The organism is Algibacter sp. AS12 (genome assembly GCF_046736315.1).
Classification (GTDB): Bacteria; Bacteroidota; Bacteroidia; order Flavobacteriales; family Flavobacteriaceae; genus Algibacter_B; species Algibacter_B amylolyticus.
In genome coordinates this window covers 1,340,587-1,398,257 of the sequence record NZ_CP151841.1, presented here as the reverse complement: position 1 = coordinate 1,398,257, position 57,671 = coordinate 1,340,587, and the positions used below count along the sequence as shown (strand labels likewise).

Here is a 57,671-nt window from a genome sequence, read left to right as displayed (position 1 = left end):
AGTTTCCTTGCTTTACATTTAGTAAAGTAAGTGAGGTTCTTTTAGCTTCATTTTTAATATTAAATAGTGAAGCATTGTTTGCGAAACTTAGCATGGTAGTAAACATAATTACCAGTAAGATTCCTTTTTTTGAGTTTTTAATTGTGTTTTTCATAATAGGGGTATTAACGTTCAACACTACAAATATATAACGCAATAATTCTATTTAAAACATTGGTATTGACCAATTTATGTGTTAGATTACCTGTTAATTTTGCATCATTTTAAGGTAAAAATAATGTTACTTAATGTTCAGTAAAAGTTGAATATAATAAGCATTAAAAAAGTGGACTAGTGTCCACTCTTAATATAAGTTTTTATGTAGTATTATGAGATAATTCTTTACCAGTTTTGGCTAAAACCTTAGTTGTTAATTTTTAACAAATAACTTGTTAAATACTAGTTCTGCAAGCATCCAATATAGTGAGCAATATATAAATGTTACTACAAAATATAAGAAGAGCCAGTCGGTTTTAGAGATGAAATGAAATAAACTTGAAAGAACTACTAAATTTAGTATAATCCATATTGAATAAAATATACCTTTTTTATTCCAATTATTGCTCATTTTTTGTTTTCTAACAGGAGTAGTTTGGTTTTGTAATTCACTGTTTATTAGTTGATCGGATTTCTCCTGTTCTAATCTGAATTTTTTTTGTTTGTTAGTATGGTTGCAATAGTAGGCCTGAGAAATAAACATGCTATAAAATTTAAAGAAAGTGGGCTGATTTAGCCCACTTTTAGTATCTGGTTTGGTTAGGGATTAAGATTTTATGTATTTAATAAATTCGTTTCCTTCAGAAAGAATTACAATTTTAAAAGATCCTAGTTCTTGGTTTTCTAATTTAAATTTGCGTTCTATAATCTTGGTGTTTTCAATATCTTCAGAAAAAATTAAATCTGAATTAGTAGATCCTTTTTCTGTATAGTAAACCTTAATATTTAAAGGGTTTCCTTCTAAAGTAAGTTTCGATACAAATACAAGATCACCTTCTACGCGCACAGTTGGTTTAAAAATAGTGGTTTCTTTATCTTTATTAAAAGACACTATACTAGACTTTACTGTAAAAGGTATTGTGTTAATTTCTAGATCTTTATCAAGTTCAAAAAGATAATCGCCATTTGGTAAAACCGTTAAATCGAAACCTTTTGTGTAGCTTCCAGTTTCTTGAATGACTTCTTTATATAGTGTTATACCAAATGCATCTTTTACAGATAGTAAGTTGCCTTGTTTTACATTGTTTAAGGTTAGTGACGTTTTTTTAGCCTCGTTTTTAATATTAAATAATTTAGCTTCATTTGCGAAACTTAATAAGGTAGCAAACAATGTTACCATTAAGATTCCTTTTTTCGAGTTTTTAATTGTGTTTTTCATAATAGGGTGTATTAACGTTCAACAGTACAAATATATAGTAGATTAGGGTGTTGTAAAACACTGGTATTGACTAATTTATGTGCTAAATTAACTGTTAATTTTGCATCATTTTTAGGTAAATTTAATGTGTCCTAAAAGTGGTTTAATTCAAGATGAATTTTAAGGGAAGATCGTTACATTTAAAGCAAAAAAAAATGCTATTAAAAGCATTTGGAAAATCAAGATATTTTATAAAAATGAAAGTGGGCCACCACAGCCCACTTTACAACTAAACTAAACTAAATAAGACATTAAACTAATTATTAATGAATGTTGTATACTCTTTATTACCAGAGTTTATTTCAATTTTAAAATTTCCTTTTGTTAATTTGAATACTTTTTCGATAGATTGAGTATTCGTGATTTTCTCAGAGAAACGAAGTGTTGATTCTGTACCATTAATAGCATATACATTAATAGTTGTTTCTTTAAGTTCTGGATTTAGTTTTGTTACATAAACTAAATCTCTATCTTGTTTTACGTAAGGCTTAAAGTAAGTAGCCTCGTCGGTTTTATTAAAAGTTACTTGGTTAAGTGCAACACTAAAAGGGATGGTGTTAATTTCTAAATCTTTTTCAAGTTCAAAAACATAGTCTCCATCTGGTAATTGTGTTAAATCAAATCCTTTAGTATATGAACCTTCAGTTTTAATAGCTTCTTTATATAAAACAATACCGTAATTATCTTTAATAGTTAATAGGTTACCAACTTTTACATTTTTTAATACGATTGCTGTTTTTTTAGCTCCTTTTTTAATAAGCGAATTAGAGTCGTTTGCAAATCCTACTACTGTAGCTAAAAATGCTACCATTAAAATTGCTTTTTTCGTGTTTTTCATTGTCTTTTTCATAATGCGTATTGTTATTAATTAACACTACAAATATATAACGCTAAATAGTCTTATAAAACATTGGTTTTGATGGATTTATATGCTAAATTAACTGTTAATTTTGCATCATTTTTAGGTTAATTTAACATAGATAAAACCTTACTCTTTTTTTTGAAATGAGTTAACGTAAAGAGAGCTTTAAATTTTAAAGATGATATAGAAGTTTAGATGTTTTAAGGAGATATTAAAACATAAAAAGTGGGCCACCACAGCCCACTTTTACAAACTAAACTAAACTAAATAAGACATTAAACTAATTATTAATGAATACTGTATGCTCATTATTTTCTGAGCTTATTTCTATTTTGTAATTTCCTTTTCTTAATTTGAATACTTTTTCGATAGTTTGACTATTCGTAATTTCTTCAGAGAAACGTAATGTTGCTTCTGCACCTTCAAGAGCATAAACATTAATAGTTGTTTCTTTAAACTCTGGATTAAATTTTGTTACATAAACTAAACCATTCTCTTGCTTTACGTAAGGTTTATAAGTAGTCGTTTCTGCTGTTTTATCAAAACTTACAACACTATTTGCTACTGTAAACGGGATCGTGTTAATTTCTAAATCTTTTTCAAGTTCAAAAACATACTCACCATTTGGCAATTCAGTTAAATCAAATCCTTTAGTATATAGACCTTTAATTTTAATTGCTTCTTTATATAGTATAATTCCGTAATTGTCTTTAATAGTAAGTAGGTTACCAACTTTTACGTTTTTTAACACTAAGGCTGTTTCTCTAGTACCTTTTTTAATAAGTGAATTAGAGTCTTTTGCAAACCCTATAAACGTAGCTAATAATGCTACCATTAGGATTCCTTTCTTTGTACTTTTAATTGTGTTTTTCATAATTATGGGGGTCATAATGTTCAACGGTACAAAGGTATGGTAGAAGGGGAGTTAAGAAAACATCAATTTTGACCACTTTATATGCTAGATTAACTGTTAATATAACGTTAATTCATTGTTAAGTTAAAATAGCATACATTTAAGGTAATTAAATATACAATGTATGCATAATATGTAGTAAATTTGCTTTAAATTAATGCTCGCATGATTAAAAAGAAACCTACTTTAGAGAAACTTACCCCAAGTTTTGGAAGTTCAATTTTGGTTAAACAACACTTGAAACAGGCAGATAGACTCAACGCTTTCTGGCATTTTCATCCAGAAATGGAGTTGGTTTACGTTAATAAAGGACAAGGAAAAACACATATTGGTAACCATTTATCTTACTTTAATAATAGTCAACTTATATTAATAGGTGCTAATTTACCGCATAATGGGTTTTCTGATAGGCTTACAGCTAACGGAACAGAGACTATCATCCAGTTTAAATCTGATTTTTTAGGCGAAGATTTTCTTAATGTGCCGGAAATGGCAAATATTGTAGCGCTTTTTGAGCGTGCTAAAAAAGGTATTCGTTTTCAAATTGATACCAAAAAGAAAATAGGACTTAAAATTGAAAAACTTTTAGAACATGATGGTTTAAAACGTGTTTTAAAGTTTTTAGAAATTTTAAACTATTTGGCTAAAACAGATGATTACACCTTATTAAATGCCGATGGATTTGCTTTTGAAGCCGAAGCGCAGGAAAGTGCTAAAATAGGATCGGTATTTAAATATATTCGCGAAAATTTTCAACATCATATTGCTTTAGATGAAATTGCAGATATAGTAAGTATGACGGTTCCAGCTTTTTGTCGTTACTTTAAAAAGGCAACTAGTAAAACTTTTACACAGGTTGTTAATGAGTATCGTGTGGTACACGCTACAAAATTACTATCGGAAGAAAGTGAAATGAGTATTGCCGACGTTTGTTTTGAGTGCGGTTTTAATAACTTTTCACACTTTAATAAGGTATTTAACGACATTACAGGTAAAAGTGCGTCTAGCTACCGCAAGGAGATTAAATTAATGATTCAGTAATACTAAGGTTTACCATGTAATAAAGTATTCCTTTTTATTATGTATATTAAAATTGTATTACTGTTAGTAGCCTATTAGCAATAGAGTTACTTTTCGCCATTCCACTCGCTATAAAATTGCTTTAAGAAGTCAAGCATATACTCATGGCGTGCATTTGCCAATTTTTTACCTGTTTTAGTATTCATTTTATCTTTTAGCAATAACAGCTTTTCGTAAAAATGATTTATAGTTGGTGCAGTCGAGTTTTTGTATTCCGCTTTAGTCATATTAAGATTAGGCTCAATATCTGGGTTATAAAGTGCTCGGTTTTTAAAACCTCCATAGTTAAAACAACGCGATATACCAATGGCGCCTATAGCATCTAAACGGTCGGCATCTTGCACAACATCTAGTTCTGGCGACTTAAAAGCAGTTGCGTTATTAGTTGATAAGCTAGATTTAAACGAAATGTTTTCAATAATTTTTACAACGTGTTCTATGGTTTTAGAGTCTATGTTAAGCTTAAAGAGAAATTCTCGTGCTTTTTTTGGTCCTACGGTTTCATCGCCGTTATGAAATTTACTATCGGCAATATCATGCAGTAAAGCCCCTAGAGCAACAATAAAAGTGTCTACAGGTTCGGCCTTTGCAATTAATAGGCTGTTTTTATACACACGTTCTATATGAAACCAATCGTGCCCACCTTCAGCATTAATTAATTCTTCTTTTACAAAAATTTTGGTTTTGTTTATAATCTCTTCTGGTGTCATGGGTATTAAATTTCTTCTAGAATTGAGGTGCCTTTTGATAGATTTCCAGACCTCCACTGCCAACTTTCGTAAAGTGTTATTTTTCCGTTTTCGTTAATTTTTGGGGTAGAAATACAAGTACCTGTCATTAACTCGCCTTTTTTATTTACTTGATGGTATCGCATATTAATAACGCCATTTTCATTAACGATACCAATTAAATGACCTTCAATAATATTACCGCCACTATAAGTAGAAGTTAAAATAGATTCATTTTGTTTATAAATAAAAATGGTAGCCGACGTGGTTTCGCTATTATCAGAACTAGAAACAGGCCTAAACCGTTTGTTATTGTAATTAACCAATTGTATTGTCTATTAAACCCCACCCCTAAACACTGTAGTTGGTGTTTAGAGTTTTATGGTTTTGGAATTTTATTTTATAATAGCAGGCTCGACCCATTTAAATTGGAATGAGTTTTCCGGAATTTTCATGCGCTCAGATAAGCGATACATTCTTGCCGGAAGTTTCATTAAATAATCTCTAGCTTTTTCGGCTTCATCATTTAATCCTGTAATTTTATCAAGTTCCCAACGGGTAATTAGTTTTTGTAAAATATCTACATAATCGTTTGATGTGTAAACACCAATACGCTGTGCTGTGTTAGAAAACTCTTCGAATGCAGAACTAGCTTTACCACCAGATTCTCTTAAAAAGTGAGCCGGCATGGTAATTTTTTGTTTCATCATATAATGAAAAGCCATCATCATTTGGCTAGGATCTACTTTAAAAATACGCTCCACAAACTCAGAGTAGGCGTGGTGGTGGCGCATTTCGTCTCCAGAAATAATTTTACACATTTTCGATAAACGCTTATTTCCATAATCTTTCGCAATTTTAGCTACACGGTTGTGCGAAATATAAGTTGCTAGTTCTTGAAAACTAGTATATACAAAGTTTTTGTAAGGATCTCTATCTGTACCAATATCAAAACCATCTGTAATTAAGTGGTGTGTGGTTTTTTCAATTTCCTTCATGTTAACACGTCCAGAAAGGTATAAGTACTTGTTAAGTACATCGCCATGTCTGTTTTCTTCTCCAGTCCATTGGCGTACCCATTTTCCCCAACCATTTCCACCGTTTTCAACTTGGTCTACACCTTCAACATCCATTAACCATGATTCGTAAGTTGGTAACGCTTCTTCAGTTATCATATCGCCAACTAAAACTACCCAGAAATCATATGGTAAATCTTTGGCAAGCTCACGAATTTCTCTAACATCTTCAAAAAAAGAATCGTCTGTAGTCTCAGAATTTGGTAAAAAATCTGATGGCTGCCAGATACTATCTATTGGAATTAAGTATTTTTCCATTAGCGCATCCACGTCTTTTTCCAAAAACTTCATCACCTCTAATCTCTTATTCTTTAAAGACATACTTTACTTAATTTAATTTTTAATGTGGTTTTTTATGGTCGATTCAACAGTTTCTATAAGATCGTCCTTATTAACAAATATAGCTAAATCTATGGGTTTATGTACTGTAAATTTTATATGATTCCCTAATCCCATAGGGAATTTTCCATATCGTAACATTTTCCAAGAATTATTTATGCTAACGGGCACCACTAAAGCCGAGGGTATTTTTTTAAATAAAATCTCTAAGCCTTTTCTTTGAAACGGTTTTACAGTACCATCTTTACTTCGTGTACCTTCAGGAAAAATAACGGCGGCATAGTTGTTTGCTTCAATAAACTCGCCAAATTTCATTAAGGTTGGTAAGGACTGTCTTGGGTTTTTTCTATCAATTAAAGCAGCACCGCCATGGCGTAAGTTGTAGGATACACTTGGTATGCCTCTGCCTAATTCTATTTTGCTTATAAACTTTGGGCTTCGTTTACGCATATACCAAGTTAACGGATAAATGTCATGTAAACTTTGGTGGTTGGCTACAATTATTAATGGGCGGTTAGGCTCAATATCATGCGTGTTTATAAACGAAAAACGAGTGCCTAAAATATTTGCACATCGCATTAAGCTCCATTGTAAAAGATACACGCTTTGTTGGTGTGTTTTTTTTCCAAAAATATTAAAACAAATCCACTGTATGGGATGAAACACAAGCAGCGTTAATCCAAAAAATAAATTGTAGATAACCGATATTGGATAGGACAATAGTTTTAACATGCCCCAAAAATAATAAACTATGTTTTAGTAAACAGCAACACAAGCATTATTTTCGCAACTTACAGAAGTTGGTGGTGTAACAACAGCACAATCAGACATGATGCCCCATACTTCGTTATAAAGTGATTCTTTTCTGTTGTAATTTTTAACCAGCTCTTCAAGTGCTTCAGTATCAACAGAAGTCGAGTAAATTAAATAATTCCAAGTGCCACCACAAGGTTTGCTACCAAAGGCAATATATTTGCATTCAAAACCATCTCCGCAAGTAGATGCATTGGCTAAATCTTCAATTTCAGATTTTAAATCATCCAATTGTAATTCCTCATCTATTTGCGATAAACTATTGTCTTCATCACATTGTGTAGACAATAATAGCAAACAAAACGTAACTAAAACAAGTATTGAAAATGGCTTTTTCATCTTTTTGTACTTTGTTTATTAGATATTAATATTTTAAAATGGTTGCATGTAAAACTAAAAAAACCACGACTAAATCGTGGTTTTATATTTTTCTCTGCTAGAGTTCCCACTTTTTCTTTTGAAGAGTGGGCTAGGAGTGAGACTTTTTTAACAATGATCGTTGTAAGCATCAACAAGGTTTTCTGCAATTAATTCTGCAGGACGACCTTCAATGTGGTGACGCTCTAACATGTGCACCAATTCGCCATCTTTAAACAACGCCATACAAGGTGAACTTGGAGGAAACGGAACCATATGGCCACGAGCTGCATCAACAGCCTCTTTATCAACACCCGCAAAAACCGTTACAATATGGTCTGGTTTTTTAGCATTCTCTAAACTCTTTCTAGCACCTGGACGCGCATTTGCTGCTGCACAACCACAAACCGAATTTACAACCACTAATGTTGTTCCTTCTTTAGCTAAGGCAGCATGAACAGCCTCGGCAGTATGTAATTCTTCAAAACCTACTTTGGTTAAATCCTCACGCATTGGTTTTACTAATTCTGCTGGATACATATTTTTAAATTTTTTATTTGATAATTAATATTTGTGCAAAGTTAATCAAAAATCGTGCAATTAGGCTTTGGGCGTTCCCTTAAAACGCTTATGGTGTTATAAGGTCAGGCTATCCACTATATCTTTTTTGTGTTTAATGCCTTTAGTTTTACAATAAAGTTATTAGGTTATAATAAATTAACACCTGTAAATAGGCTTAACAGTTCACAAAAAAGGATGCCGTTTCTATCCTTAACGCGTTAGAAATGTAACAAAACAACCAAATATTCGACTAACAATGTTATATTTAGGTCGTATTAAAAATAAAATAATTACATGAGTTTTTCAAAATGGATAGGCGCCTCAATAGGCTGGTCTTTTGGTGGTCCCATTGGGGCAATAATAGGTTTAGCTTTAGGCAGTGTTGTAGATGCTATGGCCGATGGAAATGGCGGTTCGCTTTTAGGAGATAGACAAACCAAAACCCAAGGTCGAACAACCTATAGAACACAACCTAGGCAGCGGCCGCAAACCCAATCGGGCGATTTTGAAGTAAGTTTACTCATTTTAGCTTCGGTAATTATAAAAGCCGATGGTAAACAAGACCAAAAGGAGTTAGATTTTGTGCGTCAGCAATTTTTAAATATGTACGGCAAGGAGCGCGCAAACCAAGCCTTTAAACTATTTAAAAATATAAGCAATCAAAACGTTTCGTTTAGGCCCGTATGTTTGCAAATTCGCCAAATGATGGATCATCCATCGCGTTTACAACTTATGCACTTTCTATTTGGAATTGCAAAAGCCGATGGCGCAGTAACCGAAGATGAGGTTAAACAAATTTATACCATAGCGGGCTATTTAGGTATTAGTTCTAGAGATTATGAAAGTATTAAAGCCATGTTTTATAACAGTAGCGATAATGCCTATAAAGTTCTAGAAATTACTAAAAGTGCTACGGTTGATGAAATTAAAAAAGCCTACCGAAAAATGGCTAAAAAATACCATCCAGATAAAGTAATCCATTTAGGTAAGGAGCACCAAAAAGGTGCCGAAGAAAAATTTAGACAGGTACAAGCGGCTTACGAGCAAATTCAAAAGGAGCGCCGATTCTAAAATTCCTGCGTAGGCAGGAATTTTGTTTAATTAGTCTAAAAAGAAGCTGGTAGCAATAACGGCTACAATTAATATTGCTAAAACAATAGCTATAAAAGTTGTTGTTTTCTTTGTGGTTGCATCTTTTTGTAAAATGTAGTTTCCTTTATCATCGTCAGTTTCTTTTACAAATTCAAAATTTTCTTTTTCTTTTTCTTTTTTCATCTTTTTATATTTTTAAAATTAATGTCTTATTTATTTACTATCAGTGCGTGAATAACACCTGGCAACCAACCTAAAATAGTTAGTAAAATGCTTATTAGTAATGTGGTTCCAATACCGTGTTTCATAGCAACAGCTACAGGTGGCAATAAAATACTTAGTACAATAGTTAAAATAGACATGTTTGTATGTTTTTATATTCAATACAAAGCTAGTGTAAGAAAATAATAGAGATTAGTGTATATCATTTAGATGTTAACTCAAATAAAAAGTTATATGTCGATATAATTTAAAACTTGACTTAATATTTTTATAATTAGAGATTAAATAAATAAATTGCAGTACAACGTTTTAACCTACCTAATTTTTTATAATGAAGAATATCTTTGAAACTAAAGAAACCCAAGCTGTAATCAATAGAATTAACAGCCTTTCGCCAACAGCACAACCTTTGTGGGGTAAAATGAGTGTGGACCAAATGTTAGCGCATTGCAACGTGACTTACGAAATGACCTTCGAAGATGTACACCCAAAACCTAAAGGGTTTACTAAATTAATGCTTAAATTATTTGTAAAAAACATCGTGGTGGGTGATAAGCCTTATAAAAAGAATAGCCGCACAGCGCCACAATATGTAATATCAGATACTAAGAATTTTGTTGAAGAAAAAGCACGTTTAACAGATTACCTATGGAAAGCACAAGGTTTAGGCGAGCAGCATTTTAGTGGTAAAGAATCGCACTCTTTTGGGCTTTTATCTACTCAAGAATGGAACAATATGTTTTATAAGCATTTAGACCATCATTTAAATCAATTTGGAGTGTAATTAAAAAACATAAAAAAACCAGCTAATCATTTTTAAATGAATAACTGGTTTGTAAACTATTATATTTAGAAATCTATTTGCTTACGTAGGTTTTGCTGTCTTCTCCTTTTTCAAATATCATTACTAATTTTTTACTCGCGTCATAATATATAGCTGCCATTTTCCAGCCTTCACTTTGTGTAGATTCTATTAAACACTTGCGTACATCTGGATTGTTTAAATTAAAACTCGAGTTAATACGGTCGTTTGCTTGTGCGTCTATGGTAACCAAAAGTATTATGGCTACAAATAGTACTTGTAATTTGTTCTTCATTTAGGGTGTGTTTTTAATAATTAAAAATGCAAGATTATAGCATCCTTTATTAACTATTAAAAATAATAGATAAGGGGTTTAAATATTCGTTTTGTTTACTCGAAAATAATTCTAGAATTTGTTTTACTTACCAATAAGTTTATGGTTCTACCTAAAATTAAAGCTCTATTGTCTTTGTCGTGTCCTGCCGGCATGTTAAAAGCAATAGGGAAGTTGTAATCTGCTAAGGCATCAAGTATAAGTTGTTCAACCGATGTTCCCCATAATGTTGTGTTGGTTCGCATTTTACTCATGCCACCAACAATTACGCCCTTACAATTATCAAAATAGCCAGCACGTTTTAAACTTTGTAGCATACGGTCTATGTGGTATTTATACTCGCCAATTTCCTCAATAAATAAAATTTTACCATCGGTATTAATACTAGTGCCCGAGCCTAACATAGTATGCAAAAGTGTAAGGTTTCCGCCTACTAATTGTCCCGAAGTTTGTCCCGCTTTGTTATAAGTAGAGCCTTCTAAGGTATACTTTAAAGGTGTTCCAAAAAGGGCGTTTTTAAAGGTGTTAATACTAGCTTCAATTTCTAATTCATCCTTTGGCAGGCTCACGCACATTATGGCGTGCAAGCTCTCAACACCTTGGTTGTGTATTTGGCTATGAAGTGCTGTAATATCAGAATATCCAATAAGCCATTTAGGGTGTTTATTAAATAGTTCAAAATTCAATTTATCTAAAATTCTAACTGTGCCGTAGCCACCACGAGCGCACCAAATGGCACTAATTTTAGGATCGTCCATTGCTTTTTGTAAATCTTCGCAACGCTCATCGTCCGTTCCGGCAAAATGATTTTCCGCGTTAAATACATGTTTTCCAACTACCGAGTGCAAGCCCCAACGTTTTAAAAGGTCTTGCGCTTGCTTAATTTCGTCTTCTCTATTTTTTAAAATTCCAGAAGGCGCCACAATAGCAATAGTGTCGCCTGCCTTTAAGTATGGTGGTTGTTTCAAAGTCGTGTTTGGTTTATCTGTTACTGCGTTTTGGGCATTACTAAGTTGTATTCCGAAGAAAATAGCAAAGCAAAACAAGTATAAAGTTTGAAAGTTTCTTAGCATAAGGTAAAAGTACATTTTTTTTTACACGTTTAAAATTTATAAATACTCGTTTTATATGGGTTTCAAATTGTGTACTTTTGCGGCTCAAATAAAGACATTACAATGCCGAAAAGATATACCATTACAACTGCACTTCCTTATACTAACGGTCCTATTCATATTGGGCATTTAGCAGGAGTGTACGTACCAGCCGATATTTACGCACGTTATTTGCGTTTAACAGGAAACGACGTTTTACTTATTGGAGGAAGCGACGAGCATGGTGTGCCTATTACCATAAAAGCTAAAAACGAAGGGGTTACACCTCAAGATATTGTAGACAAATACCATGCAATAATTAAAAAATCGTTTGAAGATTTCGGGATTACCTACGATAATTACTCGCGTACCTCGGCACCAATTCATCACGATACAGCTTCAGAGTTTTTTAAGACTTTAGATGCAAAAGGTGAATTTATTGAGGAAACTTCAGAGCAATTATATGATGCCGAGGCCAATCAATTTTTAGCCGATCGTTTTGTAATAGGAACTTGTCCAAAATGTGGTAATGAAGAAAGCTATGGCGACCAATGTGAAAATTGCGGAACAAGCCATAATGCAACCGATTTAATAAACCCTAAATCGGCCATAACAGGAAATGTACCTACTTTAAAACAAACTAAACACTGGTTTTTACCTTTAGATAAGCACGAGGCATTTTTAAAAGAATGGATTTTAGAAGGGCATAAAAAAGATTGGAAATCTAACGTTTACGGGCAGTGTAAATCTTGGATAGACGATGGTTTACGTCCTAGAGCCGTAACTAGAGATTTAGATTGGGGTATTCCGGTACCAGCAGAAGGAGGCGAAGGCAAAGTACTTTACGTTTGGTTTGATGCACCTATTGGTTACATATCATCTACCAAAGAATGGGCACAACGCGAAGGGAAAGATTGGGAACCGTATTGGAAAGATAAAGACACCAAATTAGTGCATTTTATTGGTAAAGATAATATCGTGTTTCACTGTATTATTTTTCCAGCTATGTTAAAAGCCGAAGGCAGTTTTATTTTACCAGATAACGTACCTGCAAACGAATTTTTAAATTTAGAAGGCAATAAATTGTCAACCTCTAAAAATTGGGCCGTTTGGTTACATGAATATTTAGAAGAATTTCCTGGACAACAAGATGTTTTGCGTTATGCTTTAAATGCTAATGCGCCAGAAACTAAGGATAACGATTTTACTTGGAAAGATTTTCAAGCTAGAAATAATAACGAGTTGGTAGCCATTTTTGGTAATTTTATTAACCGTGTTGTGGTATTAACCAATAAATATTACGAAGGTGTTGTGCCAACTCCGGCGGATTTTACAGATGTTGATACAGAAACTTTAGCAGCCATAAAAGCATATCCAGATGTTATTGCAAGTTCTATTGAGCGTTACCGTTTTAGAGAGGCTGGTCAAGAATTAATGAATTTAGCACGATTAGGTAATAAATATTTAGCCGATGCCGAACCATGGAAAATGATTAAAGTAGACGAAGCGCGTACAAAAACAATTATGTATGTGGCATTGCAAATAGCGTCTGCCTTAGCAACCTTAAGCGAGCCATTTTTACCGTTTACTTCAACAAAGTTAAAAGGTATTCTTAATGTTAGTTCTAGTGATTCGACACAGGAGAATCGTATCGAGAACACTTGGAATGAAGTAGGTACTAAGGATGTTTTACTTCCAGCAGGACATGAAATAGGAGAAGCAGAATTATTGTTCTCTAAAATTGAAGATAAAACCATTCAATTTCAATTAGATAAATTAGAAGCCAGTAAAAAAGCTAACGAAATAGCCAATGCTAAAACGGAGCCTCAAAAAGAAACCATTACTTTCGAAGATTTCACAAAATTAGATATTCGTGTTGGTACTATTTTAGAAGCCGAAAAAATGCCAAAAACTAAAAAACTTTTAAAGCTAAAAGTAGATACCGGTATAGACATAAGAACCATTGTTTCTGGTATTGCCGAAAGTTTTACGGCAGAAGAAGCCGTTGGTAAACGTGTAACCGTATTAGTAAACTTAGCACCAAGAGCATTACGTGGTGTAGAAAGTCAAGGTATGATTTTAATGACTGCAACTCCCGATGGTAAATTGGTGTTTGTAAATCCAGACGATGCTAGTGTAAGTAATGGGTTGCAGGTGAGTTAAAAATATCTTTATGAGGCACCTATATTTTTTATTGACTTTTGCTTTTTTGCATAATTATTCATGCTTCAGTCAAGAGGGTGTGTTGAATTTTAAAGTAAATCAGGAATCTAAGCAAATTAAAAAGCGAACATATTCTTTTTCTAATGCTGTAAATAATGATTTAGCTATTCTTGTTAGGGAGCGGAAAAATAGTTTTGCTTTTTTGTTTGATGAAAACTTTCAAGTTAAGTCTAAATTCGATTTTGTTTACAAAAAGAAGAGTAAGTACAATGTTGTTTTAGGTGAAACAATTTTAGGTTCTCAATATAGCCTTTTATACTCCAACTCAATAAAAAACAGGTTTTGTGTTTTTACAGTCGATTTTGATTCAAAGTCAATTATTTTGAAGGAATTAAAAATCGATTTCCAAAATGATAGATATCTTAAAACTATTTCTCATAAGAATATATTATATGTGTTAAGTACTTCAAAGAAGGATGATGAAATAATTATTAGAAAATTGAATGCCGATTATGAATTTGAAATCATTAAAAGTCATACTTTAAAACTAGAAAAAAATCAAAAGCTTTATACTCAAGATTTTTTGAGCATTGGCTTTTGGGCAACTATTGAGCCTAATGTTGTAAAAATAGACAATAGAATTCCAAACGCTATTGAACAAGTATCTAAAGAGAATAAAATTTATGTTCAGAACGATAACTTATATTTAACATTCGATAATTCTACAGAGTTTACGGTAGTTTATAGTATTGATTTAGTCAATTTTTCAATCGAAAAAAAGAAATACAATTATCCAAAAGGAAAGATTGATGAATTTAAAAAGTTTAATTCCTATTTCTTTGATAATAAATTATTTCAAATTGCAAGCTCCAATAAAGAAATGATTTTTGAGGTAAAAAGCTTGGAGAATGAGGTTTTAAAATCTTATTATTTTAATAAAGAAACACCAATAGATATTAAAAACTCTCCAATTATTCAAGATGGTAACACAGCTTTACCTTTTGTTACTAAAAGAGAATTTGAGGAAGCCTCTAAATTTTTGCGTAAAATTTCTTCTGGTAATTTGGGAGTAAGTGTTTACAAAAAAGATGATGCGTATCATTTTACAATTGGTGGCGTTAAGGACGTTAGTTATTCAACGGGAGCTCCAATGATAATGTCAGGCCCTACACCAATTACTATTAACAATCAAGTGCATTATATGCCTTCGCCTAATCCTGTTTTTTCTAGTTATCAATCATATGCAGGGACAAAATCAACTTATTTTAACACGAAGCTAGATTTGGATTTTAACTATCTAAAAGGAGAAGTAGATGATAATGTTTTCGAAAAAATAAAAAACTATTCTGAAAGTTTAAAACATATGTCGGGAGAGGATGTTTTCTTTCATAAAGATCAATTGTTATTTAGTTATTTTGACATGAAAAACGCAGAATTTAATCTGGTTAAATTTTAAATCCAACTTTATTTTTTATTTCAGGGTTATAAAACCAACACACCCATATTTCTCGTATGTATTACCAAACGCATCAATAATTTTATTGAATGCATTAAGCCAACGTATTGCTAATTATTAATTTTGAAACTAAATAAAATAACACTTATGAAAAATCTATTATTTATACTCTGCACGGTATGTTTAATATCTTGCGGATCTTCAAAAACAGTTAGAACATCTAAAAAAGTTATTAAAGGCGATTGGAAGTTAACTAACATTACTTGCAGCAAACCAGGAACCTATAATGTTACGCTTTTAAACGATGCACCAAAGGAATGTTTTGAAAATAGTACATGGAGTTTTATACCAAATAACAATACAGGTATGTACGCTATTAATGGAATAGCCTGCGATACCGGAAACAGAAATTTTGTGTTTACAATAAACGAAGTTGATGAAGCTACAGGTTTGTATAATTTTCTTTTAAAGCCAACCAACGAAAAAGGTAAATCTGAAACAAATCAAGGTTTTAAATTAAATCTTACTGCCTTATCCGAAACCGATATGCAATGGCAACAAACCGTTTCTGTTGATGGAACTCCTTTTGTTATCAGCATGAATTTTTCTAAACTATAATTTTTACTAAGCGACCTATATTAAAAATTAATTTTATCTAATTATAATTACAACACATATGAAAACATATATCAAAAAAACAACAATAGTACTTTTTAGCATCATGATGGCTATAAGTTTTACAAACTGTAAATCGGTACAAAACGCAAATAACAAACAAAAAGGAGGCGTTATAGGAGCCACTGGCGGTGCGCTTTTAGGTGCCATTATTGGTAACAATGTTGGTAAAGGCGGTAACGGCGAGTTAGGTGCTGTTATTGGTGGTGTTATTGGCGGTGGCGCAGGTGTGCTTATTGGAAATAAAATGGATAAGCAGGCGCAAAAAATTGAAGAAGAAATTCCAGGTGCACAAGTAGAACGAGTAGATGATGGTATTGTGGTGACTTTCGATGAAACTAGTGGTGTATATTTCGACACGGCTAAATTCAATGTTAATGGCGCATCTCAAGAAACCTTAAATAAATTAGCTGCAGTATTTCAAGAATATCCAGATACTAATATTTTAGTGGTTGGTCATACAGATAGTGTGGGTGGTGAAGAGTCTAATATGACATTATCTAAAAACAGAGCAAATGCAGTAACCAATTATTTAACCGGTAAAGGGTTAAACAGCTCAAGATTTACAACAAATTGGTTTGGAGAAAGCCAACCAATGCACGATAATGCAACGGCCGAAGGACGTGCTAAAAACCGTAGAGTAAACGTTGCCATTGTGCCTAACGAAAAAATGATTGAAGAAGCAAAGCAGGATACTCAAAACTAATAAATAGTAAAATATCCCCAAATTGATCTCAAGAGGTCTAGCCATTACGGTTAGGCCTTTTGTTTTATATTTTATTAAAGTTTTGTAATGTTTCCGTTTTAAAAAAGACTCACTATCTATGATGCAAACATTCACAGAATTTTCAACCAATGCCATCTTAAAAATAGGAGATGAGGAGTTGCTTGCACCTTATAAAAAAGCCACTCAGCCACATTTATATACGTTTATTAGAACCAATAATTCTAGAGCCGAAATCGTGGTAGATAGCATTCCATATACCATCGAGCCAAAAAGTATTTTAGCATTAACCGTTGTACAATATTTTCAGTTTGTATCAGGTAAAGATTTGGTGGTATATCAATTTAATCCTGAGTTTTATTGCATAAAAGACCACGACCAAGAAGTAAGTTGTGCAGGCTTATTGTTTTTTGGTAATGTGCACATTCCAATCATGGAATTAAGCCTAGAAGAAAGCCGCAAGTTCAACACACTACACGATGTGTTTTTAGACGAATTTGAAACTAAAGATACCATTCAAGCCGAAATGCTACGCATGCTTATGGCGCGTTTCATTATAATAAGTACACGATTGCTAAAGGCCAAAGAAGGCTTTGTAGAAACGGCTACAAATGCTAAAATAGATTTATTACGCGAGTTTAATATTTTGGTCGAATCGCATTTTAAAACCGAGCATAACGTAGCTTTTTACGCCGATAAATTATTTAAATCGCCAAAAACATTATCAAATACCTTTGCTAAGTTAAACACAAGTCCGCTAAAACTTATCCATGAGCGTATCGTGCTCGAAACTAAACGCCTATTAATCTACACCGATAAAACAGCAAAAGAAATAGCATACGAAGTTGGTTTCGAAGACGCCTCACACTTAAGCCGTTTATTCAAAAAGCAAACCCAATTATCACCTTCCGAATTCAAAAAACAGCTTCAAAAAGCATCTTAAGTTTTATTTGGGCGCTACCCAAGGGTCGGGCTTTCCGCTAAATCTTTTTTTGCCATAGGCGAAAACAAAAAAAGGATGCCGCTACAATCCCTAGCGCAACCATCAGCCAAGGTCATAATATAACCAAACGCTATATTATCTGTAAATAACCTGCCCAAAAAATCTCTCCAATCAAATAGTTCTGTATAAAACAGTAGTTAGGGAAAAATTGACAAGTCCTAAGGCAATCTAGCCATTTTGTAACACGTATTCCTAGTATACCTTTGTACCGAACAATTAAAACAACAACGTCATGAATTTAAAACACATATCAATATTCAACTTAATTGAAATATTTAAAGGCAAAAGAAAAGAAGTAACCCATACAATCTCACCAAAAACACATTGTGAGCAAAATCACCTTTCAGATTTTTATTGTGATGCCGAAAGACCTTATATCGCTTAGTAGTTTGACGATTTAACTTAATAAAGGAAAAATCGACAAGCTAAAAGGAAGTCTTTACATGGTGAGCACTTTGTAACTGTTGCACCTTTGTACCAAGAAAAATAAATAACAATATTTAAAACAAAAAATAAAATTATGAGCACATTTAATGTACCAACAAGAGACCAAGTAAGTGAAAATAACCAAGCTATTTTCGATAACCTAAACAAAGCTTTAGGTTTTGTACCAAACTTATATGCAACATACGCTAATAGCGACACAGCATTAGAGAATTATTTAAATTTTGCCAATGCAAAAACATCATTATCGACAAAAGAAAAAGAGGTAGTAAATCTAGCGGTAAGTCAAGTAAACGATTGTATTTATTGTTTATCTGCACACACAGCTATCGGGAAAATGAATGGTTTTTCCGATGATCAAATTTTAGAATTAAGAGCAGGACGTGCGTCTTTCGATAATAAATTAGATGCCTTAGCAAAATTAGCTAAAAACGTTACCGAAAACCGTGGAAAAACCGATGCTAATGTTTTAGAAAGTTTCTTTAATGCCGGATACACAAAAGGGAATTTAATAGATACTATTTCTTTAGTAGGCGATAAAACAATATCTAATTACATACACAGTACAACACAAGTACCAGTAGATTTTCCTGTAGCGCAACCCTTAGAAGTAGCAGCAGTATAAATAAATTAAATAAAATCCGGCAAGGTTTTAAAAACCTTGTAGGTATAAAATTCAAATAATTAAATCATAAAATTTCTCATTTAACGAGAACACTAGAACAATTAAAACATGAAAAAAGTAGTATCAATTTTAGTTATCGTATTAGCATTTACATTCAACTCAAATGCACAAGATAAAATGATGGACAAAGCTGTAGTTAAAACTATTGCATTAGAGCAAACTCCGGGTGAGTTTACCGAAAAAGGTTTAACAGTTAGCCCAGGAACGTATGTATTTGAAATTTCAAATAATCATGCAGCCGAAAAAGTAGGTTTAGTACTTGTTAAAAAAGGAGACGATGCTAGCAAACCAGAAAACCATATTAAAACGGCTTATGTTACAACGGCAGTAACAGATGGTAAAACTGAAAAATCGAACCCAACAACATTGGAAGCAGGAGAATATGTGTATTTCTGCCCTTTAAACCCAACGCCACAATATACACTGACTGTTCAGTAGTAATTAGTATTATTAATAGCATTAAAGGTTATTCTGTAAAAAGAATGACCTTTTTTTTTGTTGCGGTATTTTGAAAGCCACAAAGTAAATGTGTAACTTTACATAAACACTAAATATTATGTTATCAAAAACTATAGAAAACGCATTAAATAATCAAATAAAAATAGAAGCTGAATCGTCTCAAATTTATTTAGCTATGGCATGTTGGGCAGAAGTTAAAGGGCTAGAAGGTGTAGCCAATTTCATGTATGCACAATCTGATGAAGAACGCGAACACATGTTAAAACTTGTAAAGTTTGTTAACGAACGTGGCGGACACGCTAAAATTTCAGCATTATCAGTTCCAAACGTTACTTTTAAGTCTATTAAAGAAATGTTCGAAAAATTATTTGAGCACGAGGTATTTGTGTCAGATAGTATTAACGAATTAGTACACATTAGTCTTCAAGAAAAGGATTATGCAACACATAACTTCTTACAGTGGTATGTTGCCGAACAAATAGAGGAAGAAGCCGTAGCACGAACTATTTTAGATAAAATAAATATGATTGGCGACGATAAAGGCGGACTGTATTTATTTGATAGAGATATTGAAAATTTAACAGTTACAACTGCAGCTTCTAACGCGCCAGAGTAAATTTTAACATTTAAGCTTATTTAGATTTAATTAAAATAACTTATTTTTGCCCTCATTATTAGAATAGTATATTCTGTCGTGGGGAAAAAAAAGAAAAAAAAGGCAATTAAAAAATTACAAAAATTAGGAATAGAACTTCCTGAAAAAGTAAAAACAAGTTGCTGTAAAAAATTTAAAAAAGGAGAAAACAAGCGTTGTAAAAAATGCCCGTGTTTCGATTTGCTTAAAAAAGTGGCTTAATTTTAAAGCTTTCAATTTTCTGTTATTGTAAGGGACATGGCATTGTTTTTGTGCCTGTTTTTAGTATAACCATATACTGTGAAACATACACTAACTACGCTTCTTTTCTTCGTTTTTTTATCATTTAACTTGGTTGCTCAAGAAAACAGCTTTTTATCTGTAAAAGTTGTAGATAGTATATCCAACATAGCCGTAAGTTTTGCAACTATTAGAATCGCTAAAACCTCCAGAGGTTTAATTGCCGATGAAGCTGGTAATTTTAGATTGCCGCAAGACATCCAAACGCAACATGATAGCTTAATAATATCTGCCATTGGTTTTAAAACCAAATACGTAAATCTTAATGTTTTTGATAATACTGTCCTCAATATTGTAAAATTAGCACCCAAAGTTGAGGTTTTAGAAACCATAACCATCACAAAAAGCATAGCAAAAAAGGAAGGTCGAATTTTAACAGCCAATCAAATTGTAACTAACGCGGTTCAGAATATTAAAATTAACTACGCCGCAAATCCTTTTTCATATTTGGCATACTATCGAGATTATCAGGTTTTCGAAAATCAATACTTTAATTTTAATGAAGGTCTTATTGAGGTTTTCGATGCTGGCTTTAAAACCAATCAATTCTTAAATAAAGAAAATAAAACAGCTCTTTATTCGTATGCTTTAAATACCGATTTTAAACAAAGCCAAAGGTTCTCTGTGCCTTATGATAATAAGTCTTTTAAATATATTGAGAACGCCAACATAATAGCTATGGGAGGAAATGAGTTGAGCATATTGCAACTGCATGATCCTATTAGAAATCACGACATTAAAAATCTTGCTTTTATTTACAATTTGGAAACCGATTTTATAAAAAATCACGATTTTGAACTACTAAGAACTACTTTTCTAAACGACAAGCCCATTTATGAAATTGGTATAACCAAGAAATTCAAAATAAACAGTGCGCTTTCTAAAAGGAAAAACAAGAAATTACAAGAACGCTTCAAGGTTCAGGGTACTATTTATATATCCAAAGGTAATTTTGAGATTCATAAAATACAGTATGCCGTTTTTGAAGGGGAAGCAAAAAACTCCAAATACGCCATTAATTTAGAATATACGCCCAAAAATAATGTTATGTATTTAAATTACCTTTCTTTTAATAATGCCTTTAAATTTTTGGACGAAACTAGCTTTAAAACAACTGCGATGTATTTAAAAGATTCGGTAGATGTTGTTCATGTCGATTTTAATAATCCCGTTAATCCGAGTACATTAAAAAAGGAAAACTTTAAACTGTATTACACGAATATTTTTATTCCTATAAAATCTATTGAATTAGTGGGTAGCAAGTCCATTAAAATATATTTAAAAGCCAATACATTTAAAAAATATGCTATTGTGGATGGTGCTCAAATTACGCTATATCCTAAAAATATTCTCGATACTGCAAATAAAGTATTAAATAAGCCGCTTTTTCTTGATGTTAACCAGTTTAGGGAAGTATTTGTTCAAGAAGTTTTTTCAAATAAACAACCGGATTCAGGTTTACAATACGTCAATAAATCTCAACCATTATCTCACAGTCAGTTAAATAAAATGGATAATAGTTTGAAGTATTGGTTAAACACACCACTAAAGAAAGCTAAGCAATAAAATGGCTGCAAATGACCATGAAATAAGATAAAACCCAATAAGATATAAACTAGCATTGTAATACATTTAATTTTTTTAGATTTGGTTTAAATTTAGAGCTTCATACTAGCATGATAAAATATATAATTGCCCAAACCCAATTGCCAGAGCAATCGGTAAAAAACACCATCGCATTATTAAATGAAGATTGTACAATTCCGTTTATATCAAGATATAGAAAAGAACGCACAGGAAACTTAGATGAAGTTCAAATTGGCGATATTGTTAAATACAAAGAGCAATTTGAAGCCTTAGAAAAGCGTAAAAAAGCCATTTTAAAAGCCTTAGAAGAGCAAGACGTTTTAACGCCCGAATTAAAACAAAAAATTGAAGCTACTCAAGATTTAGTAACACTTGAAGATTTATATTTACCCTACAAAAAAAGCCGAAAAACTAAAGCAGAAAAAGCACGACAACTAGGTTTAGAGCCTTTGGCCAAAATTATTATGAGCCAGAATGCAAACGACGTTGAGTCTATTGCCTTTAAATATGTAAAAGGAGATGTAGCATCGGTTGAAGATGCTCTTGAAGGCGCACGACACATTATTGCCGAATGGATTAACGAGCGTACCGATATTCGTAATAATATCCGCCGTCAGTTAGAGCGTTTCGCTATGATTTCCACGAAAGTGATAAAAACAAAAGCCAACGATGAAAACGCTCAGAAATTTAGAGATTACTTCGATTGGGAAGAAAATTTAAGTCGAATTCCTTCGCACCGTCTTTTAGCCATTTTAAGAGCCGAAAAAGAAGGTTTTATTCGTGTAAAAATAGAAATTGACAACGATCGTGCTTTAGATAATATTGAGCGCCGTATTATTAAAAGTAATAACGCTTGCTCGGAAGAAATAGAAGCTGCTATAAAAGATGCTTACAAACGCTTGTTGCTACCATCGTTAAGTAATGAAGCGCTTCAAATTGCTAAAGATAAAGCCGATGAGTCTGCTATAAGCGTATTTGCAAAAAACTTGAAACAGTTGTTGTTAGGCTCGCCATTAGGTGAAAAACGTGTTTTGGCTATCGATCCCGGATTTAGAACAGGCTGTAAAGTAGTGTGTTTAGATGCACAAGGACAGTTAAAATACAACGAAACTATTTATCCGCATCCACCAAAAAGCGATAGTATTGGTGCCATGAAAAAAATAAGTTCGCTTTGCGATGCTTATAAAATTGAAGCCATAGCGATTGGAAACGGAACCGCATCGCGAGAAACCGAAGCTTTAATTAGAAAAGTACATTCTAAAAACGATGTGCAGGTGTTTGTAGTTAGCGAAGCTGGAGCCAGTATTTATTCGGCATCAAAAATAGCAAGAGAGGAATTTCCAGATTACGATGTTACGGTTCGGGGATCGGTTTCTATTGGGCGCCGTTTGCAAGATCCGTTAGCCGAATTGGTTAAAATCGATGCCAAATCCATAGGCGTGGGGCAATATCAGCATGATGTAGACCAAACTAAGCTTCAAAAACAATTGGATGTTGTTGTAGAAAATTGTGTAAACGCTGTTGGTGTAAATATTAACACGGCAAGTAAACCCTTGTTAAGTTCGGTATCTGGAATTGGACCAAAACTAGCCGAAAATATTTTTAATTACAGAAATGAAAATGGTGTATTTACCTCAAGAAACGATATAAAAAAAGTACCGCGTTTAGGCGGGAAAGCTTTCGAGCAAGGTGCTGCCTTTTTACGAATTAAGGATGCTAAAAATCCGTTAGACGATTCTGCTGTACACCCAGAAAGTTATGGGTTAGTTACAAAAATGGCGAAGGATTTAGGGAAGTCTGTTCAAGATTTAATTGGCAATAAAGAAACGCTTCAAAAAATTAATTTAAAACAATATTGCACAGATTCTGTTGGCTTACTAACGCTCGAAGATATTATAAAAGAGCTTGAAAAACCAGGATTAGATATTCGTGAGCAAGCTAAAGTATTTGCCTTTAATCAAAACATTAAAACCATAACCGATTTACGCGAAGGGCAATTGTTGCCTGGTATTGTTAATAATATTACCAATTTTGGCTGTTTTGTAGATGTGGGTATTAAGGAAAGCGGACTTATTCATGTTTCAAACCTATCAGATAGTTTTGTTAAAGATGTAAATGAGCATGTTAGTTTGCATCAACAAATTATAGTAAAAGTGCTAGAGGTTGATGTTCCGCGAAAGCGTATTCAATTAAAATTACATAAATAAAAGCATTAACCTATGTTAGATTAATGCTTTTATAAAGACAATTTATGATGCTTTTTTTAAAGCTTCAGAGTTATGTAGTTTGTTAGAAATTAAGTCTTTCCAGTTTTTAACTCTGTTCATTTCGTAATTTTCCATGTACATCTCATCGGTGTCGAAAAAATTAATAACCAATTCTGTTTTATTAGCTAATTTATAAGTTAATCTTAAATCTAATCGAATTAATTGGTTCATTTTGCTTTTATCCGATTTGTAATTGGTCACCAATTCGCAGTTTTTAATTTCCGATAATTCTACGTTTTCATGCTGTTTATCTTCAGCTTTTAAATGAATGTATGTAAGTATGGTGTTATCTTCAGTAATACCAATAAACTTGTTATTCCAAACTTCTTTATAGCCGTATTTTAAATTATTTTGTTTTGTTAATTTCTCTACTTCTTTTTTAGTACTCGTATTTAAGCCTTTTAAAACAAATATTAAAAAAGGAATGATAACGCTTAAAGTTACTAGTATAGCTAGTAATGTGAATGATATTTTCATTATTGTAAATTTTTTGATTTAATGCATAATTAATCAACCCCAAGCCTAAAATATAAGCTTAGTGTTGCCCAAGTTTTAATAAAAACAAATGGCGTTTACGTAAATGAATGGTGCGGAAAAATAATTTGCCTTATTGGTAAGCTAATACTAATAAGTTTACATGTTTTTTGATACACCAAGTAATTTTCTTGCTGCTCTTTACAAACCTTATTTTTTAAAAATAATTTTTTAAAAAATGAAACTTGGTCCTCTTTAAAGGAATTTACTGTAAAATCTAGATACGAGTTTACAATAATGCCTTGGTTATTTAAGGCGGTGCTTTTAAGTACCTTATGCTGGGTTACTGGTGTTTTTTTGGCGTAGTTATTTTGGCTTTCTGTAAAAAAGAAAGTCGACAGACCTATAAAAAGCGTTAAAACGAATTGGTTAAACCTAAACACGGTACTATTTTTAAATAATACCCCAAAGGTAAAAGTTTATCTGTTAAGGATATTATAAATTTTTTTAAAAAACTATGAGTTTATTCGGCTAGCATACTTCTGTTTTTAAAATCTTTTTTCATGACATCAATAGTGCTTTTGGTAAGGCGTTTAGTAATAAGGCCCTTTACCAACTTTAGCGCGTTTCGTATTAGCCACTTTTCTTTAAATCGTTTATTAATTTCCGAGGTAAGAATGTTGTTAATTCTATTTTTTAAGGCAGGTTCAATAGTATTAAAATAGTTGGATGCTAATTTTGGGAACTCCTCAATGGTATAAGAAAATGGATTTGTATTTCCATTTTCTTTATCTTCTATAAAATTTAAATCTGGAATAATAGGGAAGTAGGTTGCTTCCACACCGCTATCGTTAGTGGCTTTGCGTTTAAATATGGCTAAGGCATCATCACTTAAACCTTCAAACAAGGGGTGTAAATTGTTTTTATCGTGTTCTAGCATAAAGTAGGCTCTAAAAAAATTACGCGCATTATTTCGGCCTAAAAAGAAATCATGCTTTCTAAATTCTATGTCTAAAAAACCGCCAAAACCGCCTAAAGACGCACAAGAAATAGGCGGATGGTTTTTTAAAACTCCAAGATGCTCCCACTTAACAGGAAACACTAAGAGGCGCAAATAATCTTTGTAAAACGATCCGCTATGTTTTACGCTTACCTGCTCTCTAAGCGTGGTGTAAAGTTTAGGGATAACGCTCCAAATACTTTTTTGGAATAATGTTGGCGAGAAAATATCTTCTACGCCACCAGGTTCGTCTTGGTTATAAAAATTAGGGAAAGGATCGACCATAATAGTACCAAACATAGGTAGTTTAGGGTCGTAATTAGGTATTATGCTTTCTAAAACTTGAACAACCTCAGAGTATGGTTCGTTGTTAATGGTGCCGCCATCAACATCGGTAAAATCGAAATAATTGTCGTTTATTTTTATGTCAATTACCGATTTATCCTTTTCGTCTATCTCAAGATTTCTTAAAATACAGTTTTTTAAATAGGTTGTGCTTAATTGGTCTTTAAAATGTCTGGGCGCTAAACCAATTGGGAACGCGCCAGTAGCTTTGGTACATAGTTTAAGTAAAGCTTTAGAGGCTTCGTTGTATGGGTCGAATTTTAAATAAACATCCTTATCGGCTACCTCATCATATTTCATTTTAAAATGAGCAATTATCATATGCTCACTCATGCGGTGTCCGGGTGTGTATGGGAAGTTTGCCGATGATACGTTTCCAAACTTAAACTCAAAAGGCACACCACGTAAGCTACAAAGCGTAAGTATAATTCTTAAATCTTCAGAAATATAATTTGGTCTTTCTCTTTTGTTTTCTTTAGATACTAATTCGTTAAAAACCTTATCTGCAATACGATCTATAGGTTTAGAGTTTAATAGCGACGGTATATCATCGCTAGAATCTAAATCTTCGGTGTTCAACATTTTCTCGAAGGTTTTTACCTTATCGTCGTCATCCAAAAGCACCCAACTATCATATAGAATATTACCTGTTTTAAGATTGGTAGGTAACTTTACTGGCGGTGTTTTCGAAAATGTAGAAAGTGCTGTAATCATACCAACCATTCCACCTGCCGATGCGCCACCAAGCGCTTCAATACAAACGTCGTGTAAAGGAATTTGCTTCTCGTAAGTCGTTAATGGCTGGTTGTTGCTTAGTTTTTTCCTAATCACAGATTTTTGTTCTTCCCATAATTCTAAAATTTCAAAAAGATAATCTATAAATCCTGCAGTGTATGCCCCAGCAGATACTGCACCTGCCATGGTTATGCCTAAATGAAAAGGTTTATTACTCATAATATTATTATTTAAAATGTGCGTTAATAAAATTAAAGGCAATAATAGATTTCACGCCATTACTGTGCGCTAAATAACAAACAGAGGTTATGGCTTTGGTATGTTCAAGTTTCTGTTTTAAGGTTGAAAAAAATGTCGAATAACGAGTCACTTTCATAGCACATAAATTAAGTGGTTATAAAATTGCTATGCGTCATAAAAACCCTTGTACAAGGAATACTTTATATATAGATTATGACAATAAAACTCTTAGGGTAAGGTGAAAATTATACTATTACGATACAGGTAAATATACAAAAAAACAAGATTAGTTTTACAATTCCTACAAAATTAGGCCCGCTAAAGCTATCTGTTTAATTTCTGTTTTAGTTAAAATCTTAAAATTATTCCATAAAAAAAGCGCTCAAAATAGAGCGCTTTTTTTATAATATATTTAAATAGATTTATCTATTCATGTTTCTTATTTGGTCGATAAAAGTATCTAAATCCACACCGTTACTCACTAAAGTTAAAGCTTTGTCTGTAATGTATTTTACATTTACAGCGTGAAAACCAAGACCTACAGCAATTTTATTCAAAAGCAAGTGCTCAGGGTCTCCTTTAATATTATCAACATGTACCATACGAACCAAATCATACAAACGCTCTAAACGTAAATCGTAAGAAGCAGGTGGGTTAATAGAATGCGAATTGTAATTCTCTAAAATAGCCTTGTAATCGCCTTCGCCAATTTCTAAACGTTGTGCCAAACGGTCTAAAAACGCTTTTTCTTCCGGCGAAATAACTCCATCAGCCATGGCAACTCGAACTATCGATGCAAAATGACTCTCATTACGCTTCTTAAAACCACTATCAAATAAATCTGAAAACGACATAATATTTTTTATTTAGTGGTGCAAACCTACATATTTTTTTTAATATTTTGAATTGAAAGTTTACTTTTTTGGGCGTTACCACAAGGGTCGGGCTTTTCCTTGCAAGTCCTCGCTACGTTCCTCCGCTGTGGGCTTTTCAATACAATCCCTAACGCGGGCGTACAACTATTTAGGAGCCTCATAATTATTTTGGTTAATATAAGGGTTCAATCATGGCAAATCCACTAAAAAATAATTCTAAACCGTATATTTGCACTTCAAAACAAAATTAGGTGAGTAAAACGAGTATCTCTCAAACCTATTTACAGGCTTTGCAGACGCAAAATCTGCAAACTACTATGTCCCAAACTGGGTCTAAAACACATATTAAAGGGCTTGTAGGGTCTTCTTTTTCTTTTGTTATTTCTAGTGTTTTTAAAGTAGCCGACAAACCATTTTTATTGGTTTTTAACGACAAAGAAGAAGCCGCTCATTATCTAAACGATTTAGAGCAGTTATTAAGCTCCAAAGATGTGTTGTTTTATCCTGGTAGTTATCGCAGGCCTTACGAAATAGAAGAAACCGATAATGCTAATGTGCTATTACGTGCCGAGGTTTTAAACCGGATAAATTCGCAAAAAAAACCAGCAGTAATTGTAACCTATCCCGATGCCCTTTTCGAGCAGGTAGTTACTAGAAAAGAGTTGGAACGCCATACCTTAAAAGTGGGTGTAAATGATAGTTTATCAATCGACTTTGTAAATGAAATGCTTTTTGAGTATAAGTTTAAACGTGTCGATTTTGTAACCGAACCTGGTGAGTTTTCAGTGCGTGGTGGTATTGTAGATGTGTTTTCATTCTCTAACGATGTGCCATATAGAATTGAGTTTTTTGGCGATGAGGTAGATAGTATTCGAACCTTCGATGTGGAAACGCAATTATCCATCGAACAAATTAAAAAAATCAACATCATTCCTAATGTTGCAAATAAACTTCTGGAGGAATCCCGACAGAGTTTCTTAAAATACATTGCCCAAAAAACAGTAGTCTGTTTAAAAAATGCTGATTTACTATTTTCTAGAATCGATGAGTTTTTTGAAAAGGCCGAAGTAGCTTATAATAAACTCTCAGGAGAAATAAAACAGGCCAAACCCCAAGAGTTATTCTGTAATGCAACGCTATTAAAAAAGCAATTGCTCGATTTTTCCATCATAGAATTTGGTACGCAAAACGTTTTTTCTAAGGATCTAAGTAATCAAATTGTATTCGATACCACGCCACAACCTGCATTTAACAAGCAATTCAATTTACTTATTGAAGATTTAAATGCAAATCATAATAAAGGGTATACCAATTATATTGCCTGTGTTAGCGAGCAACAAGCCAAACGTTTTCATGATATTTTCGACGATTCTAATCTAGAGGTTGCGCCTTATAACACCATGATTTTATCGCTACATCAAGGGTTTATAGATCATGATAGTAAAATAGTTTGCTATACCGATCATCAAATTTTTGAGCGTTATCATAAGTTTCAGCTTAAAAACGGTTATGCTAAAAAGCAAGCCATAACGTTAAAAGAGCTTACAAATCTAGATATTGGCGATTATGTAACGCATATCGATCATGGTATTGGACGTTTTGGTGGGCTTCAAAAAATAGATGTTGAAGGTAAAAAGCAGGAAGCTATTAAATTGGTTTATGGCGAACGCGATGTGCTGTATTTAAGTATTCATTCCTTACATAAAATTACCAAGTTTAATGGTAAAGACGGCAAGCCGCCTAAAGTTTATAAATTAGGAAGTAATGCTTGGAAAACCTTAAAACAAAAAACTAAAGCACGTGTAAAACATGTAGCTTTTAATTTAATAAAACTATACGCTAAACGTAAAACCGAAAAAGGCTATCAATACAATCCAGATAGCTACATGCAACACGAGCTGGAAGCATCTTTTATTTATGAGGATACCCCAGACCAAAGTACTGCAACCGCAGATATTAAAGCCGATATGGAAAGCGAACGCCCTATGGATCGCCTAATTTGTGGCGATGTTGGTTTTGGTAAAACAGAAGTTGCCATTCGTGCAGCATTTAAGGCAGTCGATAATGGCAAACAAGTAGCGGTTTTAGTGCCAACTACTATTTTGGCGTATCAACATTCAAGATCGTTTGCTAAGCGCTTAAAGGATTTTCCTGTTACTGTCGATTATGTTAACCGTTTTAGAACAGCTAAAGAAAAACGTGAGACTTTAGAAGGTTTAGAACAAGGAAAAGTCGATATTATTATTGGCACACATCAACTGGTAAATAAAAACGTAAAGTTTAAAGATTTAGGACTTTTAATTGTTGATGAAGAGCAAAAGTTTGGGGTTGCCGTAAAAGAAAAGCTTAAAACTATTAAGGATAATGTGGATGTGTTAACGCTAACCGCAACACCAATTCCTAGAACTTTGCAATTTAGTTTAATGGCGGCTCGCGATATGTCGGTTATTACAACCGCACCACCAAATCGATATCCAATAGAAAGTCATGTTATTCGTTTTAGCGAAGAAACCATCCGTGATGCGGTGAGTTATGAAATTGAACGTGGCGGACAAATTTATTTTATACATAACCGTATTGAAAATATTAAAGAAGTTGCTGGATTAATTCAGCGTTTAGTTCCAGATGCCAAAATTGGTATTGGGCACGGGCAAATGGAAGGTAAAAAACTTGAGCAACTTATGTTGGCTTTTATGGATGGTGAGTTCGATGTTTTGGTAAGTACAACCATAGTAGAAAGTGGGTTAGATGTTCCTAATGCAAATACTATTTTTATAAATAACGCCAATAATTTTGGATTAAGCGATTTACACCAAATGCGTGGTCGTGTTGGTAGAAGCAACAAAAAAGCATTCTGTTATTTTATTACACCAGAATATTCTGCAATGACCGATGATGCCAGAAAACGAATAACAGCACTAGAGCAATTTACCGAGTTAGGAAGTGGTTTTAATATTGCCATGAAAGATTTAGAAATTCGTGGTGCTGGCGATTTATTAGGTGGTGAGCAAAGTGGATTTATTAACGAAATTGGGTTTGATACGTATCAAAAAATTCTAAACGAAGCTATCGACGAGCTTAAGGAAACCGAATTTAAAGATTTGTATGATGAAGATGAAGCCGATAAAGTTTATGTAAAAGATGTAACCATCGATACCGATTTTGAGCTTTTATTTCCAGATAGTTATGTTAATAATATTGCCGAACGATTAAGTTTATATACCCAGCTAAACAACCTGAAAACCGAAGCAGAATTGCATACCTTTGAAAAGGAATTAATAGACCGTTTTGGAGCTTTACCAAAACAAGTGACCGATTTATTAAATAGTGTCCAAATAAAGTGGTTAGCTACTAAAATAGGGTTCGAAAAAGTTATCATGAAAAAAGGCAGGTTAATAGGGTATTTTATTAACGACCAACAAAGTAGTTTTTATCAGAGTCCTAGTTTTACTCAAGTCTTACAATTTGTACAAAAAAATCCTGGGGCTTGTAAAATGAAAGAGAAGCAAACTAGAAATGGTTTACGATTAATGCTAAGTTTTGATGCTATTAAAACCGTTAAACAAGCTTTAGAAGCATTAAAGTCAATTGTGGCTTAATTATTGATTTTTAATTAGAAAATAATATTACATAAATGAAACGCTTATTACTTTTAACACTAATACTTCCAAGTTTATTAATAGCACAACATACTATTAAAGGTAAATTTACGCCTGCAAAAGATTATAATTTCGCCTTGTTGTATAAAGTAAATCCAACCATTTCGGATTATGTTACCAATGCTGAAATTCAGGAAGATGGAAGTTTTGAGTTTAAGTTAGATTCTACAAAAACTAAAGGTACTTACCGTTTGGTGTATGCAGTGCCTCAAGAGGATTATAATTTTGATATTATTTACAACGGAAAAGAAGATATCGAACTAACTTTTAATTCTGAAACTGGGGTTGAGTTTATAAAATCTACCGAAAATAAATTATTAGCGGCTTACACCAATAGTATGTCTATGGTTACCCAAAGTATAGGTAACTACTTTAGTCAGGAGAGCGAAGATAAAAAGGCTTTAAAAGCCATATTTAAAACGCAAAAGGAAACGCAAGAGAATTTTGAGAAAGCTGCACAAGGTACAAGAGCATTAGCCTTTATTAAAGCAAATAAACCTTATGTTCCTGAAACTATTGAGCCCGTTGAAAACTATATTGCCAATTTAAAAGCGCATTATTTTGATTATGTAGATTTTAATAATCCAGTACTTCAAAGTTCTAATTTTTTAGAAGAACGCATGCTTAATTATGTGTTTGGAATGTCCTCTGAAACTAAAGATGAGGTTGAGAATTACAAAGAAAATATCGATGTCGTTTTTGGGCATATGAAAACAGCTCCAAAAGAAGTACAACGTATTTTATTGTTTGATTTGTGGCAACAAATGGCAGATTTAAGAGAAGAAGCTGTGGCTAACTATATTAGTGAAAATTATCTAATGGACGTTGCTGTTAATTTAAATGACCAACAATTATTAAAAGACTTAATTTTATATAAAAACCTTTCAAAGGGCATTGTAGCACCTAATTTTAATATTGAAATTGAAGAAAAAGGCAAGGTTATAACTAAAAAATTAACCGATTTAAAAGGTGCCGAAAATTACGTTATCGTTTTCTGGAGCAGCACATGTTCTCATTGTTTGGATGAGGTGCCACAGTTGCAAAAGTTTGTAAATACCTTCGAAAAAAACAAAGTAAAAGTGGTTGCCATAGGTTTGGAAGATGAGCCTTATGGTTGGAAAAATTTAACTTATGATTATCCAGAGTTTATTCATGTTTATGGAAAAGGAAAATGGGATAACAAAATAGGTAATGCCTACGGCGTATCTTCAACACCAACATATTTTATACTAGATAAAGACAAAAAAATTCTTGCTAAACCTTTAGATTTTGAAGTGTTGAAGGAGTATTTTGGAGAAGCAGATGAGGAGTAGATTTTTTTTTAAAATAATCAAATTAAACTACTTTGTTAAATATTTTCTTATCTGAATGAAAGGCTTTAAATAAATATAGATGGCAGTAATTTTTAAGAATAATTTCATATTTGCTGTTTTGTTTTTTTCTTTACTTATTGCGGATATATTAATCAAATTGAATTTAGGGGTCTCTCCTTTTCGGTTCGTATCCAAGTCTTTGCTATCAATTTTACTGTTTGTATATTACCTTTTAAACGAAGAAGAAGAATTTAACGCTAATCGTTTAGCTGTAGCAGGTGCTCTTATATTTTTTATAATTGGCGATAATATGCTAATTCTTAATCAAATTAGTGTTTATAATATTCTTGGGATATGCTGTTTTATTATTGCTAAGGTGTTTTATGTCTTAAGATTTTATAATAACAGAGATTTTAATTTTAAAAAATTGATACCTTTTTTCATGCTATGTTTTATATACATGGCATTTTTATTGATAATAATAATCGAGAATTTAAATAGTCAGTTTTACTTCATTACCCTTGTATATCTGTTTGTTGCGTCTACAACTTTAATTTTTGGTGTTTTAAGAGGTTCCGTTGTTAATAAGACAAGTTTTTATTTGGTGATGTTAGGCATTATAGCTTCCGTTTTGTCTGATAGTATTTCTGTTTTAGAACTGTTTTATGTTAATGGTGTTGCTTATCAAGAAATAACTATTATGCTTTTTTATGGTATATCTCAGTATTTTATAATATTAGGTATTGTTAACGAAACACAAAATAAGGTTGTAATTGAAGAATAAAGCGCTTTTAAAAATGGTAAAAAGCATTTTCTAAATGCTCAATTTTATAGCCTTTATCTTCCTTAACAATAGCAATAATATCAAATCGTACTTCAACGTCTAAATTATTTACGGTAACGTATTCATCAACCGCCTTGACTAAACGCTTAATTTGTTTGGGTTTTACAAAGTCTTGCGGATTTCCAAAATCGGTAGTCGATCGTGTTTTTACTTCAATAATAGCTAGAATATCTTTTTTTTGTGCAATAATATCTACTTCCGCTTTATCAAAACGGTAGTTGCGTTCAATAATTGCGTAGTTGTTTTTCAGAAGAAAATCTACTGCTAATTGTTCGCCTTTTTTACCAAGTTCGTTGTGCTGAGCCATGAGTATCTATTTTGCGTAATCATGAATAAATTTTACATGCGGACTTCCAGCCATAAGGTTAGGGTTGGTGCCTATGTCGCCTTCTGGAATAGGTTGGTTAAGTTGCTTGTAATAGTCAACCCATCCAGTAGCAGTTTTACCAGTGCTATCTTTAAAAGTCATAGGTTGATTTTTAAAAGGTATTGGATTGTTTTTTAAATCCTGGTAAGAAAACATTTTGTAAACCAATTCAGAGCAATAGTAGCTGTTGTCGTCCCATAAAAATACTTTGTCGTAAGGTATGCCAAGGCGTTTTATGCCGTATGTAATAGCATTAGGAATATATTCTAGATACTTTTTATCCAATCTAGCAACTGTAGTTCTAGATTTATTTTGGGCATTTTTATTTCGGTTTAAAAAATCTTGAATAGGTGTTTTGGCAATGCCTTTTTCAGGAATGGATTCTAAAACAAACCAATTACCTTGGGTTTGCATCGCCATTCCAATATGAGAATAGTTTTTTGCAAATGCCGTTGCAGTAACCGATTTTATAGCATTATCAATAGCGTCTGTTCCTGTGTCTTGAAAAAGTAAATCGCCTTCTTGCAATTCAAAATCTATGTTTTTGTTGGCGTTTTTGCAGCTTGTAAAAAGAAGAATTGCACTAAAAAGAAAGTAAACAAGTTTTGGTATGGTATGTGTCATTCTATATTAAAATTAGCCTCTAAACAAAAAGAAATCATCTTTCATGTGTTCAATCTTATTATCTTGATTTGTAATAATATAATCTATAGCTTGAGATGTAAATTGTTCCCCTTTTTTGGTTAAAGACACGATGTTTTTATCAAACTGAATCATGTTATTTTTTAATGCTAAATCTAAAACTGTTTTAGAGCGTACTTTTTGCCAATTTATATGTTCATTAAGGTGATTAACATGGCGCTCGCGCTCTTCGGTATGGTTTTTTAAATGCAGTAAGAAGGTTAATAAAGAGACCTCTGTACGTTGTTGCTTTTCGCGATACATAACTGCAATAATCCCTTTTCTTGGTGCAAATAGATATACAACGAAAAATAGTAGCCCTAACATGGTAGTTATGGATCCTGCAATAGATGCATCGAGTATATGTGCTAACCAATATCCTGCAATGGCACTAAATACGCCAAAACAGATGGCGTAAATTAGCATACGTTTTAATTCGTTTGTTAGTAAATATGCTGTTGCAGCAGGAGCAATCATTAAAGCAACTACTAAAATGGCACCAACAGCATCGAATGCGCCAACTGTGGTAACAGACGAAACCGTCATTAATCCATAATGTATAACGGCTGGTGAAAACCCCAATGCCGCTGATAAGCCAGCATCAAAGGTGCTTACTTTTAGTTCTTTAAAAAAGGCCAATAGTAATCCAATGGTTATTATTAGAATGCTTCCAATAATCCAAAGGGATTTGGGACCAACATCCGATCCTCCAATAATAAGCCTATCAAAAGGTGCAAAAGCGAGTTCGCCTAACAAAACAGCATCGACATCGAGATGCACATCATTAGCGTTTTTGGCTATCATAATAACACCTATACTAAAGAGTATAGGAAACACTAAACCAATAGCGGTATCTTCTTTAACCAAGCCTGTTTTTTGAATGTATTCTACTAAGACCACGGTTATAATTCCAGTTAAAGCTGCCAGTAAAATAAGTAAAGGCGAATTTAAATCTTGAGTAATAAAAAATCCAATAACAATTCCGGGTAAAATGGAATGACTTATAGCATCGCTAATCATGGCCATTTTTCGTAATACCAAAAAGGTTCCTGGTATGGCGCAAGCTATGGCAACCAAACTTGCAATTAGCTGTATTTCTATTTGCGCATTACTCATTGTTGCTAGTTTGTTGGTTATACAAATTGGATGCTGTTTTAAAGCCTTCTTCGGTTAAGCTCCACATGGTACCTTCTAGTTTTACATAGTTTTTTTCTACTAATTTTTGAAGGGAGCCTTTTGTGAAACCTTGAAAATTATTTAAAATTTTAATAGCGTGTGGATGAGAAATGTTTTCATGTGTTTCTGCTATATGAAACATGAACGATAATGTCTTTTGAAGCTGTAAATCCCGACGGTTTTTTATAAAACGTATTTGTTTGAATAATAAACCACGATTAGGAGAAAATATAAAGGAGACCAGAACAAAAACACCAGCTACTATTACAATTACTGGTCCTGTAGAAAGGTTGTTTTGGCTGGCACTAATAGCGGTGCCGAACACGCCTGAAAACGCTCCAAATATAGCTGCTAGAAAAACCATTACGCTTAAGCTGTTTGTCCATTGTCTTGCAGCGGCAGCAGGAGCTAGCAACATGGCGCTCATTAATACAACACCTACGGTTTGTAAGCCTAAAACGATGGCTAAAACGATGAATGTGGTTATTAAAATATCGATAAATTTGGTGTTAAAGCCAAGTGTTTTGGTATAGTCGGCATCGAAAAGCAGGATTTTAAATTCTTTCCAGAATAGCAATAAAACAAATAAACATGCAGCTGTAACAATGGCCATTAGCCAAACGTCGCTTTCTACTAAGGTGGCGGCTTGACCGAACAAGTATTTATCTAAACCTGCTTGGTTGGCATTAGGTTGTTTTTGAATAAAGGTGAGTAGAAGCATGCCGAATCCGAAAAAGAGCGATAAAATTAAGCCTAGTGCGGTATCTGATTTTAAATGGGTTTTACTAATAATGCCCTTTATCCAGAATGTGCCAATGAGTCCGCTTACTAATGCACCCAATAGTAATATATTGCTATCTTTTGCGCCTGTAATTAAAAAAGCAATGGCAATACCTGGTAAAGCGGCATGAGAAATGGCATCGCCTAAAAGACTTTGTTTACGCAGTACAGCAAAACTACCTAGCATACCTGTAACAGCGCCCAAAATGGCGGTGCCTAAGGTAATGGTTCTTAGGGTGTAGTCTGTAAAAACTAGTTTTATGTATTCTGTTATATCCATAATTCTTGCAAAGGCAGGAATGGCTTCCTTTTTTTGCTTTTTTTATAATTTACCTTTTCGACTTTCAATTTCTTGGGAAATTGAAATCTACCTTTCCTATTTTAGGAAAGGAATTAGTTACTGTTTTTGTTTTTATGCAATCGAGTAAGGACTGTTTACTGAGACTGCTCACTGCTTACTTTTTTACTCCTGTATGCTTACTTTATAATTTATACCATAGGTTTTTGTTAAGTTATCGTCGTTAAAAATATCTTTAACAGGTCCAGTGGCTATTTTTTTTACGTTTAAAAAGGTTACCCAATCGAAATACTCTGGTACGGTTTGTAAATCGTGATGGACTACAATTACCGTTTTTCCGGCTTTTCGTAATTCTTTTAAAATATTGATTATAGCTATTTCAGTTGTGGCATCGACACCTTGAAAGGGTTCGTCCATGAAATAAATAGAGGCGTTTTGTACTAAGGCTCGTGCTAAGAAAATACGCTGTTGTTGACCGCCAGAAAGCTGACTTATTTGTCGGTTTTTAAAGGGTAACATGCCAACTTTTTCTAGCGCTTCTAAAGCTGCTTTTTTTTCTTTTTGTCCTGGGCGTTTTATCCAACCTAAACTACCGTAAGTTCCCATAGTTACAACATCTAAGGCTGTTGTTGGGAAATCCCAATCTACACTTCCTTTTTGTGGTACGTAGGCTACAATTTGGCGTTGTTTTTCGTGGGGCTTGCCAAAAATTTCGACGCTTCCAGCTATGGGTTTTAATATGCCTAAAATAGACTTAATTAAGGTCGATTTTCCGGCGCCGTTTGGTCCTACAATGGCCATAAGTACGCTTTCGGGAATTTCTAAATCGATATCCCAAAGTACGGGTTTGTAGTTGTAGGCTACGGTGAGGTCGTCTACTTTTACGGCTATTTTTTGTTTCATTTTTAAGTACGACTTATGTTTAACTGTTTTACCTTTTCGTCTTTCAATTTCTTGGGTGATTGAAATCCACCTTTCCTAAAATAGGAAAGGATTGTCTTCCTATTTGTATTTTATATTTATTATCGTGTATTTTCTTTCGAGTAAGTGTTGTTTACTGCGATTTAAATTTTTTTATTGGTTTAACTTTTCGAGAATTCCCTTAAGTGCTATTTAAAAACCGGTTTGGGCTGATGATCTAGCCCTGATAGAAGCGGCATCCTTTTTTTGCTGCCATAAATGGCAAAAAAAGATATAGGGGATAGCTGGAAATAGCTTCGAATAAAATTACTTTAATGCATTTATTATGGTGTTTACGTTATACTCGAACATGCCTATATATGTGCCTTCTACGGTTCCGGAATTTCCTAAAGCATCGGAGTACAAAGAGCCGCCAATGGTTACATGGTGACCTTTTGAGTTTACGGCTGCTTGAAGGGCTTCGATGGTGCGTTTTGGCACCGAACTTTCAATAAAAATGGACTTCACTTTCTTGTCGATTATGAAGCTTGATAGTTTTTGAACGTCTTGCACTCCGGCTTCGGTGGCAGTTGATATGCCTTGCAAACCAACGACCTCGAAGCCAAAAGATTTTCCGAAATAGTTAAAGGCATCGTGTGCTGTTACTAAAATACGTTGTTCTTTTGGAAGTGTTTCTATTTTGGCGGTTAATTTTGTTTTTAGGCTTTCTAATTGTTTTATATAGTTAGCGCCATTGGTTTGAAAAGCGTCCTTGTGCTCTGGGATGGCTTCGCTAAGTTTTTGGGTTATAAAGGTTGTGGCTTGTATCCAATAATCGACATTAAACCAAATGTGTGGATCGTAATTGGAGGCAAAATACTCTGAGCCTATTAGGGTGTTTTTATCTATAGCATCGCTAATGGCAATGGTTTTTATGTTTTTCATTTTCTCGAAAACTTCTACCAATTTGCCTTCTAGGTGTAGGCCGTTGTAAAAAATAATATCGGCGTTGGAGAGTTTGGTTACATCGCCTTCGCTTGCTTTATATAAATGCGGGTCTACGCCACTGCCCATTAAACCTTGTAGGTTAATGTGCTCGCCGCCTATGTTTTTAACCAAATCGGTTATCATAGAGGTTGTGGTAACGACGTTAAGCTTTCCGTTGGTTTGTTTTTCGTTTTTACAGCTTAAAATAACTATAGCTGTAAGTAGAGTTAGTATTGTTTTTTTCATGTTTTTGATGTTATATTTTTCTTATTCTGTAGCTTAGGCCTAACCCTAATAAAAGGTCTTGACCTTGGGTAATGCTGGTGCCAAAATAGGTGTCTAGTTGTAAATCGTTAGAGACTAAATAGGTAAGGCCGGCATCCCAATAATGATTGGCTTTACTATCTTCTGGAAGGTCGCCGTAAAGCTCTGCGTACATTCCCAATTTATCAGAAATACTGTATCCGTAGGCTATGGTGTAAATGGCGGCTGCTTCGGCAGAATCATCGCCCCATTGGGCACCTATATTGTACCCTAAACTGGATTTTTCGCTTAAGGTGTGCGATAGGGATAGCCTGAAATCTACACCTGTGTATTCTGGTCTGTAATCTGCAGATGCACTAAACACAGGAAATACGTGGCCTATTAATGCTATTTCTGGTATGGCGCCATTTTCTTCGGTTATGTCTATTTTTAGTCCTAAAAGTAAGGGAGACAATCCGCTGGTAACATTATCTAGTTTGGTGTTATTTATTTTGGTTGTTCCCTCAATAAAATCCCATCCTAAACGGAGTTCTACATTATCTAAAATACCGTAACGTATTAGCATGGTATTGTAGGTGTAGCTTTCTGATTTTATATTATTGAACTCGAAAGACTCGTATAGTCCGCCAGTTTCAAATTGTATAACACCTTTGCCTACGGTTGAAGAAGCCTCGGTAGCATCGGGTCTATCGGTTACTAATGCATCTACATTATTTTGGTTGTCTTGTGAAACTGCTGAAAAGCTTGAAATACCTAAAATGACTAATATGATTTTAATCCTGCTCATTGACGTAAATAATTGATGTGAAATCTTCATTTAAAAGAATGGTATTGTTGTTTATTGAGATTTGAGTCATTTTATTAGAACTGAATTGTTTTGAAACCAAAACGGTATTACCATATTTTAGGCCGTTTTGAGAACAAAAGTCGAAGAATTCTTTATCGTCGCTCATTAAACGAGAAATGATGTATTGTTTACCTTCTGTAGTGTTTGAAAGTGAAATAGAGGTATCGGTTGTTGTAATTTCTCCATTGGCGTTTGGTATTGGGTCGCCGTGAGGATCGAACTTGGGGTTGCCCAAATACTCACTTATTTTATTGGCTAGTAAATCGGATGTTTGGTGTTCTAATAATTCGGCTTCTCTGTGAATGTCATGTAACGACATATCAAAAAGTTTGAACAATAAAGCTTCCCATAACCGATGCTTTCTAACTACGTTTAAGGCCATTTTAGTGCCTTTGTCGGTTAGTTTTAGCTCTTGGTATTTTTCGTAATTAATGAGGTCTTTAACGGCTAGTTTTTTAGCCATATCGGTAGCAGCGGCATTAGATATACCTAATTCTTTTGCGATGTTACCAGGTTTGGTATCGTTGTTATTACTTTTTCCATTTTTATAAATGGCTTTTACAAAATTTTCTACTGCTACAGACATTTGTGTTTGCTTTAAATAAAATTTAAGTAAGCTTAAATATTTTACAAATGTAACTAAAAAATGCAAAAATCCCCACTTTAAATTATAAAATGAGGATTTTTGTTAAATCTGAAAAGGTATGAATGTTTAGTCCTTTTTAAATCGGACTTGCTTTTTAATAAATTTCGGAAACTTTTTAATACCTGTTAACGTGAATTGTTTGTAGTAGCATTCGGCTGCTTCAGATTGTATTTGAATTTGCCCTTGGTCTAGAATGCTGCCATCTTTTTTCTTAGCATTTTCAACAACCATAACCACTTCGCTGTTTACAAGGTGAACCGCATCGTTACCAACTACGTAAATTTCTAGATGGTTCCATTCGCCATGGGGAGCGTCTGGTTCTTTAGAAGCGCTTGTGTAGCCTATTTTTTCTAAATACATATCAGAATTAGGATTGTATTTGTTTCTTGGTGTAGCTTGCGTACCTCTAATTTCAACTTGAGGTTTTCCTGTTGTGCCACCAAGGGGAATAAAATCGCCTAAGTCGGTTTCTTGTACTTGATATTCTAAACTTGCTTTCCAAGTATTCCAAAAACTTCCGTGTTCGCCATGGGCGTGGTATAGAATACCAGAGTCTCTAAGATCTGCTAGTCTTGGTTCCCATTTTTTATCGCCCCATTTAAAATAGATGCTTAAATGATAATTTTTGTAAGATGCTTTAGTTGTTAAGCCGCCATAAATTTCGCCTGTAATTTTTAAAACAGGTTCGTTGTTTTCTTTAATAATTGTGAAAACATTTTTTAAATCGTTATTTAGGCCTAGAGCTGTTCCTTTATGAACATTATCAGATTGGTAAGTGCCTTCTGGTAATCCTTGGATAGTTTCGTGAGGTACGCCATTCCATTTCTCGAATAGAGTTAAATTCTCATCAAATAAAGAGATTGTTTTTCCCTTTTTTTGCGCTGTGGTGTTTACTGAAAATAATACGAATGCAATTAGTGTAAGTAAAAGTGGTTTTCTCATTGGTTGTTTAAGTTTGTTTGATAAAACATAAAGAAACAATAAAAAGAGTAAATAAGCAGAAGGTAAATGTATTTTGTTTTAAATTTATTTGTGATTAATGGCAGCCACAACCGTCGTCTCCACCACAGGCTTTTTTAGGTTTGGATTTTTTCCAGAAGAATTTTTTAACCAAAAAAGTCATGGCTAAAGCTATTGCTGTAAAAACTAATATATTTTGAATAATATCGTTCATATCCTATAGGTCGAAATTAAATTAGTTTCATTTCAAAAATTGAAAAGCAATTAAAGCTACAATATACGCAAAAGCCGTCATTATAACAAGTTGTAATATAGGCCATTTCCATGAATTTGTTTCTCGTTTTACAATAGCTAAGGTGCTCATACACTGCATAGCAAACGCATAAAAGAGTAATAACGATATGCCTGATGCTAAGGTGAATAAAGGACCTCCTAAAATTGGATTTACCTCGCCTGCCATTCGGTTTTTTATGGTTTCTTCCTCGTCACTTCCAACACTATAAATAGTGGCTAAAGTACCTACAAATACCTCGCGAGCCGCAAAACTACTTATTAAGGCGATACCAATTTTCCAGTCGTAACCTAAAGGTCTTATGGCTGGTTCTATAGCATGACCTGCAATACCTATAAAGGAATGCTCTAGTTTATGCGATGCTACTTTGTGTTGTATTTCTTCGGGAGATAAATTTTCGGAAGCAAAATTGGTGTTTATTATTTCTTCTGCGTTATTGAATTGTTCTCCTGGACCATATGATGCTAAGAACCACAGTACAATAGAAATGGCTAAAATTATTTTACCAGCACCAAATATGAAGGCTTTTGTTTTTTCAATTACAGTAATCGCTACATTTTTAAACAGTGGTAATTTGTAATTAGGCATTTCTATTACAAAAAATGTTTTGCCTTTTATTTTTAATACTTTGTTTAAAATATATGCTGAAGTTATGGCGGTTCCGAACCCAATAAGGTAAAGTAACATTAAGGTTAACGCCTGATAGCTTAAACCAAGAATTCGACCTTCTGGTATTACTAGTGCAATAATGATAAGGTAAACTGGTAAACGCGCAGCACAGGTTGTAAATGGAGTTACTAAAATGGTTATTAAACGTTCTTTCCAACTTTCAATATTACGTGTTGCCATAATAGCGGGAATAGCACATGCGGTTCCAGAAATTAATGGGACTACACTTTTTCCGCTAAGTCCAAAACGACGCATAATTCTATCCATTAAAAAAACCACACGACTCATATAGCCTGTTTCTTCTAGAATAGCCATAAATAAAAACAGAAATGCAATCTGCGGAATAAAAATTACGATACCGCCCAAACCAGGAATAATTCCTTCGGCAAGTAAACTAGTAAAAGCACCTTCTGGCAATTGGTTTTTTACCCATTCGCTAAGCGATGAAAACGATTCGTCGATAAAGTCCATTGGAATACCAGACCAATCGTAAATAGCTTGAAATATAAGTAGTAAAATGGCGCCAAAAATAACATAACCCCAAAGTTTATGTGTTAAAACACGGTCTAATTTAGAGCGTAAATCTTTGGCTTGCGATAAATCGACAGTTTTTCCTTTTTTAAGGATTTCGTTAATAAACTGGTAGCGCTTTATGGTTTCTTTTTGTTGAAGACGTTTTAAATCGCCTTTCTGCTTGGTTTTAAAATCTTCAACGGTTTTAAATTCTTTTCTTGTAATGGTTCCAAAATTTACATCTTGGGTAATTACGAGCCAAAGCTTATAAATTAATTGGTTTGGAAATGTTTTTTTTAAATCGTCAAAGTAAGCAGGATCGATAACAGACATGTCTAAACATGGCTGAACAGATATTTCTTTGTAATTAGAAATTAGTTGTTTTAAGGTGTCTATACCTATGTTTTTTCTTGTGCTAACTAGGGCTATTTTGGTGTTTAGTTTAGATTCTAAATAATCGATATCTAAAGAGATGCCTTTGCGCTTCATTCGGTCGGCCATATTAATAACCAACAGCGTAGGAATCTGTAAATCTTTAATTTGAGTAAACAGTAAAAGGTTTCGTTTTAGGTTTTCAACATCGGTAACAACAACAGCAATATCGGGGAAATCTTTATCGTTTTTATTCAGTAAAAGTTCGATTACAACATTTTCGTCCAGCGACGATGCATTTAAACTATACGTACCAGGTAAATCAATTATATGTGCTTTTACACCACGAGGCAACTTGCAAATACCCTGCTTTTTTTCGACAGTAATACCAGGGTAATTTCCAACCTTTTGGTTTAAACCTGTTAAAGCATTAAAAACTGATGTTTTGCCAGTGTTAGGGTTGCCAATTAGTGCGACATTTATTTGTTTACTCATGTGTCACTTTTTCAATTAAAATATGAGAAGCTGTTTCCTTTCTAATAGCTAAATGCGACCCGTTTATATTTAAATACATAGGGTCTTGAAATGGCGCAACTTGAACTAGCTCCACTACATTTCCTGGTAAACAACCCATTTCGAGTAGTTTTAAAGGAATGTGAATTGACGAAACATCTATAATTATAGCGCGTTCCCCACGTTTTAAATGTGCTAAAGTATCTTGCAAGCTTATTTAGATTGATTTTAAAGAGTCAAAAGTAATGTAAAAGTTTAAAAGGGAAAAGTTTAGTAGTTTAAAATAAGTAATTATTTAGCAATTGTTTATTGTTAGTCAGTTTAATACGCTAAAAAGGTAATTGTTGCAGAAGTGTTTTCATGTTTAAAAACCTTAAAAATTAGTATTTTCCTTCACTTTCTAGAAAAGGTATTTACCTTAAAATGATTAAATTATCAGTTGTAAGGCATTTTTATCTCCTTTGGAGTTAATATAGCATATATATGCATCAAGTGTGTTGTTTCTCATTGATTATTAAGGGGTTAGTTTTGCGGCCGCAATAAACCCCATGAAAATTAATACATTATGAAAACGAGTAACAGAATTGTAGTAGAAAGTAAAGTAGGAACAAAAACTAAAAAATTTAGCAACGCAAGTTCACTAGTTTGGAATGCAAAAAGACGTTTCAAATAATCATCATATACTTTTAATACTAAAAGCTCTTTTTATTTAAAAGGAGCTTTTTTTTTGCTTAATCTTGATAAGATTCTTTAAGTATTGCAATATCATTGATTAGGCGCTTAATATCTTCGGTATTTGTACCATCATAAAACCCTCGTATTTGACGCTTTTTGTCAATTAACATAAAGTTTTCGGTGTGTACCATATCAAAAGGGCCGCCATCGCCTTGATCTTTTACGGCTAAATAGCTTTTTCTGGCTAGTTTATAAATTTCTTTTTTATCGCCAGTAACCAAGTTCCATTTTTTATCATTAACACCTTTTTTAATAGCATAACGTTTTAATTGTGCAACGGTATCTATTTCTGGAGTTACCGAATGCGAGAGAAGCATAACTTCATCATCGTTTAAAATTTCGTTTTGAATTTCCGCCATATTTGTAGTCATAATAGGGCAAATGGTTTGGCAAGTTGTAAAAAAGAAATCGGCCACGTAAATTTTATCCTTGTAGTCCTCTTGAGTAATAGTTTTACCGTTTTGGTTTGTTAAACTAAAATTGGCTATTTTATGATATTTTTTTTGATGTTGTATGGTGCTATCAACAAGCTCTGTACTTACCATTGTAGGTTGGTAAATAGGCAGCGGTTGGTAAACATTTAAAGTATTATATATAATAGCAATTATTATAATTGAAATGATGCCAAAAACTATGGCAAACACTTTATATTCTTTAAAAAACGATAGCATTTAAGAGCTTTTTTATTAAATCGTAACAAAAATACGATGATTTTTAGTGTAAAGCCTTTTTCTTTAACCATAAATAATTGTTAAAACAGTGGCCATTATGCGATTCTCTTTTTAAACTTGGTTTAAAAGCTTACTTTTGTGCGATTAAAAAAATAATGTTAAGCTATATATGGAGTTTGTTATAAAGATATCTCAGTTTTTACTAAGTCTTTCGTTGCTAATTGTACTGCACGAATTAGGACATTTTATTCCTGCAAAGGCTTTTAAAACTAGAGTAGAAAAGTTTTATTTATTTTTCGATGTTAAGTTTTCTTTATTTAAAAAGAAAATTGGCGGAACAGAATATGGTATTGGTTGGTTGCCTTTGGGAGGTTATGTTAAAATTTCGGGGATGATTGATGAGAGTATGGATACCGAGCAAATGGCACAAGAACCACAGCCATGGGAATTTAGATCTAAACCCGCATGGCAACGTTTAATTATTATGCTTGGTGGTGTAACGGTTAACTTTTTATTAGCCATTTTCATTTATATTGGGATGAGTTATTTTTATGGTGATACTTTTCTGCCAAATGAAAATATAACTGATGGTTTAGTTATTGAAAGTACGGTTGCAAATAGAGCAGGTTTACTTACAGGCGATAAAATATTAGCTGTTGATGGCGATAAAATTGAGACTTTTTCTGAAATTTCTGAAAAAGTACTATTTGGAAATGATATTTTAATAGAACGCGATGGTAAACAATCTACCGTTACTATGCCTGAAGATTTTTTAGCTCAATTACTAGATTCTAAAGAAACTGGTTTTATTAGCTTAAGACAACCTTTTGTTGTTATTCAAGTTCCAGATACGTCTTATAACAAGGCTAGTGGATTAAAACAAGGCGATATCTTTTTGGGATTAAACGGTGTTAAAACTAAATATGCTGATGAGGTTAAAACGGTTTTAGAAAAATTTAAAGGTCAGGACGTTTCAGCAACCGTAAAAAGAGGTGAAGAAGAAATAAACGTGCCACTTAAAGTTAATAAAGATGCTAAACTAGGTATTGTAGTAGCGGGAGCATCGACTCCTGAAACTTTAGAAACTTTAGGGTATTATAATTTTGATGTAAAGGATTATAGCTTTTTAGAGTCTATTCCTGTTGGTTTAGGTAAGGCTAAAGATAAGGTTGTTTCTTATTGGGATCAATTAGGCGCTATTTTTACCCCAAGTACAGGTGCATATAAAGGCGTAGGTGGCTTTAAAGCTATTTATGATATCTTTCCTAGCTTTTGGAGCTGGCAGGTGTTTTGGAGTATTACAGCCTTTTTATCTATTATGTTAGGGGTTTTAAATTTATTGCCAATTCCTGCGTTAGACGGCGGACATGTTATGTTTTTATTATACGAAATGATATCTGGTAGAAAGCCTGGAGACAAATTTATGGAGTATGCACAAATGGTTGGTTTCTTTATTTTAATAGCACTAGTCTTGTTTGCGAATGGTAATGATATCTATAAAGCAATATTTGGTTAAAATTTTTTTAAAAAATGTTTGTAGAAACTAAAAAACAATTTATATTTGCACTCGCTAAGTAAAAAAGCACACTCCTTCTTAGCTCAGTTGGTTAGAGCATCTGACTGTTAATCAGAGGGTCCTAGGTTCGAGCCCTAGAGAAGGAGCAAAACAAAACCCGATACGAAAGTATCGGGTTTTTTTGTGGGTTTGTTTTTTAAGGTAAAACACAAAAAAAGCTTAGTATAAATACCAAGCTCTTTAGGTTCTCTTTTTCATAAAAGAATTGACTTCAAGCGAATTGAGCTTGAAAGTGTTTTATTTAATAATCTTTTTCAATAACAGCATACCACCAAATTTTCCAGCTATTTTTACCGCGCTTTGAATCCAATTAAAAGGTTTTAAATCGTCCTTATAAGCTTCTTTTAAAGATTTAATTTCTTCAAAGGCTATTTGGCGTTCTAAATTTAAAATTTTTAAATCGCGTTCTATACTTTCTATGTCTTGGTATGTTTTCATTTTAATTAAAAAACTTTTCTGATAATATTTTTACTGTATAATTGTTAATGTGCTTTCTTAAAAAGTATGCTATAAGGGATAAGCATAAAAATAGAATTCCAACAATAACAAACCCTAAGGTGTAACTCTCAAGAGCTTTACCAATTAAAAAGGCTAAGGCGATGGCTGAAAAAGTTAAACCTATTAGCAACAGCCCGCCTATGATAACAATTTTAAAAATTAAACTTGTTGATATAGATAACTGCTGAAATATTTTAAGCTTATAATATTCGTAAGAGGTTTTTAAATACTTCTCACCAACATCGCTAGCCTTAGCATTTGTTTCACTTATTGAATCTATTAAACTCATAAATTATGATGTTTTTTGTAATTTTTTATTCTTCTCTTTTAAATCTTTTAGTTTGCTTTCAAGAGTGTTTATTACATCATCAGCCTTATAACTTGCACTTGAAATTAACGATTCCATTTGCTCATCTAATGTCTGCTTTTTTTCTGTGGCCGTATTTACTACTTGTTCTTTTAACTCTGTAGCAGTTTCGCTAATTTTTTGTTTTGCTAATTGAGCCTCGTCGCTAATGCGTTGTCTTGTATTTGCTCCCTTATCTGGTGCGAATAGAATTCCTAAGGTTGCCCCAATTGCTGTACCTGCTAATATTCCTAAAAATGTATTTCCGTTATTGCTCATAATATTTGTTTATATAATAGTTAATAATCCTTGATATTCAAATATACGTTTAGAGTGTCGCGGTGGTTGTCTCGTTTCAAGTGAATATTAACTGATATGCGTTTATTAACAGATATTTAACTACTGCTTAGGTGGTTTTTAACGTTTTCAATAGTTTTTTTAGAGTTTCCAATAAATATTTGATCGTCAATAATAATTACGGGTCTGCTTAAAAATGTATAATGTTCTAAAATATAGTGTTTAAAGTCTTTTTCAGTCAGGTCTTGGTTTTTCAAATCCATTTCCTTGTTTAATTTAGATCGTTTACTAAAAAGCGCTTCGTAACTTCCTGCCAGGGTTTCCATGTCTTCAACTTGTTTTACTGTAATAGCTTCAGATTTGATATCTTGTAAAATAAATTCAGAAGGCAAATTGAGCTCCTTTAAAATTCTAGTACAAGTGCTACAGGTTTTTAAATAATATACTTTTTTCATAAATATCTATGTTTTTGATTGTCTTGAATAAGGAAATCTAAAGAATCTTACCAACAAATAAAAGCAATTACACCATAAATACTATATTTATCAAAAAATTAAATAATATGCAATTTACCTTTGAAGTATTAAATAATATTCGCCCGTTTTTTAAGAAACATATTGAAAACAATTCGTTGGAAGATTTAAATAAAATCCCAGAAGGTTTTAATAATAATATTATCTGGAATATTGGACACGTTGTGGTTACCGCTCAATTATTGGCCTATAAGTTATCGGGTCAACCAATGAAGGTTAGTGATGAATTAGTAAATAAATATAGAAAAGATAGCAAGCCTGAAGCTGCGGTTTCTCAAGCCGAAGTAGATGAAATTGAAGCATTGCTGGTTTCTACGTTAAAGGATCTTGAGTTGGATTATAAAAATGGTGTGTTTATAGAATACAATACTTATACGGTTTCTACAACTGGTAATACATTATCAAATATTGATGATGCCTTGCAATTCATTCTTCTTCATGAGTCGATGCATTTGGGATACATTTTAGCCCTAATAAGAGCTGTTAAAAACTAAATAAGGTTCTGCAGCCTTAAACGGGACTGCAAACTCTATTATGCCGCTTGAATACGGTGCAATTTCATAGGTGTTGTAAAGTAAAATAACGCCGTCTTCACTATACCCAATATTTTGTGGTAATTTAAATGAATCGATGTCTAGAAGCAGACTTTTATCTATAGTGGCTGTTGTAAAGTACGATTTAGATAGAGTTTTAAAGCCTTCCATGTTGTTAAACAAATCACTATTTTTTAGGAGTTGGCCAGTTTCAGAATTAAAATTTAAAAAAGAAATTATCAAATTACCATGTGCACCACCGGTGTTTATATAGCTAGTAATAGCTATGGTGGTAAGCTTTGGAGATTGATACATAACTTCGCCATCTATTTGTGCTTCCCATTGCTCGCCAGTTTCTGGAAAATCAGTTTTAAATGCCTTGAATTCTTCGGTGAATAAAGCTATACTCTCTTCTATTGAAGTCGAAGTAATCTCATCGGGATATCCTATGTGTAAAGCTGAAATGATTGCTTTATTAATCTCAGAATTAATTTGATTGGCTACTGCTTCGTTACCGCTAGCTTGCGGAATATTTACTTCAACAATAGTATTATTTTGGGTAGTAATATTAGTCTCTGTAAAAATAGTTTCTGATTCATTTTTGCAACTAAAAAGGATGAAAAGAAAACTAATTAAAATGAGATATTTATTATTGCACATACTTGAAATTTAATCCTAGTTTAAAGATAATTATTGCAATTGAATTAACGTAACTAAAAGATTAAAGTTTTTGTAAAATGTGAGGTTGGAGCTAAATGGAATATTAGAACTTGCCTAAATTAATTGCTTATAACAGTAAGCTTTAGCTATTAATCAAGATAGAATATGTAACCTACGTTTAGCCAGACTAACCAATCATTATATTTATTAGATTCCAATTGGTGGTCTAACCCATCAATATTATCACCAAAGTAATATTGCCATCTTAGATCGAGCATTAAATCTGATAGTTTGGTTAGTTTGTATCTAACACCAACACTAGAAACTACAGACCATGTACTTCCTGGAGAGGCATCAACAGAGCCATCTTCCCAACCTGTGTAAAAGTTAGTATAATCGGTAACATCTCCATCACCATAAGTTGTACTCACTTCCGGGGTAAATGATGTGTAATGAACTCCTAGGCTAACAAAAGGTGCAAAGTTGTAAGCAAAGCCTTGGAAATCTCGAATACTTAAAGGAAAAAATTCAAGTTGTGTACCAATGTCAAGATTTTTAGCAACGCCTTTATGTGCTCTTAATTTATCTGCATTAATTGTAGTTCTATCCGCAGAAACCCATTTACCAAGGTGTTCTAAATTTGTTTTGTTATATGAAATTTCATTTCTTACTTTAAAATGATCATTAAAATAAGTATCTGTAGTGTAGCAATTACAGTCTGCACGATATGAAAAGTTCAGGTAATGTACAACTCCAATACCGAAACCAGAATTCCCTACGTTAGTTTTTGAATCTTCACGAACACCATAATCAGATCTAAATTGAAGTGGTCCAGCAATAACACCCAATTCATGAGAAAAGCCTAGTTGAGCATTTGCAGTTTGAAATATAAAAAGCAAGCAAAAAACTGAAGCTAAATGTTTCAAGTTAAGCATAAAAGGTTTATTTTTTTGAGGGCATTATTATGAGCAAATATATAAAAACTACCAAAACAAACAAATATTAATATGTTAGTGTATTTCGTTCATTTATTTTTGTTGCGAAATTCAAAAAATATCGCATATTTTTTTAAAGATAACGTATATTTGTGCTTGTATATTACTTTTTCAATAAATTAATGACGTAATAATTATAAATATGAAACAAAATATAGAATCATTTTTAGACCTAGTTAGGGAAAGAAATGGCCATGAGCCCGAGTTTTTGCAGGCTGTAGAGGAAGTTGCAGAAACAGTAATCCCTTACATCGTAAAGCATGATATTTACTATGGTAAAAATATTTTACTACGAATGGTTGAACCTGAACGACTGATATCTTTTAGAGTGTCGTGGGTTGATGATAGTGGAGAGATTCAAGTAAACAGGGGTTATCGTGTACAGATGAACTCTGCAATAGGACCTTACAAAGGAGGGTTAAGGTTTCATCCTACGGTAAATGCTAGTATTTTAAAATTTTTGGCTTTCGAGCAAGTCTTTAAGAACTCTTTAACCACGTTGCCAATGGGTGGTGGAAAAGGAGGTAGCGATTTTGATCCGAAAGGAAAATCGGATAATGAAATTATGCGTTTTTGCCACGCCTTTATGAGTGAATTGTTTAGGTATATTGGTCCAAATACTGATGTTCCTGCGGGAGATATTGGAGTAGGAACTCGGGAAATTGGGTTTTTATTCGGGATGTATAAAAAATTAAAAAATGAGTTCACTGGGGTGTTAACAGGTAAAGGTTTAACATGGGGTGGCTCATTAATTAGACCAGAAGCTACAGGCTACGGTAATGTATATTTTGCGCAAAAAATGCTTGAAACTAAAAACGATACTATTGAAGGTAAAAGCGTAGTAATTTCGGGTTCAGGTAATGTGGCGCAATATGCCGCTGAAAAAGTATTGCAGTTGGGAGGTAAGGTATTAACACTTTCAGATTCATCGGGTTATATTTTTGATGAGGACGGTATAGATGCAGATAAATTAGCTTTTGTTATGGAGCTAAAAAATGTAAAACGTGGTAGAATAAGTGAGTACTTAGAATCATATCCTAACGCTAAATTTGTAAAAGGAAAAACACCTTGGAGTGAAAAATGCGCTGTTGCTTTGCCTTGTGCAACTCAAAATGAGCTACAAGAAGAAGATGCTAATACGCTTTTAAGCAACGGTTGTATCTGTGTTAGTGAAGGTGCAAATATGCCGTCAACTAAAGAGGCTATTGCAGCTTTTCATAAAGCTAAAATATTATTTGCTCCCGGTAAAGCATCAAATGCTGGAGGTGTAGCAACGTCTGGTTTAGAAATGACTCAGAATTCGTTACGATTCAAATGGTCTAGAGAAGAGGTGGATAATAAGCTTAAAGACATCATGTCCGATATTCATAAGTCATGTTCGGAATATGGTAAAGGTGATGATGGCTATGTAGATTATGTAAAAGGTGCAAATATTGCTGGGTTTGTAAAAGTGGCCGATGCAATGTTAGCTCAAGGTATAGTTTAAGCTATAAGAATGCTTATAATTAGAAAGCTTCCTAATGTATTAGGGAGCTTTTTTTGTTTAAATCATGTAATTCTCCATAAAAGCTCGATAGTTATAAATATATTTGAAACATAAAGTTTAAGTTTTGGAAAAAATAAATACTAATAATTTCGACTTTTTAAGAGTTGTTTTTGCTTTTACGGTGTGTTTTGCTCATCTTATAGAGTTAAGCCAAGTTGAAATGTTTCAAGATTATATTGGGCTTTTTAATACTCGTTTAGCTATTAATGGTTTTTTTGTTATAAGTGGCTTTTTAATTGCTAAAAGCTATGAAAACAGCAAATCTTTAAGGTCATATATCATTAAAAGGGTAAGACGCATAATTCCTGCTTACCTTTTCGTTATTTTGTTTTGTGCTCTGTTTTTTTCTGTTATTTCAAAATATTCTGTTGGCGATTATTTTCTGCACAGACAATTTTGGAAGTATCTTATAGCCAATTTAACCTTTCAAAATTATATCGAACCTTGTTTACCAGGAGTTTTTAGTAACAATTATTTATGTGTCGTTAATGGTGCGCTTTGGACTATAAAAATTGAAGAGGCTTTTTATCTATTGTTGCCTTTGTTTTATTGGGTTACTAAATCTAAAAAAGATAAAATTCATGTTTTTGGAGTTATTGTTTATTTGCTATCAATACTATATTTTAATTATTTTGTGTCTATAGATATGTACCGCATAGCAAAGCAATTACCTGGTGCTATAGCTTTTTTTATGTGTGGAATTGTGCTCTACAAAAACTTCAATTTTTTTATAAAATGGAAACATCAAATAATTTTACCTTGTTTGTTTGTGTTTTTTTTAGAGCAATACATATTTAGTATTCATGTTTTTAAACCATTAGCTTACAGTATTATGGTTTTTTATATCGCTTATAATTTTAAATTTTTAAATCATTTTGGTAAATATGGAGATATAACTTATGGTGTGTATATTTATCATTTTCCAATCATTCAAATATGTCTGTTTTACGGATTTTTTCAGGTCTATAATCCAGTTTTTGTTAGTGTATTTATAGTATTATTAGTTGTTATTTTAGCAACTTTATCTTGGTATTTTATAGAGTTGAGATTTCTGTCTAAAGGCCGAAAAGAAAGACAAAGAAAATTACTGTCCACTTAAATGCATCCAGTAAGATGTTAGCTTTAATGTAATTTGATACGAACGTTAAAATTTTATGTCTTTTAAAATATATTATTTTAAGATGAAGTTCGTTAGATGTAATATCTTTGAACATAAATAAATTCAATTTTGAGAAAAATACTTTTTATACTTTTTTGCTTTTCGCCATTTATTCAATTTGCTCAGGATTATTCGGCACAATGGGAAGGCCATTTTTCATATTATAGTATTACCAAAGTTGTAAAAGGGAATAATAAAATATATGCAGTTTCAGGTAATGCTATTTTTACTGTGGATGTTCAATCCAATAATATGGAAGAACTTACTACTGTAAATGGGCTTTCGGGCGAAACTATTTCTACAATTTATTACAGTGAGCTATATCAGTTATTAGTAATTGGTTATGAAAACGGACTTGTTGAAATTCTTTTCGATAATAATGACGATGTGTTATCTATAGTAGATATAGTTGATAAGCCGGCAATTCCTGCAGATAATAAAACTATTAATCATTTTAATGCTTACCAAAATGTAATCTATATATCGACCAATTATGGTGTTTCAATATATGATCTTGAACGTTTGGAGTTTGGTGATACTTACTTCATTGGAAATGGAGGTTCTCAAATTGCTATAAAACAAACTTCTATCCATAACGGGTTTATATATGCTGCAAGTATGAATGCTGGAGGGATAAAAAAAGCAGATATTTCTAGCGCAAATTTAATAGATTATAATAATTGGCAAAATGTTGCTTCCGGAAACTTTATAGGTATCGAAACCAATGAAGATAGATTGTATGGCATAAATTCGAATGGGGTATTATATGAAATAATTAATGATACTTTAAATCAATTAATTGTATATGATGATGTGCCTAGTGAGATAAAATCTAATGAGTCAAATTTAGTAATCACTACTGATAATAATGTTTTTATTTACGATGCGGGTTTTAATTTAATTGCTCAAGTTTCAACATTAGAAGACTTCGATACTAGCTTTAAATCTTCAGTTGTTGAAGGAGAATATGTATATGTTGGTAGTTTGGATTTTGGTGTTTTAAAAACAGAAATAAGTAGCCCCACTGCATTTGAAGAAATTCATCCAGATGGACCACTGCGAAACGATTTGTTTTCGTTAGAGTATTATAATAATGATTTATGGTGTGTTTCTGGTGGTTATAACTTTTTTTTCAATTTTATTGGGGGGGATAGAGTTTTTACAGGAATTAGTCGTTTAAAGAACAGTAAATGGTCAAATATTCAGTATGACACTATTAATAATAGAATAACAAACCCAAGATATTTGGCTCATGCAGCTATTAACCCAACACAACCTAATCAAGTGTTTGTAAGTTCGTATTACTCGGGCGTAATAGAATTTGATGATGCCGAACCTATTCAATTATACAATCAAGATAATAGTACGTTAGTTCCATTTGCAGGAAATTTTAAGCTAACAGGAACAATTACTTATGATGATAATGGTGCTTTATGGTTAGTTAATGGAAGGGTGAAAGAGCCTTTAAACAAATATGAAAATGGTATATGGACTTCTTATGATTTTTCTAAAATTATCGCAGTGCCTACCAGCGAAAATGGATTTAGTGAAATAGAAATTGATGAATCCACAGGAACAAAGTTTATTGGATCACACTTTAATGGTTTAATTGGTTTCAATGAGAATAATGGTGATCCTAAAATAAAAAACATAAATGGGGAAGATAAAAATATGCCGGATGCTTTTGTAACATCTGTTGTGTTAGACAAGCGTAACCAGTTATGGATTGGAACCTTTAGGGGGCTGCGTGTATTGTATAATGTATCTAATTTTTTTGAAGACGAGGATATAGAAGTTGATGAAATTATTATTGAAGAGGATGGCATCGCAAAAGAACTTTTATTTCAGCAATATATAACGCAAATAAAAGTTGATGGCTCAAATAATAAATGGATAGGAACCTCTGATTCAGGAATATTTTATCTGTCTTCTGATGGTCAAAAGACTATATTTCATTTTACCACTGCCAATTCACCTTTGCCATCAAACAGTATAAATGATATTGAGATAGATGATAAAAATGGAATAGTTTACATTGCAACAACCAAAGGTTTACTTACATTTAATTCGGGTGGGTCTTCTGCTCTCCAAGATTTATCAAGCGCATATACTTACCCCAATCCAGTACGACCAGGTTTTAATTTTATTGAAGATAAAGTTAAAATTAAAGATATATCTGAAAATGTAAACATTAAAATTACTGATATTGAAGGTAATCTAGTTGCCGAAGCACAATCTAGAATAAACCAAAGATACGGGGGTTACAATTTAGAAATTGATGGTGGAACAGCCTATTGGAACGGTAAAAACCTTGTTAACAATTTGGTAGCTTCTGGTGTTTATTTAATTATGCTTTCAGATTTAGATACCTACGAAACTAAAGTTTTAAAATTAATGGTGGTTAGATAATGCTTATTACTACAAACGCAATTGTTCTATCTAAATTAAAATTTAAAGACAACGATTTAATAGTAAAATGCTACACGCAAGATATTGGCGTGGTTAGTTTTTTATTGCGTGGAGTTTTAAAAAGTAAAAAAGGAAATTCTAAAGTTGCTTACTTTCAATTATTATCTCAAATAGAGATTGTATTTACGCATAAAAACACAAGATCTTTACAAAGTATAAAAGAAACGAAGCTAAATCATATGTATTCGAGTTTGCATACGCATGTGTTAAAAAGTTCTATTGTTATGTTTCTTTCTGAAGTACTATCCAATGTATTACAAGAAGAAGAAGAAAACGAAGTGTTATATAGTTATCTAGAGTATTCCCTTTTATGGCTAGATTCGCAAGCCGATTATTCAAATTTTCATTTGTTATTTTTATTAAAACTCTCCAAGTATTTAGGCTTTTATCCGGACACAACAAGTATAGATGCACACTACTTTAATTTATATGAAGGGAAGTTTGAATTAAAACCTAGCAATAAGTATGCTATTTCAGGCGAAAATTTAGTGCTGCTTAAACAGTTGTTAGGCATAAAATTTGATGCATTAACTAGTGTTAAAATAAATGCAAAACAAAGGCAGTCTTTTTTAAGCATGATTTTGCTTTATTTTGAGTTACATTTGGGCACTTTTAAAACCCCTAAATCATTAGCAGTTTTTAATCAAGTTTTTAACTAAACCATGAAGTTTTATTATTTATCGCTTTGCTTAGTATTTCTTAGTTTAGGCGTTCATTCCCAAAACATAAAAGTTCTTAATAGCCAAACAAAAGAACCCGTTTTTGGGGTGGCTATTTATAACGTCGATAAATCTAAAAGTGTAGTTACCAATTTTAATGGTGAAGCCGATTTAGGTGAGTTCAACAACACCGAAACCATTTATTTTAAGCATTTATCGCATACGTTAAAAACGATAACTAAGAAGCAAATAGGAAAATTGAACAAAGTGTTTTTAATTTCCAACACTCAAGGTTTGCAGGAAATAGTTATTTCAGCTTCAAAGTTTAAGCAAAATAAAAGAGATATTCCTCAAAAAATCCTTAGTTCAAATGCTAAAAGTATTCAATTTAAAAACCCACAAACTAGTGCCGATTTATTAGAAAATACAGGGCAAGTTTATATTCAAAAAAGTCAGCTGGGTGGCGGGAGCCCAATGATTAGAGGTTTTTCTACAAATAGATTGTTAATTACCGTTGATGGTGTAAGAATGAATAATGCCATTTTTAGAGGCGGAAATCTTCAAAACGTTATTGCTATCGATCCTTTTGCTATTCAAAATACCGAGGTAACTTTAGGTGCAGGCTCGGTAACTTATGGAAGCGATGCTATTGGAGGTGTAATGAGTTTTTATACGCTTAAACCTAAATTATCTTATACAGATTCTTTAATGTTTAAGGCTAATGCTCTTGTGAGATATGCTTCGGCAAGTAATGAAAGAACAGGGCATTTCGATTTCAATTTGGGCTATAAAAAATGGGCTTTTATTACTAGTGCTAGTTATACCGATTTTGATGATTTAAGAATGGGAAGCCATGGGCCAGAAGATTATCTAAGGCCAGAGTTTGCCGTAGCAACCTCTAGCGGCGATGTTATTATAGAAAATAACAATCCATTAGTTCAAAAATACTCGGGTTATAGTCAGTTTAATGTTATGCAGAAGGCCCATTATGAGCCCTATGAAGACTTAAGTTTCGATTTGGGGTTATATTACTCAACAACGTCTAATATTCCCCGCTACGATCGTTTAATTCGATATAGAAGTGGTGTGTTGCGTTCTACCGAATGGAATTACGGACCACAAAA

General features: G+C 32.9%; 59 protein-coding genes and 1 tRNA gene (2 of these 60 only partly in view). 24 read left to right on the top strand and 36 right to left on the bottom strand.

The features are described 5' to 3' along the window. From AAFN75_RS05860 to AAFN75_RS05845, 4 genes are all read right to left on the bottom strand, one after another. Positions 1–154, bottom strand: the start of a protein-coding gene (locus tag AAFN75_RS05860) for a hypothetical protein (RefSeq protein WP_411808670.1). 452 nt of this gene lie to the left of the window's left edge; 154 of the gene's 606 nt are visible here — the first part of the coding sequence; the start codon lies at positions 152–154; the stop codon falls past the left edge of the window. A 648-nt stretch (positions 155–802) separates the two neighbouring features. Then, positions 803–1,414 (bottom strand): hypothetical protein, encoded by a 612-nt coding sequence (locus tag AAFN75_RS05855; protein ID WP_411808669.1) that lies wholly within the window; start codon positions 1,412–1,414, stop codon positions 803–805. A gap of 295 nt (positions 1,415–1,709) precedes the next feature. Continuing rightward, positions 1,710–2,303 carry a hypothetical protein gene (locus tag AAFN75_RS05850; RefSeq protein ID WP_411808668.1) on the bottom strand — a complete coding sequence of 198 codons (594 nt, stop codon included), beginning with the start codon at positions 2,301–2,303 and terminating at the stop codon, positions 1,710–1,712. 292 nt (positions 2,304–2,595) lie between these two features. Next, positions 2,596–3,189: a hypothetical protein gene (locus tag AAFN75_RS05845; RefSeq protein ID WP_411808667.1), complete on the bottom strand. Its 594-nt coding sequence runs from the start codon at positions 3,187–3,189 to the stop codon at positions 2,596–2,598. Positions 3,190–3,393: 204 nt separating this feature from the next. On the opposite strand from AAFN75_RS05845, the gene AAFN75_RS05840 reads away from it, so the two are divergent. After that, positions 3,394–4,269 (top strand): AraC family transcriptional regulator, encoded by an 876-nt coding sequence (locus AAFN75_RS05840; RefSeq protein WP_144114693.1) that lies wholly within the window; start codon positions 3,394–3,396, stop codon positions 4,267–4,269. Between the two features lie 86 nt (positions 4,270–4,355). Here AAFN75_RS05840 and AAFN75_RS05835 read toward each other — a convergent pair whose 3' ends face one another. The 6 genes from AAFN75_RS05835 to AAFN75_RS05810 form a co-directional block, all read right to left on the bottom strand. Next, positions 4,356–5,018, bottom strand: a complete 663-nt coding sequence (locus AAFN75_RS05835) for an HD domain-containing protein (RefSeq protein WP_411808666.1) — start codon at positions 5,016–5,018, stop codon at positions 4,356–4,358. Between the two features lie 5 nt (positions 5,019–5,023). Further along, positions 5,024–5,362 carry a n-acetylglutamate synthase gene (locus tag AAFN75_RS05830; RefSeq protein ID WP_411808665.1) on the bottom strand — a complete coding sequence of 113 codons (339 nt, stop codon included), beginning with the start codon at positions 5,360–5,362 and terminating at the stop codon, positions 5,024–5,026. 69 nt (positions 5,363–5,431) lie between these two features. Continuing rightward, positions 5,432–6,433, bottom strand: a complete 1,002-nt coding sequence (locus AAFN75_RS05825; protein WP_411808664.1) for an acyl-ACP desaturase — start codon at positions 6,431–6,433, stop codon at positions 5,432–5,434. Positions 6,434–6,445: 12 nt separating this feature from the next. Further along, the gene (locus AAFN75_RS05820) at positions 6,446–7,183 is read right to left on the bottom strand and encodes a lysophospholipid acyltransferase family protein (protein ID WP_411808663.1); all 738 of its coding nucleotides are present in this window, start codon (positions 7,181–7,183) and stop codon (positions 6,446–6,448) included. A gap of 24 nt (positions 7,184–7,207) precedes the next feature. Next, positions 7,208–7,603: a hypothetical protein gene (locus AAFN75_RS05815; protein WP_411808662.1), complete on the bottom strand. Its 396-nt coding sequence runs from the start codon at positions 7,601–7,603 to the stop codon at positions 7,208–7,210. Positions 7,604–7,750: 147 nt separating this feature from the next. After that, positions 7,751–8,161, bottom strand: a complete 411-nt coding sequence (locus AAFN75_RS05810) for a BrxA/BrxB family bacilliredoxin (protein WP_411808661.1) — start codon at positions 8,159–8,161, stop codon at positions 7,751–7,753. 315 nt (positions 8,162–8,476) lie between these two features. Between AAFN75_RS05810 and AAFN75_RS05805 the strand changes: the two genes are divergently transcribed. Further along, positions 8,477–9,253 (top strand): TerB family tellurite resistance protein, encoded by a 777-nt coding sequence (locus tag AAFN75_RS05805; RefSeq protein WP_411808660.1) that lies wholly within the window; start codon positions 8,477–8,479, stop codon positions 9,251–9,253. 30 nt (positions 9,254–9,283) lie between these two features. Here AAFN75_RS05805 and AAFN75_RS05800 read toward each other — a convergent pair whose 3' ends face one another. Both AAFN75_RS05800 and AAFN75_RS05795 read right to left on the bottom strand, forming a co-directional pair. Continuing rightward, complete coding sequence (locus AAFN75_RS05800) at positions 9,284–9,457, bottom strand: hypothetical protein (protein ID WP_411808659.1); 174 nt, start codon at positions 9,455–9,457, stop codon at positions 9,284–9,286. Positions 9,458–9,483: 26 nt separating this feature from the next. Next, complete coding sequence (locus AAFN75_RS05795) at positions 9,484–9,636, bottom strand: YqaE/Pmp3 family membrane protein (protein ID WP_144114685.1); 153 nt, start codon at positions 9,634–9,636, stop codon at positions 9,484–9,486. Positions 9,637–9,827: 191 nt separating this feature from the next. On the opposite strand from AAFN75_RS05795, the gene AAFN75_RS05790 reads away from it, so the two are divergent. After that, complete coding sequence (locus AAFN75_RS05790; protein WP_411808658.1) at positions 9,828–10,280, top strand: DUF1569 domain-containing protein; 453 nt, start codon at positions 9,828–9,830, stop codon at positions 10,278–10,280. A gap of 73 nt (positions 10,281–10,353) precedes the next feature. On the opposite strand, the gene AAFN75_RS05785 is transcribed toward AAFN75_RS05790, so the two are convergent. Together AAFN75_RS05785 and AAFN75_RS05780 are read right to left on the bottom strand one after the other, a co-directional pair. Next, entirely contained in the window at positions 10,354–10,593 is a 240-nt protein-coding gene (locus tag AAFN75_RS05785) for a hypothetical protein (RefSeq protein ID WP_411808657.1), read from the bottom strand. Between the two features lie 95 nt (positions 10,594–10,688). After that, complete coding sequence (locus tag AAFN75_RS05780; RefSeq protein WP_411808656.1) at positions 10,689–11,720, bottom strand: S66 peptidase family protein; 1,032 nt, start codon at positions 11,718–11,720, stop codon at positions 10,689–10,691. An 87-nt stretch (positions 11,721–11,807) separates the two neighbouring features. Here AAFN75_RS05780 and metG point away from each other — a divergent pair, with 87 nt between their 5' ends. The 10 genes from metG to AAFN75_RS05730 all read left to right on the top strand — a co-directional run bounded on the left by metG (position 11,808) and on the right by AAFN75_RS05730 (position 24,060). Then, positions 11,808–13,886 carry a methionine--tRNA ligase gene (metG, locus tag AAFN75_RS05775; RefSeq protein ID WP_411808655.1) on the top strand — a complete coding sequence of 693 codons (2,079 nt, stop codon included), beginning with the start codon at positions 11,808–11,810 and terminating at the stop codon, positions 13,884–13,886. A 10-nt stretch (positions 13,887–13,896) separates the two neighbouring features. After that, positions 13,897–15,342: a hypothetical protein gene (locus AAFN75_RS05770; protein WP_411808654.1), complete on the top strand. Its 1,446-nt coding sequence runs from the start codon at positions 13,897–13,899 to the stop codon at positions 15,340–15,342. 147 nt (positions 15,343–15,489) lie between these two features. Beyond that, the gene (locus AAFN75_RS05765) at positions 15,490–15,960 is read left to right on the top strand and encodes a lipocalin family protein (RefSeq protein ID WP_411808653.1); all 471 of its coding nucleotides are present in this window, start codon (positions 15,490–15,492) and stop codon (positions 15,958–15,960) included. Between the two features lie 58 nt (positions 15,961–16,018). Continuing rightward, positions 16,019–16,723 carry an OmpA family protein gene (locus AAFN75_RS05760; protein WP_411808652.1) on the top strand — a complete coding sequence of 235 codons (705 nt, stop codon included), beginning with the start codon at positions 16,019–16,021 and terminating at the stop codon, positions 16,721–16,723. A 118-nt stretch (positions 16,724–16,841) separates the two neighbouring features. Continuing rightward, the gene (locus tag AAFN75_RS05755) at positions 16,842–17,684 is read left to right on the top strand and encodes a helix-turn-helix domain-containing protein (RefSeq protein ID WP_411808651.1); all 843 of its coding nucleotides are present in this window, start codon (positions 16,842–16,844) and stop codon (positions 17,682–17,684) included. 580 nt (positions 17,685–18,264) lie between these two features. After that, positions 18,265–18,813, top strand: coding sequence for a carboxymuconolactone decarboxylase family protein (locus AAFN75_RS05750; RefSeq protein ID WP_411808650.1), 549 nt, complete (start codon positions 18,265–18,267; stop codon positions 18,811–18,813). A gap of 108 nt (positions 18,814–18,921) precedes the next feature. Beyond that, positions 18,922–19,311, top strand: a complete 390-nt coding sequence (locus tag AAFN75_RS05745; protein WP_411808649.1) for a hypothetical protein — start codon at positions 18,922–18,924, stop codon at positions 19,309–19,311. A gap of 118 nt (positions 19,312–19,429) precedes the next feature. After that, positions 19,430–19,948 (top strand): ferritin, encoded by a 519-nt coding sequence (locus AAFN75_RS05740; protein WP_411808648.1) that lies wholly within the window; start codon positions 19,430–19,432, stop codon positions 19,946–19,948. A 318-nt stretch (positions 19,949–20,266) separates the two neighbouring features. Continuing rightward, positions 20,267–21,832, top strand: coding sequence for a carboxypeptidase-like regulatory domain-containing protein (locus tag AAFN75_RS05735; protein WP_411808647.1), 1,566 nt, complete (start codon positions 20,267–20,269; stop codon positions 21,830–21,832). A 110-nt stretch (positions 21,833–21,942) separates the two neighbouring features. Next, a complete protein-coding gene (locus AAFN75_RS05730) occupies positions 21,943–24,060 on the top strand; it encodes a Tex family protein (protein ID WP_411808646.1) in 2,118 nt (705 codons plus the stop codon). 42 nt (positions 24,061–24,102) lie between these two features. On the opposite strand, the gene AAFN75_RS05725 is transcribed toward AAFN75_RS05730, so the two are convergent. The 3 genes from AAFN75_RS05725 to AAFN75_RS05715 all read right to left on the bottom strand — a co-directional run bounded on the left by AAFN75_RS05725 (position 24,103) and on the right by AAFN75_RS05715 (position 27,768). After that, on the bottom strand, positions 24,103–24,597 hold the full coding sequence (locus AAFN75_RS05725; RefSeq protein ID WP_411808645.1) for a hypothetical protein: 495 nt from the start codon (positions 24,595–24,597) through the stop codon (positions 24,103–24,105). A gap of 520 nt (positions 24,598–25,117) precedes the next feature. Beyond that, positions 25,118–26,893: a hypothetical protein gene (locus AAFN75_RS05720; protein ID WP_411808644.1), complete on the bottom strand. Its 1,776-nt coding sequence runs from the start codon at positions 26,891–26,893 to the stop codon at positions 25,118–25,120. Positions 26,894–27,336: 443 nt separating this feature from the next. Beyond that, positions 27,337–27,768 carry a TerB family tellurite resistance protein gene (locus tag AAFN75_RS05715; protein ID WP_144114670.1) on the bottom strand — a complete coding sequence of 144 codons (432 nt, stop codon included), beginning with the start codon at positions 27,766–27,768 and terminating at the stop codon, positions 27,337–27,339. Between the two features lie 272 nt (positions 27,769–28,040). Between AAFN75_RS05715 and mfd the strand changes: the two genes are divergently transcribed. The 3 genes from mfd to AAFN75_RS05700 all read left to right on the top strand — a co-directional run bounded on the left by mfd (position 28,041) and on the right by AAFN75_RS05700 (position 33,545). Then, a complete protein-coding gene (gene mfd / locus AAFN75_RS05710) occupies positions 28,041–31,388 on the top strand; it encodes a transcription-repair coupling factor (RefSeq protein ID WP_411808643.1) in 3,348 nt (1,115 codons plus the stop codon). A 35-nt stretch (positions 31,389–31,423) separates the two neighbouring features. Beyond that, positions 31,424–32,761 carry a TlpA family protein disulfide reductase gene (locus AAFN75_RS05705; RefSeq protein WP_411808642.1) on the top strand — a complete coding sequence of 446 codons (1,338 nt, stop codon included), beginning with the start codon at positions 31,424–31,426 and terminating at the stop codon, positions 32,759–32,761. Between the two features lie 79 nt (positions 32,762–32,840). Then, complete coding sequence (locus AAFN75_RS05700) at positions 32,841–33,545, top strand: lysoplasmalogenase family protein (protein ID WP_411808641.1); 705 nt, start codon at positions 32,841–32,843, stop codon at positions 33,543–33,545. Between the two features lie 7 nt (positions 33,546–33,552). Here AAFN75_RS05700 and AAFN75_RS05695 read toward each other — a convergent pair whose 3' ends face one another. The 13 genes from AAFN75_RS05695 to AAFN75_RS05635 form a co-directional block, all read right to left on the bottom strand. Next, a complete protein-coding gene (locus tag AAFN75_RS05695) occupies positions 33,553–33,912 on the bottom strand; it encodes a YraN family protein (RefSeq protein ID WP_411808640.1) in 360 nt (119 codons plus the stop codon). Positions 33,913–33,918: 6 nt separating this feature from the next. Continuing rightward, positions 33,919–34,596 (bottom strand): YiiX/YebB-like N1pC/P60 family cysteine hydrolase, encoded by a 678-nt coding sequence (locus AAFN75_RS05690; protein WP_411808639.1) that lies wholly within the window; start codon positions 34,594–34,596, stop codon positions 33,919–33,921. A gap of 12 nt (positions 34,597–34,608) precedes the next feature. Next, entirely contained in the window at positions 34,609–35,769 is a 1,161-nt protein-coding gene (locus AAFN75_RS05685) for a metal ABC transporter permease (protein ID WP_411808638.1), read from the bottom strand. After that, positions 35,762–36,889 carry a metal ABC transporter permease gene (locus AAFN75_RS05680; RefSeq protein ID WP_411808637.1) on the bottom strand — a complete coding sequence of 376 codons (1,128 nt, stop codon included), beginning with the start codon at positions 36,887–36,889 and terminating at the stop codon, positions 35,762–35,764. The genes AAFN75_RS05685 and AAFN75_RS05680 overlap by 8 nt, the downstream gene beginning before the upstream one ends. A gap of 183 nt (positions 36,890–37,072) precedes the next feature. Next, complete coding sequence (locus tag AAFN75_RS05675; RefSeq protein WP_411808636.1) at positions 37,073–37,810, bottom strand: metal ABC transporter ATP-binding protein; 738 nt, start codon at positions 37,808–37,810, stop codon at positions 37,073–37,075. A gap of 324 nt (positions 37,811–38,134) precedes the next feature. Further along, positions 38,135–39,040: a metal ABC transporter solute-binding protein, Zn/Mn family gene (locus tag AAFN75_RS05670; RefSeq protein ID WP_411808635.1), complete on the bottom strand. Its 906-nt coding sequence runs from the start codon at positions 39,038–39,040 to the stop codon at positions 38,135–38,137. Between the two features lie 10 nt (positions 39,041–39,050). Then, a complete protein-coding gene (locus AAFN75_RS05665; RefSeq protein WP_411808634.1) occupies positions 39,051–39,845 on the bottom strand; it encodes a transporter in 795 nt (264 codons plus the stop codon). Further along, positions 39,832–40,491: a metal-dependent transcriptional regulator gene (locus AAFN75_RS05660; protein WP_411808633.1), complete on the bottom strand. Its 660-nt coding sequence runs from the start codon at positions 40,489–40,491 to the stop codon at positions 39,832–39,834. Before AAFN75_RS05660 ends, AAFN75_RS05665 begins: the two co-directional genes overlap by 14 nt. A 126-nt stretch (positions 40,492–40,617) precedes the next feature. After that, positions 40,618–41,493 (bottom strand): DUF1080 domain-containing protein, encoded by an 876-nt coding sequence (locus AAFN75_RS05655; protein WP_411808632.1) that lies wholly within the window; start codon positions 41,491–41,493, stop codon positions 40,618–40,620. Between the two features lie 94 nt (positions 41,494–41,587). After that, the gene (locus AAFN75_RS05650; protein ID WP_411808631.1) at positions 41,588–41,725 is read right to left on the bottom strand and encodes a FeoB-associated Cys-rich membrane protein; all 138 of its coding nucleotides are present in this window, start codon (positions 41,723–41,725) and stop codon (positions 41,588–41,590) included. A gap of 27 nt (positions 41,726–41,752) precedes the next feature. After that, positions 41,753–43,852 (bottom strand): ferrous iron transport protein B, encoded by a 2,100-nt coding sequence (gene feoB / locus AAFN75_RS05645; RefSeq protein ID WP_411808630.1) that lies wholly within the window; start codon positions 43,850–43,852, stop codon positions 41,753–41,755. Then, the gene (locus AAFN75_RS05640; protein WP_411808629.1) at positions 43,845–44,081 is read right to left on the bottom strand and encodes a FeoA family protein; all 237 of its coding nucleotides are present in this window, start codon (positions 44,079–44,081) and stop codon (positions 43,845–43,847) included. The genes feoB and AAFN75_RS05640 overlap by 8 nt, the downstream gene beginning before the upstream one ends. Before the next feature lie 520 nt (positions 44,082–44,601). After that, positions 44,602–45,276, bottom strand: a complete 675-nt coding sequence (locus tag AAFN75_RS05635) for an SCO family protein (RefSeq protein WP_411808628.1) — start codon at positions 45,274–45,276, stop codon at positions 44,602–44,604. Between the two features lie 169 nt (positions 45,277–45,445). On the opposite strand from AAFN75_RS05635, the gene rseP reads away from it, so the two are divergent. Beyond that, complete coding sequence (rseP, locus tag AAFN75_RS05630; protein ID WP_411808627.1) at positions 45,446–46,792, top strand: RIP metalloprotease RseP; 1,347 nt, start codon at positions 45,446–45,448, stop codon at positions 46,790–46,792. A gap of 72 nt (positions 46,793–46,864) precedes the next feature. Continuing rightward, positions 46,865–46,938, top strand: a tRNA-Asn gene (locus AAFN75_RS05625). Positions 46,939–47,089: 151 nt separating this feature from the next. On the opposite strand, the gene AAFN75_RS05620 is transcribed toward AAFN75_RS05625, so the two are convergent. The 4 genes from AAFN75_RS05620 to AAFN75_RS05605 form a co-directional block, all read right to left on the bottom strand. Beyond that, the gene (locus AAFN75_RS05620; protein WP_092849040.1) at positions 47,090–47,290 is read right to left on the bottom strand and encodes a hypothetical protein; all 201 of its coding nucleotides are present in this window, start codon (positions 47,288–47,290) and stop codon (positions 47,090–47,092) included. Between the two features lies 1 nt (position 47,291). Continuing rightward, positions 47,292–47,639: a hypothetical protein gene (locus AAFN75_RS05615; protein ID WP_411808626.1), complete on the bottom strand. Its 348-nt coding sequence runs from the start codon at positions 47,637–47,639 to the stop codon at positions 47,292–47,294. A 3-nt stretch (positions 47,640–47,642) separates the two neighbouring features. Beyond that, complete coding sequence (locus AAFN75_RS05610; RefSeq protein WP_411808625.1) at positions 47,643–47,975, bottom strand: YtxH domain-containing protein; 333 nt, start codon at positions 47,973–47,975, stop codon at positions 47,643–47,645. Positions 47,976–48,091: 116 nt separating this feature from the next. Then, positions 48,092–48,448, bottom strand: coding sequence for an arsenate reductase family protein (locus tag AAFN75_RS05605; protein WP_411808624.1), 357 nt, complete (start codon positions 48,446–48,448; stop codon positions 48,092–48,094). Between the two features lie 107 nt (positions 48,449–48,555). Between AAFN75_RS05605 and AAFN75_RS05600 the strand changes: the two genes are divergently transcribed. After that, positions 48,556–49,020: a DinB family protein gene (locus AAFN75_RS05600; RefSeq protein ID WP_411808623.1), complete on the top strand. Its 465-nt coding sequence runs from the start codon at positions 48,556–48,558 to the stop codon at positions 49,018–49,020. Here the strand turns inward: AAFN75_RS05600 and AAFN75_RS05595 are convergent. Together AAFN75_RS05595 and AAFN75_RS05590 are read right to left on the bottom strand one after the other, a co-directional pair. Next, positions 48,997–49,719, bottom strand: coding sequence for a DUF3298 and DUF4163 domain-containing protein (locus AAFN75_RS05595; protein WP_411808622.1), 723 nt, complete (start codon positions 49,717–49,719; stop codon positions 48,997–48,999). The two genes, AAFN75_RS05600 and AAFN75_RS05595, sit on opposite strands and share 24 nt — an antisense overlap. 149 nt (positions 49,720–49,868) lie before the next feature. Continuing rightward, on the bottom strand, positions 49,869–50,654 hold the full coding sequence (locus AAFN75_RS05590) for a THC0290_0291 family protein (RefSeq protein ID WP_411808621.1): 786 nt from the start codon (positions 50,652–50,654) through the stop codon (positions 49,869–49,871). Positions 50,655–50,856: 202 nt separating this feature from the next. On the opposite strand from AAFN75_RS05590, the gene gdhA reads away from it, so the two are divergent. The 5 genes from gdhA to AAFN75_RS05565 all read left to right on the top strand — a co-directional run. After that, positions 50,857–52,200: an NADP-specific glutamate dehydrogenase gene (gene gdhA, locus AAFN75_RS05585; protein ID WP_411808620.1), complete on the top strand. Its 1,344-nt coding sequence runs from the start codon at positions 50,857–50,859 to the stop codon at positions 52,198–52,200. Positions 52,201–52,324: 124 nt separating this feature from the next. Then, positions 52,325–53,359 (top strand): acyltransferase family protein, encoded by a 1,035-nt coding sequence (locus tag AAFN75_RS05580; protein WP_411808619.1) that lies wholly within the window; start codon positions 52,325–52,327, stop codon positions 53,357–53,359. A gap of 129 nt (positions 53,360–53,488) precedes the next feature. Further along, on the top strand, positions 53,489–55,828 hold the full coding sequence (locus tag AAFN75_RS05575) for a two-component regulator propeller domain-containing protein (RefSeq protein ID WP_411808618.1): 2,340 nt from the start codon (positions 53,489–53,491) through the stop codon (positions 55,826–55,828). Then, positions 55,828–56,547 carry a DNA repair protein RecO gene (gene recO / locus AAFN75_RS05570; protein WP_411808617.1) on the top strand — a complete coding sequence of 240 codons (720 nt, stop codon included), beginning with the start codon at positions 55,828–55,830 and terminating at the stop codon, positions 56,545–56,547. Before AAFN75_RS05575 ends, recO begins: the two co-directional genes overlap by 1 nt. Before the next feature lie 3 nt (positions 56,548–56,550). Then, positions 56,551–57,671: the start of a TonB-dependent receptor domain-containing protein gene (locus AAFN75_RS05565; RefSeq protein ID WP_411808616.1), read on the top strand. It continues 1,291 nt past the right edge of the window; the window shows 1,121 of its 2,412 coding nt (coding positions 1–1,121); it begins with the start codon at positions 56,551–56,553; its stop codon lies beyond the right edge, outside the window.

Bases quoted from the DNA above. Each gene is read 5' to 3' on its own strand.
- AAFN75_RS05600 (WP_411808623.1), top strand. From the start codon at position 48,556: ATGCAATTTACCTTTGAAGTATTAAATAATATTCGCCCGTTTTTTAAG.
- recO (WP_411808617.1), top strand. From the start codon at position 55,828: ATGCTTATTACTACAAACGCAATTGTTCTATCTAAATTAAAATTTAAA.
- AAFN75_RS05760 (WP_411808652.1), top strand. From the start codon at position 16,019: ATGAAAACATATATCAAAAAAACAACAATAGTACTTTTTAGCATCATG.
- AAFN75_RS05815 (WP_411808662.1), bottom strand. From the start codon at position 7,603: ATGAAAAAGCCATTTTCAATACTTGTTTTAGTTACGTTTTGTTTGCTA.
- AAFN75_RS05715 (WP_144114670.1), bottom strand. From the start codon at position 27,768: ATGTCGTTTTCAGATTTATTTGATAGTGGTTTTAAGAAGCGTAATGAG.
- AAFN75_RS05765 (WP_411808653.1), top strand. From the start codon at position 15,490: ATGAAAAATCTATTATTTATACTCTGCACGGTATGTTTAATATCTTGC.
- AAFN75_RS05665 (WP_411808634.1), bottom strand. From the start codon at position 39,845: ATGAGCAGGATTAAAATCATATTAGTCATTTTAGGTATTTCAAGCTTT.
- AAFN75_RS05615 (WP_411808626.1), bottom strand. From the start codon at position 47,639: ATGAGTTTAATAGATTCAATAAGTGAAACAAATGCTAAGGCTAGCGAT.
- AAFN75_RS05820 (WP_411808663.1), bottom strand. From the start codon at position 7,183: ATGTTAAAACTATTGTCCTATCCAATATCGGTTATCTACAATTTATTT.
- AAFN75_RS05855 (WP_411808669.1), bottom strand. From the start codon at position 1,414: ATGAAAAACACAATTAAAAACTCGAAAAAAGGAATCTTAATGGTAACA.
- AAFN75_RS05675 (WP_411808636.1), bottom strand. From the start codon at position 37,810: ATGAAACAAAAAATAGCCGTAAAAGTAGACGACCTCACCGTAGCCTAC.
- AAFN75_RS05845 (WP_411808667.1), bottom strand. From the start codon at position 3,189: ATGAAAAACACAATTAAAAGTACAAAGAAAGGAATCCTAATGGTAGCA.
- AAFN75_RS05740 (WP_411808648.1), top strand. From the start codon at position 19,430: ATGTTATCAAAAACTATAGAAAACGCATTAAATAATCAAATAAAAATA.
- AAFN75_RS05825 (WP_411808664.1), bottom strand. From the start codon at position 6,433: ATGTCTTTAAAGAATAAGAGATTAGAGGTGATGAAGTTTTTGGAAAAA.
- AAFN75_RS05590 (WP_411808621.1), bottom strand. From the start codon at position 50,654: ATGCTTAACTTGAAACATTTAGCTTCAGTTTTTTGCTTGCTTTTTATA.
- AAFN75_RS05595 (WP_411808622.1), bottom strand. From the start codon at position 49,719: ATGTGCAATAATAAATATCTCATTTTAATTAGTTTTCTTTTCATCCTT.
- AAFN75_RS05755 (WP_411808651.1), top strand. From the start codon at position 16,842: ATGATGCAAACATTCACAGAATTTTCAACCAATGCCATCTTAAAAATA.
- AAFN75_RS05785 (WP_411808657.1), bottom strand. From the start codon at position 10,593: ATGAAGAACAAATTACAAGTACTATTTGTAGCCATAATACTTTTGGTT.
- AAFN75_RS05770 (WP_411808654.1), top strand. From the start codon at position 13,897: ATGAGGCACCTATATTTTTTATTGACTTTTGCTTTTTTGCATAATTAT.
- AAFN75_RS05800 (WP_411808659.1), bottom strand. From the start codon at position 9,457: ATGAAAAAAGAAAAAGAAAAAGAAAATTTTGAATTTGTAAAAGAAACT.
- AAFN75_RS05635 (WP_411808628.1), bottom strand. From the start codon at position 45,276: ATGCTATCGTTTTTTAAAGAATATAAAGTGTTTGCCATAGTTTTTGGC.
- AAFN75_RS05725 (WP_411808645.1), bottom strand. From the start codon at position 24,597: ATGAAAATATCATTCACATTACTAGCTATACTAGTAACTTTAAGCGTT.
- AAFN75_RS05810 (WP_411808661.1), bottom strand. From the start codon at position 8,161: ATGTATCCAGCAGAATTAGTAAAACCAATGCGTGAGGATTTAACCAAA.
- AAFN75_RS05680 (WP_411808637.1), bottom strand. From the start codon at position 36,889: ATGGATATAACAGAATACATAAAACTAGTTTTTACAGACTACACCCTA.
- AAFN75_RS05685 (WP_411808638.1), bottom strand. From the start codon at position 35,769: ATGAGTAATGCGCAAATAGAAATACAGCTAATTGCAAGTTTGGTTGCC.
- AAFN75_RS05780 (WP_411808656.1), bottom strand. From the start codon at position 11,720: ATGTACTTTTACCTTATGCTAAGAAACTTTCAAACTTTATACTTGTTT.
- AAFN75_RS05655 (WP_411808632.1), bottom strand. From the start codon at position 41,493: ATGAGAAAACCACTTTTACTTACACTAATTGCATTCGTATTATTTTCA.
- AAFN75_RS05610 (WP_411808625.1), bottom strand. From the start codon at position 47,975: ATGAGCAATAACGGAAATACATTTTTAGGAATATTAGCAGGTACAGCA.
- AAFN75_RS05850 (WP_411808668.1), bottom strand. From the start codon at position 2,303: ATGAAAAAGACAATGAAAAACACGAAAAAAGCAATTTTAATGGTAGCA.
- AAFN75_RS05720 (WP_411808644.1), bottom strand. From the start codon at position 26,893: ATGAGTAATAAACCTTTTCATTTAGGCATAACCATGGCAGGTGCAGTA.
- AAFN75_RS05695 (WP_411808640.1), bottom strand. From the start codon at position 33,912: ATGGCTCAGCACAACGAACTTGGTAAAAAAGGCGAACAATTAGCAGTA.
- AAFN75_RS05795 (WP_144114685.1), bottom strand. From the start codon at position 9,636: ATGTCTATTTTAACTATTGTACTAAGTATTTTATTGCCACCTGTAGCT.
- AAFN75_RS05790 (WP_411808658.1), top strand. From the start codon at position 9,828: ATGAAGAATATCTTTGAAACTAAAGAAACCCAAGCTGTAATCAATAGA.
- AAFN75_RS05705 (WP_411808642.1), top strand. From the start codon at position 31,424: ATGAAACGCTTATTACTTTTAACACTAATACTTCCAAGTTTATTAATA.
- AAFN75_RS05605 (WP_411808624.1), bottom strand. From the start codon at position 48,448: ATGAAAAAAGTATATTATTTAAAAACCTGTAGCACTTGTACTAGAATT.
- AAFN75_RS05835 (WP_411808666.1), bottom strand. From the start codon at position 5,018: ATGACACCAGAAGAGATTATAAACAAAACCAAAATTTTTGTAAAAGAA.
- AAFN75_RS05620 (WP_092849040.1), bottom strand. From the start codon at position 47,290: ATGAAAACATACCAAGACATAGAAAGTATAGAACGCGATTTAAAAATT.
- AAFN75_RS05745 (WP_411808649.1), top strand. From the start codon at position 18,922: ATGAAAAAAGTAGTATCAATTTTAGTTATCGTATTAGCATTTACATTC.
- AAFN75_RS05840 (WP_144114693.1), top strand. From the start codon at position 3,394: ATGATTAAAAAGAAACCTACTTTAGAGAAACTTACCCCAAGTTTTGGA.
- metG (WP_411808655.1), top strand. From the start codon at position 11,808: ATGCCGAAAAGATATACCATTACAACTGCACTTCCTTATACTAACGGT.
- AAFN75_RS05730 (WP_411808646.1), top strand. From the start codon at position 21,943: ATGATAAAATATATAATTGCCCAAACCCAATTGCCAGAGCAATCGGTA.
- AAFN75_RS05670 (WP_411808635.1), bottom strand. From the start codon at position 39,040: ATGAAAAAAACAATACTAACTCTACTTACAGCTATAGTTATTTTAAGC.
- AAFN75_RS05805 (WP_411808660.1), top strand. From the start codon at position 8,477: ATGAGTTTTTCAAAATGGATAGGCGCCTCAATAGGCTGGTCTTTTGGT.
- gdhA (WP_411808620.1), top strand. From the start codon at position 50,857: ATGAAACAAAATATAGAATCATTTTTAGACCTAGTTAGGGAAAGAAAT.
- AAFN75_RS05660 (WP_411808633.1), bottom strand. From the start codon at position 40,491: ATGTCTGTAGCAGTAGAAAATTTTGTAAAAGCCATTTATAAAAATGGA.
- AAFN75_RS05690 (WP_411808639.1), bottom strand. From the start codon at position 34,596: ATGACACATACCATACCAAAACTTGTTTACTTTCTTTTTAGTGCAATT.
- AAFN75_RS05750 (WP_411808650.1), top strand. From the start codon at position 18,265: ATGAGCACATTTAATGTACCAACAAGAGACCAAGTAAGTGAAAATAAC.
- AAFN75_RS05700 (WP_411808641.1), top strand. From the start codon at position 32,841: ATGGCAGTAATTTTTAAGAATAATTTCATATTTGCTGTTTTGTTTTTT.
- rseP (WP_411808627.1), top strand. From the start codon at position 45,446: ATGGAGTTTGTTATAAAGATATCTCAGTTTTTACTAAGTCTTTCGTTG.
- AAFN75_RS05650 (WP_411808631.1), bottom strand. From the start codon at position 41,725: ATGAACGATATTATTCAAAATATATTAGTTTTTACAGCAATAGCTTTA.
- feoB (WP_411808630.1), bottom strand. From the start codon at position 43,852: ATGAGTAAACAAATAAATGTCGCACTAATTGGCAACCCTAACACTGGC.